Source organism: Alteromonas gilva, from assembly GCF_028595265.1.
Lineage (GTDB): Bacteria > Pseudomonadota > Gammaproteobacteria > Enterobacterales > Alteromonadaceae > Alteromonas > Alteromonas gilva.
On the sequence record NZ_JAQQXP010000005.1, the window covers coordinates 57,672 to 115,342 of the forward strand.

General features: G+C 48.4%; 46 protein-coding genes (2 of these 46 cut by a window edge). 19 read left to right on the forward strand and 27 right to left on the reverse strand.

Annotated elements, in window-relative coordinates; translation table 11 throughout:
* Window positions 1–2,480, forward strand: partial view of a glycosyl hydrolase gene (locus OIK42_RS20035; protein WP_273642972.1) — the 3' portion only. The gene continues 862 nt to the left of window position 1, outside the view; the window shows 2,480 of its 3,342 coding nt (coding positions 863–3,342); the start codon falls outside the window, past its left edge; the stop codon is at window positions 2,478–2,480.
* Window positions 2,481–2,795: 315 nt separating this feature from the next.
* Here OIK42_RS20035 and OIK42_RS20040 read toward each other — a convergent pair whose 3' ends face one another.
* The gene (locus tag OIK42_RS20040; protein WP_273642973.1) at window positions 2,796–3,719 is read right to left on the reverse strand and encodes an alpha/beta hydrolase; all 924 of its coding nucleotides are present in this window, start codon (window positions 3,717–3,719) and stop codon (window positions 2,796–2,798) included.
* A 244-nt stretch (window positions 3,720–3,963) separates the two neighbouring features.
* Window positions 3,964–4,323 carry a hypothetical protein gene (locus OIK42_RS20045; protein WP_273642974.1) on the reverse strand — a complete coding sequence of 120 codons (360 nt, stop codon included), beginning with the start codon at window positions 4,321–4,323 and terminating at the stop codon, window positions 3,964–3,966.
* Window positions 4,324–4,604: 281 nt separating this feature from the next.
* Between OIK42_RS20045 and OIK42_RS20050 the strand changes: the two genes are divergently transcribed.
* Window positions 4,605–5,921: a glycoside hydrolase family 1 protein gene (locus tag OIK42_RS20050; protein ID WP_273642975.1), complete on the forward strand. Its 1,317-nt coding sequence runs from the start codon at window positions 4,605–4,607 to the stop codon at window positions 5,919–5,921.
* A 6-nt stretch (window positions 5,922–5,927) separates the two neighbouring features.
* Window positions 5,928–6,542 carry a glutathione S-transferase family protein gene (locus tag OIK42_RS20055; RefSeq protein WP_273642976.1) on the forward strand — a complete coding sequence of 205 codons (615 nt, stop codon included), beginning with the start codon at window positions 5,928–5,930 and terminating at the stop codon, window positions 6,540–6,542.
* 71 nt (window positions 6,543–6,613) lie between these two features.
* On the opposite strand, the gene OIK42_RS20060 is transcribed toward OIK42_RS20055, so the two are convergent.
* The 12 genes from OIK42_RS20060 to nudF form a co-directional block, all read right to left on the reverse strand.
* On the reverse strand, window positions 6,614–7,483 hold the full coding sequence (locus OIK42_RS20060; RefSeq protein WP_273642977.1) for an alpha/beta hydrolase: 870 nt from the start codon (window positions 7,481–7,483) through the stop codon (window positions 6,614–6,616).
* A gap of 20 nt (window positions 7,484–7,503) precedes the next feature.
* Window positions 7,504–8,328 (reverse strand): fumarylacetoacetate hydrolase family protein, encoded by an 825-nt coding sequence (locus OIK42_RS20065; RefSeq protein WP_273642978.1) that lies wholly within the window; start codon window positions 8,326–8,328, stop codon window positions 7,504–7,506.
* Window positions 8,329–8,346: 18 nt separating this feature from the next.
* The gene (locus tag OIK42_RS20070; RefSeq protein ID WP_273642979.1) at window positions 8,347–9,234 is read right to left on the reverse strand and encodes a VOC family protein; all 888 of its coding nucleotides are present in this window, start codon (window positions 9,232–9,234) and stop codon (window positions 8,347–8,349) included.
* A complete protein-coding gene (locus OIK42_RS20075; RefSeq protein WP_273642980.1) occupies window positions 9,235–9,663 on the reverse strand; it encodes a GlcG/HbpS family heme-binding protein in 429 nt (142 codons plus the stop codon).
* Window positions 9,660–11,237: a bifunctional 3-(3-hydroxy-phenyl)propionate/3-hydroxycinnamic acid hydroxylase MhpA gene (mhpA, locus tag OIK42_RS20080; protein WP_273642981.1), complete on the reverse strand. Its 1,578-nt coding sequence runs from the start codon at window positions 11,235–11,237 to the stop codon at window positions 9,660–9,662. The genes OIK42_RS20075 and mhpA overlap by 4 nt, the downstream gene beginning before the upstream one ends.
* Before the next feature lie 21 nt (window positions 11,238–11,258).
* Window positions 11,259–12,488 (reverse strand): amidohydrolase family protein, encoded by a 1,230-nt coding sequence (locus OIK42_RS20085; RefSeq protein ID WP_273642982.1) that lies wholly within the window; start codon window positions 12,486–12,488, stop codon window positions 11,259–11,261.
* Window positions 12,489–12,580: 92 nt separating this feature from the next.
* On the reverse strand, window positions 12,581–13,480 hold the full coding sequence (locus tag OIK42_RS20090) for a LysR family transcriptional regulator (protein ID WP_273642983.1): 900 nt from the start codon (window positions 13,478–13,480) through the stop codon (window positions 12,581–12,583).
* A gap of 1,697 nt (window positions 13,481–15,177) precedes the next feature.
* Complete coding sequence (gene parE / locus OIK42_RS20095) at window positions 15,178–17,070, reverse strand: DNA topoisomerase IV subunit B (RefSeq protein WP_273642984.1); 1,893 nt, start codon at window positions 17,068–17,070, stop codon at window positions 15,178–15,180.
* 138 nt (window positions 17,071–17,208) lie between these two features.
* Complete coding sequence (locus tag OIK42_RS20100; RefSeq protein ID WP_273642985.1) at window positions 17,209–17,799, reverse strand: YqiA/YcfP family alpha/beta fold hydrolase; 591 nt, start codon at window positions 17,797–17,799, stop codon at window positions 17,209–17,211.
* The gene (locus OIK42_RS20105) at window positions 17,796–18,527 is read right to left on the reverse strand and encodes a metallophosphoesterase family protein (protein ID WP_273642986.1); all 732 of its coding nucleotides are present in this window, start codon (window positions 18,525–18,527) and stop codon (window positions 17,796–17,798) included. The genes OIK42_RS20100 and OIK42_RS20105 overlap by 4 nt, the downstream gene beginning before the upstream one ends.
* Entirely contained in the window at window positions 18,528–18,965 is a 438-nt protein-coding gene (locus OIK42_RS20110; protein WP_273642987.1) for a DUF1249 domain-containing protein, read from the reverse strand.
* Window positions 18,955–19,587, reverse strand: a complete 633-nt coding sequence (gene nudF, locus OIK42_RS20115; RefSeq protein ID WP_273642988.1) for an ADP-ribose diphosphatase — start codon at window positions 19,585–19,587, stop codon at window positions 18,955–18,957. Before nudF ends, OIK42_RS20110 begins: the two co-directional genes overlap by 11 nt.
* Before the next feature lie 323 nt (window positions 19,588–19,910).
* On the opposite strand from nudF, the gene tolC reads away from it, so the two are divergent.
* Entirely contained in the window at window positions 19,911–21,290 is a 1,380-nt protein-coding gene (gene tolC / locus OIK42_RS20120; protein WP_273642989.1) for an outer membrane channel protein TolC, read from the forward strand.
* A 103-nt stretch (window positions 21,291–21,393) separates the two neighbouring features.
* Here tolC and OIK42_RS20125 read toward each other — a convergent pair whose 3' ends face one another.
* Window positions 21,394–21,549: a hypothetical protein gene (locus OIK42_RS20125; RefSeq protein ID WP_273642990.1), complete on the reverse strand. Its 156-nt coding sequence runs from the start codon at window positions 21,547–21,549 to the stop codon at window positions 21,394–21,396.
* A gap of 74 nt (window positions 21,550–21,623) precedes the next feature.
* On the opposite strand from OIK42_RS20125, the gene OIK42_RS20130 reads away from it, so the two are divergent.
* A complete protein-coding gene (locus tag OIK42_RS20130; RefSeq protein ID WP_273642991.1) occupies window positions 21,624–22,427 on the forward strand; it encodes an ion transporter in 804 nt (267 codons plus the stop codon).
* An 82-nt stretch (window positions 22,428–22,509) separates the two neighbouring features.
* Here OIK42_RS20130 and OIK42_RS20135 read toward each other — a convergent pair whose 3' ends face one another.
* Window positions 22,510–24,003 (reverse strand): S10 family peptidase, encoded by a 1,494-nt coding sequence (locus tag OIK42_RS20135; RefSeq protein ID WP_273642992.1) that lies wholly within the window; start codon window positions 24,001–24,003, stop codon window positions 22,510–22,512.
* A gap of 238 nt (window positions 24,004–24,241) precedes the next feature.
* Entirely contained in the window at window positions 24,242–27,016 is a 2,775-nt protein-coding gene (gene prsT / locus OIK42_RS20140; protein WP_273642993.1) for an XrtA/PEP-CTERM system TPR-repeat protein PrsT, read from the reverse strand.
* Window positions 27,017–27,181: 165 nt separating this feature from the next.
* Here prsT and OIK42_RS20145 point away from each other — a divergent pair, with 165 nt between their 5' ends.
* The 3 genes from OIK42_RS20145 (at window position 27,182) to OIK42_RS20155 (ending at window position 31,608) form a co-directional block, all read left to right on the forward strand.
* Entirely contained in the window at window positions 27,182–28,921 is a 1,740-nt protein-coding gene (locus tag OIK42_RS20145) for a DEAD/DEAH box helicase (RefSeq protein ID WP_273642994.1), read from the forward strand.
* A gap of 91 nt (window positions 28,922–29,012) precedes the next feature.
* Complete coding sequence (gene cysG / locus OIK42_RS20150; RefSeq protein ID WP_273642995.1) at window positions 29,013–30,413, forward strand: siroheme synthase CysG; 1,401 nt, start codon at window positions 29,013–29,015, stop codon at window positions 30,411–30,413.
* Between the two features lie 217 nt (window positions 30,414–30,630).
* Window positions 30,631–31,608: a hypothetical protein gene (locus OIK42_RS20155; RefSeq protein ID WP_273642996.1), complete on the forward strand. Its 978-nt coding sequence runs from the start codon at window positions 30,631–30,633 to the stop codon at window positions 31,606–31,608.
* Between the two features lie 40 nt (window positions 31,609–31,648).
* On the opposite strand, the gene OIK42_RS20160 is transcribed toward OIK42_RS20155, so the two are convergent.
* Window positions 31,649–33,046 (reverse strand): PhoH family protein, encoded by a 1,398-nt coding sequence (locus OIK42_RS20160; protein WP_273642997.1) that lies wholly within the window; start codon window positions 33,044–33,046, stop codon window positions 31,649–31,651.
* Between the two features lie 334 nt (window positions 33,047–33,380).
* Here OIK42_RS20160 and rapA point away from each other — a divergent pair, with 334 nt between their 5' ends.
* The 5 genes from rapA to OIK42_RS20185 all read left to right on the forward strand — a co-directional run bounded on the left by rapA (window position 33,381) and on the right by OIK42_RS20185 (window position 39,881).
* The gene (rapA, locus tag OIK42_RS20165) at window positions 33,381–36,203 is read left to right on the forward strand and encodes an RNA polymerase-associated protein RapA (protein ID WP_273642998.1); all 2,823 of its coding nucleotides are present in this window, start codon (window positions 33,381–33,383) and stop codon (window positions 36,201–36,203) included.
* Between the two features lie 23 nt (window positions 36,204–36,226).
* Complete coding sequence (locus tag OIK42_RS20170) at window positions 36,227–36,943, forward strand: RluA family pseudouridine synthase (RefSeq protein ID WP_273642999.1); 717 nt, start codon at window positions 36,227–36,229, stop codon at window positions 36,941–36,943.
* Window positions 36,944–37,012: 69 nt separating this feature from the next.
* On the forward strand, window positions 37,013–37,840 hold the full coding sequence (locus tag OIK42_RS20175) for a DUF3530 family protein (RefSeq protein ID WP_273643000.1): 828 nt from the start codon (window positions 37,013–37,015) through the stop codon (window positions 37,838–37,840).
* A gap of 245 nt (window positions 37,841–38,085) precedes the next feature.
* On the forward strand, window positions 38,086–38,409 hold the full coding sequence (locus OIK42_RS20180) for a hypothetical protein (RefSeq protein ID WP_273643001.1): 324 nt from the start codon (window positions 38,086–38,088) through the stop codon (window positions 38,407–38,409).
* A 122-nt stretch (window positions 38,410–38,531) separates the two neighbouring features.
* Window positions 38,532–39,881, forward strand: a complete 1,350-nt coding sequence (locus OIK42_RS20185) for an AmpG family muropeptide MFS transporter (RefSeq protein WP_273643002.1) — start codon at window positions 38,532–38,534, stop codon at window positions 39,879–39,881.
* A 32-nt stretch (window positions 39,882–39,913) separates the two neighbouring features.
* Here OIK42_RS20185 and OIK42_RS20190 read toward each other — a convergent pair whose 3' ends face one another.
* The 7 genes from OIK42_RS20190 to rppH form a co-directional block, all read right to left on the reverse strand.
* Complete coding sequence (locus tag OIK42_RS20190) at window positions 39,914–40,867, reverse strand: sensor domain-containing diguanylate cyclase (RefSeq protein ID WP_273643003.1); 954 nt, start codon at window positions 40,865–40,867, stop codon at window positions 39,914–39,916.
* A 2-nt stretch (window positions 40,868–40,869) separates the two neighbouring features.
* On the reverse strand, window positions 40,870–41,883 hold the full coding sequence (locus OIK42_RS20195) for a response regulator (protein WP_273643004.1): 1,014 nt from the start codon (window positions 41,881–41,883) through the stop codon (window positions 40,870–40,872).
* A 9-nt stretch (window positions 41,884–41,892) separates the two neighbouring features.
* Window positions 41,893–42,726, reverse strand: a complete 834-nt coding sequence (locus OIK42_RS20200) for a thymidylate synthase (protein WP_273643005.1) — start codon at window positions 42,724–42,726, stop codon at window positions 41,893–41,895.
* Between the two features lie 5 nt (window positions 42,727–42,731).
* On the reverse strand, window positions 42,732–43,556 hold the full coding sequence (gene lgt / locus OIK42_RS20205) for a prolipoprotein diacylglyceryl transferase (protein WP_273643006.1): 825 nt from the start codon (window positions 43,554–43,556) through the stop codon (window positions 42,732–42,734).
* 3 nt (window positions 43,557–43,559) lie between these two features.
* A complete protein-coding gene (locus tag OIK42_RS20210; protein WP_273643007.1) occupies window positions 43,560–44,366 on the reverse strand; it encodes a sulfite exporter TauE/SafE family protein in 807 nt (268 codons plus the stop codon).
* A 90-nt stretch (window positions 44,367–44,456) separates the two neighbouring features.
* Window positions 44,457–46,754 (reverse strand): phosphoenolpyruvate--protein phosphotransferase, encoded by a 2,298-nt coding sequence (ptsP, locus tag OIK42_RS20215; protein WP_374211887.1) that lies wholly within the window; start codon window positions 46,752–46,754, stop codon window positions 44,457–44,459.
* A gap of 40 nt (window positions 46,755–46,794) precedes the next feature.
* Entirely contained in the window at window positions 46,795–47,325 is a 531-nt protein-coding gene (rppH, locus tag OIK42_RS20220; RefSeq protein ID WP_273643009.1) for an RNA pyrophosphohydrolase, read from the reverse strand.
* Between the two features lie 115 nt (window positions 47,326–47,440).
* On the opposite strand from rppH, the gene mutH reads away from it, so the two are divergent.
* Together mutH and OIK42_RS20230 are read left to right on the forward strand one after the other, a co-directional pair.
* Window positions 47,441–48,121 (forward strand): DNA mismatch repair endonuclease MutH, encoded by a 681-nt coding sequence (gene mutH, locus OIK42_RS20225; RefSeq protein ID WP_273643010.1) that lies wholly within the window; start codon window positions 47,441–47,443, stop codon window positions 48,119–48,121.
* A 117-nt stretch (window positions 48,122–48,238) separates the two neighbouring features.
* Window positions 48,239–48,484: a YfhL family 4Fe-4S dicluster ferredoxin gene (locus tag OIK42_RS20230; RefSeq protein ID WP_273643011.1), complete on the forward strand. Its 246-nt coding sequence runs from the start codon at window positions 48,239–48,241 to the stop codon at window positions 48,482–48,484.
* A gap of 94 nt (window positions 48,485–48,578) precedes the next feature.
* On the opposite strand, the gene OIK42_RS20235 is transcribed toward OIK42_RS20230, so the two are convergent.
* A complete protein-coding gene (locus OIK42_RS20235; RefSeq protein WP_273643012.1) occupies window positions 48,579–50,102 on the reverse strand; it encodes a CYTH domain-containing protein in 1,524 nt (507 codons plus the stop codon).
* A gap of 139 nt (window positions 50,103–50,241) precedes the next feature.
* On the opposite strand from OIK42_RS20235, the gene OIK42_RS20240 reads away from it, so the two are divergent.
* The gene (locus OIK42_RS20240) at window positions 50,242–50,844 is read left to right on the forward strand and encodes a TIGR04211 family SH3 domain-containing protein (protein ID WP_273643014.1); all 603 of its coding nucleotides are present in this window, start codon (window positions 50,242–50,244) and stop codon (window positions 50,842–50,844) included.
* A 113-nt stretch (window positions 50,845–50,957) separates the two neighbouring features.
* Here the strand turns inward: OIK42_RS20240 and putA are convergent, their stop codons facing one another.
* Window positions 50,958–54,758, reverse strand: coding sequence for a bifunctional proline dehydrogenase/L-glutamate gamma-semialdehyde dehydrogenase PutA (gene putA / locus OIK42_RS20245; RefSeq protein ID WP_273643016.1), 3,801 nt, complete (start codon window positions 54,756–54,758; stop codon window positions 50,958–50,960).
* A 300-nt stretch (window positions 54,759–55,058) separates the two neighbouring features.
* Between putA and OIK42_RS20250 the strand changes: the two genes are divergently transcribed.
* The 3 genes in view from OIK42_RS20250 to ispD are tightly spaced (at most 52 nt apart) and all read left to right on the forward strand, a layout consistent with a single transcriptional unit that may run on beyond the window.
* Entirely contained in the window at window positions 55,059–56,774 is a 1,716-nt protein-coding gene (locus tag OIK42_RS20250; RefSeq protein ID WP_273643017.1) for a TIGR03545 family protein, read from the forward strand.
* Between the two features lie 52 nt (window positions 56,775–56,826).
* Complete coding sequence (gene ftsB / locus OIK42_RS20255) at window positions 56,827–57,117, forward strand: cell division protein FtsB (RefSeq protein WP_273643019.1); 291 nt, start codon at window positions 56,827–56,829, stop codon at window positions 57,115–57,117.
* A 3-nt stretch (window positions 57,118–57,120) separates the two neighbouring features.
* Window positions 57,121–57,671, forward strand: the 5' portion of a protein-coding gene (ispD, locus tag OIK42_RS20260; RefSeq protein ID WP_273643020.1) for a 2-C-methyl-D-erythritol 4-phosphate cytidylyltransferase. The gene runs 184 nt beyond the window's last position; only the first 551 of its 735 coding nucleotides appear in the window; it begins with the start codon at window positions 57,121–57,123; the stop codon falls past the right edge of the window.

Sequence of the window (57,671 nt, forward strand, 5' to 3'; positions counted from 1 at the left end):
CATTTAACGATGTTACAACGATTCCGATTGGCTCTACGACACAAACCACGGTTAGCTTTCCAAACGTGAACGCCCGCTACATGCGTATTGTGATGTCACAGAATCCGAATGGAAAATTTTCGATGCCATCATCATCTGCGCCAGGTGCAGCTCCACCTCCAGGCTTTCAACTGCCTACCGGCGAGAAAAAACTTGAAGCCGTCAATCTGCTTGAAATTGCGTTTTTTTCCCAGGCAAAAGTACACAGATTTGAAGATAAAGCTGGTTTTGGCATTGTTGAAGACTACTACCCGCTATCTTACCAACATGACGAACCGGGTGTGGCGAAAAATGCTGTCATCGATATTACGGATAAGTTGAATGCCGACGGCACCTTAAACTGGCATCCTGAAAACGGGCTTTGGAAGATTATTCGTTTAGGTTATAGCTTAACGGGTAAGGAAAATCACCCAGCCACTGAGGCCGCTACTGGTTTAGAAGTCGATAAGTATGATGCCGACGCTGTAAACGCCTATATTGCGCATTATCTTGATATGTATAAAGACGCCAGCGGTAAATTTGCACTGGGCGACGGTATAAAAGCCCTGCTTAACGACAGTATTGAAGTGGGCGCTTCAAACTGGACGCCGAAGATGTTTGAAGAGTTTAAACAACGCCGCGGCTATGACTTAACCCCATGGCTTCCCGCCCTGGTTGGTGTGATTATTGAAGATGCACAACAAACCGACAAATTTCTCTACGACTTCCGTTTAACGCTGGGCGAAATGCTCGCAGACAACCACTACGCGGTGATCAGTAAACGGGTAAAAGAAGCCGGTCTCATTCATTATTCAGAAGCACTGGAAAATGGGCGTCCTACTTTGGGTGACGGCATGCGTATACGTCGCAATGCTGATATACCAATGGCCGCAATGTGGGCCTTCGATACGCAACACCAGGTAGGGCCAAAACCACAATATTGGGCCGACATCCGAGAAGCAGCCTCGGTTGCCCATATTTATGGTCAAAATCTGGTCGCAGCAGAGTCGCTTACCTCTGCAGCATCGCCTTGGGCTTTCTCTCCCCGTGATTTGCAACCGATGATTGACATGGAGTTTGCGCTTGGCATGAATCGCCCCATTATTCATACGTCAGTGCATCAACCTAACGATAACGGCCCAGGCCTTAGTCTGTTTGTATTTGGCCAGTACTTTAACCGCCTGGATACCTGGGCAGAATACGCTAAACCATGGGTAACCTATATCAGCCGTAATGCATACATGTTGCAGCAAGGTCACTTCAAAGCGGATGTTGCCTATTTTTATGGTGAAGAAACACCACCCACCGCGTTATATAACGACAAACCCTCTGAAGATGTACCGCAGGAAAATGCCTACGATTATGTCAATAATGACGTCATAACGGCACTGCTGCAAAATTGCGGTAGCGATTTATGTACCGACTCAGGTCAACGATACGCGGTGCTTTATCTGGGCGGTACATCTCAGTATATGACCTTACCAGTGCTTGAGCGTATTGCAGAACTGGTTGCTAACGGTGCCACCGTGATAGGTAAAAAACCTGTGGCAAGCCCTTCACTAACAGATAATCCCAAGCGTTTCGATACACTGGCCAACCGGTTATGGAGCGGAAAAACAGGTAAAGGCCGCATTATCGTCGCTGACAACGTACAAGACGGTGTCGAGCAAGCGGGTGTTGCCCCTGATTTTCGTTATAAAGGTAAAGATGATGAGAGTACCTTGTACTTTGTGCATCGTCAGACAGACAGCGAAGATATTTACTATTACACCAACCGTAAAAACCGCGAGGAGCCAGTCACGTTCTCATTTAACGTATCGGGTAAAACGCCATATCACTACAACGCCGTCACAGGAGACATAACCGCGCTAACAAGCAAGGAAATTAATGGCGTCACCGTGATTGAGAAAACACTGGCGCCTTATGAGTCTGGTTATGTGGTATTTGGTGAGTCACCTTCACCAGTCACCCATCCAACAACGGCTTTCAGCCAGTCAACAACACTGAAAGACGAATGGCTGGTCTCGTTCCAGGAAAACCGTGGTGCTCCGGCGCAAGCCACTCTTTCTTCCGGAAACTGGGCAGAGTCTGATAACGATGGTATCCGTTATTTCTCAGGCACGGCGAGTTATACGCAGACGTTTACCATCGATAAAGCCATGCAAGGCAAGCCCGTACAGCTTCATATCGAAGATGTCCGGGATGTGGTAGAAGTCGTGGTAAATGGTGAGGTGGTAGATACGCTCTGGAAGCCGCCGTTTCACGCCGATGTTTCTCATTACCTGAGTGCTGGTGAGAACACGCTCACGTTGAACGTGACCAACTTGTGGGTGAATAGACTGATTGGCGATGCACAGCCTGATGTAAAACAAAAATATACGTTCACTACACTACCCACGTATGTGCCAGACGCACCGCTGCGACCATCTGGCCTGCTTGGTGCTGTAACGTTGAAGTGGTAGAAACCTCACGTTGCCAATATGGAGTCAGCCCGCGAGCTGGCTCCGTATATTGACAGAAACCGCCAACCAACCAAAAATCACGTAGTTAGCCTGCCGACCACAACATTCTCGCAGTAAATAAAAATTAAGAGAAAGAGGCTAGGTGTTTCCCAGCCGAGCTCTTGCTCTTTGGCCGACGAGTGGCGTTCGAGACAAACGCGTGTAGCCGAACTTTATAGGTGAGGTTTGCGCTAATAACCTGCTTAATAACGCATTATCGTAGTGCAATATTGGTATTAACAGTTTGCTCCGACTGAATTGCGAAATTGCAATTCACTACAGGCCTCTACTTTTAAGCCAGTTTACAAACTGCGGGATCATTCCTGTTGACGTCGTGCCCGGTCTGCCCACACCAAAGCCATGATCACCCTTTTCATAGGCATGAACCTCAACCGGTACAGACTGTTTTTGCCATGCGGTGACGATACCAAAACCGCCCTTACCATATAATCCATCATCTAATGCAATGGCGGTAAACATCGGTGGTGCATCGTTTGGTACTTCCAGCGCTTTCATTGACCCGTAGATATAGCCTAAAAATGCAGGACGGTTATCGGTTTCAGCAATAGAAGCCATTAAGGTTGTCTTGGCCCCCGCAGAAAATCCCATAAAGCCAATGTGTTGGGGATTTACCGCAAACTTCTTTGCGTTATCTTTCACAAACGTTAGTGCCTGAAGCGCATCTTTTGGTGCTTGTGAAACGAAGGTATCAGGACCCTTACCTTTCGCTTTAGCAGCAAACACACTGCTCACATAAGCACCATATTCATTCACATCAACAGGCGTCTCATTTAAGGTATAGGTAAGAATAAAGGCCGCAATGCCTTGTGCATTGAGTGCTTTTGCAACCTCAAGCCCTTCTGTTTGCACTGCCAGAGACAAAAACGCGCCGCCCGGCGCAATGATAACAGCCGTGCCGGTTGCTGTTTCAGGCTCAGGTATAAATGCATACAATGACGGATTAGTGACATTGCGAACAAGGTATTGCTCAGAATTGAATCTACCAGGCATTGAGATGGACACCTGCCCCCACATTTCCTGATCATTTTGTTGCCTTTCTTTATCGTCCGGATAAAGCCGATAAGGTTCACCCAGAAATGATTGCTTCTCGACATTCTTATTGGTAACCGTCGGGGCATTTTGCGCAAAGGCGTACAGGCTTGTTATTAACAATAGCAACAATAAACTGAGTTTTTTCATAATTATAAATCCAGAGTAAATCACCACGACTATGAGGCTTTAGTTTGTGAACCTACTGGAAGACAGCCTGTAAGGGTGACTACCAGTAACGTAATTGAACTGACCGGGCGCCAGAGATAAGATCACCCATTATCTCATGAGCGCAAAGAACTTAACCCGCGTAGTCCTTGAGTGCGAGACGAATGGTGATGGCTGTAACAATGCCGCCTAAGCATGCTCCCCACAGCGTTTTTACAATCACAGCTTAAATAAACGCCCTTGAGTCGATACTGAAACCAAACGTGAGCAAGGCGAAAAAATTTAGCGTCACCACAGCCCCAAGTAGCGCAAACAGCAATGCCCGAATAGCGGGATGAACGGGTAACCACGACGCAGATTCAGTCTTTTCGTTTATAGTAAGTTGACCATTGCAAATGCGTTTACGAGTCAGAAAAGACGAAAAAAATGCCCCCATAAATCCAATCGCGAGTCCTTGAGGTATACTGTCGGTAAACAGGCCATCACTTCCCTGCATGGGTATATCTGCCATTCCGCCAAAGATCAAAAATACAAAAAATAAACTGAACAAGCCATTGATACCCGCCCAATAATGGTTTCCACGCATCTATACCTACTCAGGGACACTTTACGCATCTTGTTACTATTCCTTTAAATTTTTTTAACAGGATGTAACTTACGTAATTTATTTAACTCGAACAAATTGTTTATTTTTCATAATCCATAGAGCAAGCCTATACTTAGATTTTAACGCCTGCCGCCTAGGTATCCGTATTGCATTACCCATTAACGTAAACTATACATCCGCCAAAAATAACTATTATTACCGAGAGTGAATTCACGTTATTTTTACACTTTGCAAATCAATTTTTGACATCAGGACGTAATATGATCGATCGACGGCAATTCCTTGCAATGGCATCTGCAACCATGACTGCACCACTTTTTGCCAAAGCTGCAACGTCTTCTGTTCCACAGGATGGTTCGTTTCCGGATAAATTCTTCTGGGGCGCAGCGAGTGCCGGCCATCAGGTTGAAGGCAATAACGTAAATTCCGATATCTGGTTGCTGGAAAATGTAAAACCTACCTTATTTAAAGAGCAATCCGGGGATGCATGTAACAGTTTCGAGTTGTGGGAAACTGATTTGGAGCTCTGCCGTAGTCTTGGATTCAGCGCTTACCGTTTTTCTATTGAATGGGCACGAATTGAACCGGAACCAGGTTTATTTAGTCAGGCCATGATTGATCACTACAAGCGTATTATAGACGGGTGTCACAAGCGAAATATGATCCCGCTGGTTACTTTTAACCATTTCGCCAGTCCGGTATGGTTTGGCGCTCGCGGCGGTTGGATCAACCCTGAAGCGCCTGCATTGTTTGCAAATTACTGCAGCAAAGTCGCCAGTCAAGTCGCTGACAGTATTGGTTATGCGGTAACGTTTAACGAACCTAACTTACTACGCTTATTAAAAGTGATAGGCATACCGCCCTTTGTTTGGGATATGCAGGAAAAAATGCTGGCTGCTGCAGGAAAAGCATCCCAGTCTGATTATTTCTGTGCGATAAATGCGGCACGATTATCAGATTTGGATGTGATGAACTCGCTTTTAATTGAAGGCCACATAGCTGCACGTCAAGCAATCAAAGCAGAACGCACTAATCTTGATGTTGGTTTTACTCTGGCGATGTTGGATGACCAATCTGAAGGGCCGGATTCCGTTCGTGATGATATGCGACAGTATAACTATGGCGACTGGTTAAACGTGACAGAAACCGATTTTATCGGCGTGCAAAACTATGAAAAGGTGATATGGAATGATAAAGGGCGTGTACACACACCGGAAGATGCTGAAAAGAATAATGCCGGTAGCTGGATTGACGCGACCTCATTGGCCAATACAGTAGCCTACACCTATGCAGAAACAGGCAAGCCTATTATTGTTTCCGAACATGGTATTGGTACAAACGATGATAGTCAGCGCGAACGATTCATTAAACATTCTTTAAAGCATTTACAACGTCTTATTGAGGACGGAGTGCCGGTGAAAGGCTATATCCACTGGACGTTGCTGGATAACTTTGAATGGATATCGGGTTATTCCGAACACTTTGGGTTGCATACCGTCGATAGAAAGACCTTCGAACGCAAACCAAAACCCAGTGCTTTAGCCTACTCAAAAATTATTAAACAGAATCGCGTATAGTTCAGTATGTTTAGATTATTCGCATCCCCTGGAGCCTGCTCTCAGATTTCCATTATTATATTGGAAAAAGCGCAGGCTAATTATGAACTCCACAGTGTTCACCTCGCCAAAGGTGAACACAAAAAGGCAGAATATCTTTCAATTAATCCCAAAGGAAAAGTCCCCGCTCTGATGACTAAACACGGGGTGCTCACTGAAACGCCGGCTATTGTGTTATTTTTGCATGAAGAATTCGAAAATGCAGATATTCTTCCTGCTAACTACCCGGTGACTGAAGTCGTCAGCGATCTGAGCTGGTTTGCCAGTTTTATTCATCCACTTATTACCCGTTACGCTAAACCAGATCTAATTGGCGTGACCACTGAAGTCGATGCAGTAAAAACAGTCGCTCAAACTCAATTGAACAGCGCCTATCGCAGCATTGAGAAAAGGCTGTCGGCCTCCCCTTTTTGGAATGGTGACAACTGGAGCGCCGTTGACGTTTACCTGTTCTGGACTATAAATCGGTTGAAACGGGCAGGTTTTGCATTTTCGGAATTTGACCACGTTATTCAACACTATCAAAAAATGTTAGCCAGCCCTGTGGTGAAACGCGCGTTACTGAAAGAAAGCGCATTGTGATTAAAACCCAAAACCGGCTTTCACTTGACTGTTTCAGCCGGTTTTAGCGGTTCTATTTCGGACACTTTGACTTAAGCCGAAATGACCTCGTTCACAAAATCGCGAATCTCACTACTCAGGCGCCGGTCGGATGTTCCAAGATGCCCGGCTATTGAGTAGTGATTATGGCCAGAGAGTATCATGCTGCGATCAAGGGTATGATTAACCTGAAGGCGCGCTTGTAATAGCCCGATGCATTCCTGTTGGAAGCGCTCTGGGTCGAGTTCAGTACAGGCAATAAATAAGGGAATAGAAGTAGCAATAAGTGCGGGTAACGGCATTCGCGATTGATACATGGACGCATCACCATAATACAACGTATCACGCTCATCCAATGGCGTCACACCATATAACCCCGAGAGCAAGACTGCCGCTTTGATGTCTGTTTTGCCTGGATTAAGCTGTAAGTAGGTAGCCACATGACAGGCCCCGGCAGAGGTGCCGCATAGGATGATGTTATTCGCATCACCACCATACTCATGAATATTATCGTTTAACCACGCGACTACACGAGAGACATCATCGCCACCACTAGGCCATGTAAAGTCTGGGGCCAGGCGATAATTAATAACGACGCCTAACCACCCCAACTCTGCTGCCATGCGACCAACACAGGCATTATACCAGCGTTCATCGTCCCCCTTATCACCTTTTAAAAATCCTCCTCCGTGTACGAAGACGAATACAGGTTTACTTGCGTCACTGCGACGACTATCAGCACCGTAAATATCCAGCACATGACGTTCATGATCGCCATAAGCAACATTGGTGGCGCTCGCAGGTTGTCTGGCGACCAGCAATTTCTGCTCGTTATCAAAAATCGTCAGCAAGCCTTCCATCATAGAAGGGCCAAGCTCTCGACCCAAACTGCGGATTTGATTGCTTATGGCTGATATTTGCATAGTAAGGGTATCCTGATAAATCATTCAGCAGTGATGGTATTGATCAATTTGCCCATAGGACCAATTTCAACCGACACACTATCACCCGGCTTCATCCACAGAGGCGGTGTTCTTTTGGCGCCAACACCTCCAGGTGTGCCGCTAGCTATCACATCACCAGGCTTTAAAGGCGTAAAGCTGGAAATATACGCAATCACAGTAGCGATCGGGAAAATCATATCGCCAATTGGCTGTTGCTGCACAATATCATCATTCAAACGCGTAGTAACATTAATCTCAGAGAGATCACCGGCCTCGTCAGGGGTGACCATGTACGGACCAAAAGGCCCTGTTGTCGGAAAGTTTTTACCCGGCGTGAATTGGCGGGTATGCCACTGCCAATCCCGCACAGAAGCGTCATTAAAACACGCATATCCGGCAACATGAGACATCGCGTCTTGCTCCGAAATGTAACGTCCACCTTTACCTATGATGACTGCTAGTTCACCTTCAAAGTCTAATTGCGTTGAAACCTTTGGCATAACAATGGGCTGATTATGGCCAGAGAGTGAATCGGCAAAGCGCACAAAAATAGAGGGATGCTCTGTTGCCGCACGGCCCGTTTCTTGGCGGTGCGTTTCGTAATTGTGACCGACACAGAATACTTTATCGGGATTCGGAATAACCGGCGCCAGTGTGACATCAGCCAGAGCAATAGTCGTATCACTGTGCAGTGACGCCAGTGTGCCTGCCGAAATGGCTGTTTTAAGATCGGCGGCCTGACCAGATAAGTCGGTGATCACATCACCATTCAGACGACCGAATCCGAGTGCACCACCCTTGGTAGAAAAGCTTACATATTTCATTGTTAATTCCTAAGTAAATTAATTCAGCGGTTCAGGCTGCCAGGTTCGACGAAAACTAAATGTTTGTTCAGCCACCTTTAACCCTGCAAAATCTTTGTCGGATATTCCCCATTGATCGATACGATTTTCTGGCCAAGTCCAGTCTTCAGGTGCACCAACCTTGTAGTCTTCAGGCACTTTTTCAACGGCAGTCGAAAACTCCACAACCGCGCCAAAAGGCGCAATATAATAAGCAAAAACATTATCACCCGGACCATGGCGGCCAGGCCCCCAAGCGGGCGTGCGATCATGATCTCGCAGACGTCCCACGCCGCGCATTACAGCGTCCGTATCCTGCATTTCAAACGCGATATGATTGAGCGAGCTGAATCCGGCACGAGCAAACGCCGTGCTATGATGCGAGTCATTACAGCGCACAAACACCATGCCTTTTGTGCGGTCGGATACACGAAAATTAAGCACTTGCTCAACAATATCTGCAGTGCGTTCTGCATCCGTTGCATTAAATACAACATGGGTGAGTTTGACCGGTAAATCCTCATCATCCAGTGTATCGACCTCTGTTGTATCTGCCAGAAAACGCAACAACTCACCTTCCGGCAATTCAACTATTATGCCTTCCCCTCCGCCAAGGTCATTACTAACCTCAGGACGAGCAGGAAAACCTGAGGCTTCGACCCGCGCTTTTAACGCTATTAATTCCTGTTTATCACAGACAAAGGTGACGCTTCGCACATACTTACTGTCGCCTTCTTCGAGCGCAACCAGGTATGGGAAGGTGCCTGAGCCTCTAATGTAATGGGTGTTATTTTGTTGCGCTGCCAGCTTAGCTCCCCACACATTGATTAAAAAATCGGCTGCCTGGTCGGCTGCTGGCAAAACCATTTCTATACTGCGTAGTTTCATTTAATTGTCCTCCAGTTCTGTAGCCACCGCGTCGATACCGGCCTGTGCACACAGTTCATCAACCTCACCGCTATCTCCGCTAATACCGATAGCCCCGATAATATTTCCCAGGCCATCCTTAATGAGGTTGCCACCCGGAGATAACGCCAGTTCTACACCACTTATCGTGGTCACACTGGCGAAAAAGGTTGGGTTATTTTTAGCTTTTTCAGCAATTCCACGCGTATTGAATCCCATGCCCAGCGCGCCTTTAGCCTTTGCCAGCGCAATATCAAATCGGTATAAACTGGCCTTATCTTGGCGTTTAAATGCCACTGGGTGTGCCCCCGCATCTAAAACAACAACGGCTAATGGATTGACGTTGTTGGTTCTGGCATAACTCAACGTGCCATCAATGATCTTCTCTGCTAATGCTAGTGTTAATGTCATGCTATGAATTCCTCAGTTGGAGTAACGTTCTGCTTACCATCCAATTGATGTCTTAGCTGCATTAACAATGCCTTGCAGCTTCCTTTTGCAGTGCCATAAACGTAATAGTCAGGACGCAGTAACACCGTATCCACGCCAGCCTCTTCTAACCATGCGTTCAGTTGGGGGTCATCCAATTGGTTTAAATCCACGACCTCAATATCAAGGTCAGGCAGCCATAATTTAAGGTCAGACAAGGCGTTATTCGCACCGTCGCTATTCGCAACAAGCAGGCGCCAATCACCACGGGTGAGATCATCAAAGAGCTGTTCTGTTCCGTTAACCTTCACGCGGGGCTGAATAAACCGCCGTCCTGCTTCGGCTGTATCTTTCGCAATAATGCCGGCAGCAACAGGAGGAATCAGGTCAGCCGCAGTGGTTGGCAGCTCACCATTTTTAACTTTCCTGCGTATTTCAATATCCCGTTCAGCAGCTTTTTGTTCATCGAGCATACAAATATAACGCCCGGCACCTACAGCGGCCGATATAACTGACCGTACATGAGGATCTCGCTCCGGCTGGTAAGTATCTAATAGTGACTCGCTGGCTTTTTCCTGCGCGACTAAATCTAATTTCCACGCCAGGTTTGCAACGTCCCGAAATCCGTGACACATCCCCTGCCCAAAAAAGGGCGGCGTTTGGTGCGCAGCATCGCCTGCCAAAAAGACATTACCTGATTTCCATTGCTCCGCGACTAATCCGTGAAAGCGATAGGTTGCCGCACGAACAATCTTATGGGGTACCCCCTGAAGATAAGGCGCCAATAATTCTGTGACTTTTGCAGGCTGCATCATTGCCTGATCATCTTCACCCGGCAATAACATCAATTCCCAGCGCCTGTGGTTTCCTCGACCGGGAACAACGGTAGCAGGACGTTTTGGATCGCACATCATGACAGAGAGTTGCTGAATGTTTGCATCGTCCGGTAAACCGGTAAGTTCAGGAAAATGGATTTCACCTTCTACTTCAGCATCGACAACCAGCCAGGGTTCTTCAAACTCTAAGTCATCTAATTTAATACCCAACGACTTTCTCACTGTACTTCGTGCACCATCACAGGCAATCACCCAGCGAGCATTCAGCGTGTCGGTATTGTTGTTACAACGAATCTGTAATGCCACCTTGTCACTTTGCTGGGTAACCGATAGACACTCAGCCCCAAAGCGCAAAGATACGTTGCTGAATCGGGTCAAAGCATTACGAAGGTGCTCTTCCAGTTCTGGTTGATAAAAAAAGTAATCATTAGACCAACCATAGGGGCGTGGTTTACCTACCGTTCCCATGTACCGTATGACACCATGATCGGCCCCAATATGCAGATGACCGTCAGTGTCACGCATGTCAGGTAAAATACGGTCATGCAATCCGATAGACTGAAATAATCGCACCATTTCATGGTCGAGGTGAACGGCACGAGGTAGTGGATAAGGCGTCGCCTCCTTCTCAAGAACGACGACGTTTAATCCTCGTTTTCCCAGTAAATTGGCCGCAAGAGCCCCTACCGGCCCGCAGCCAATAATTGCAACATCAAACATTGTAAATTTCCTCAGGGCGGGCTAGTGATCAAAACCAGGCGTTTTATATAAACGCCCTTCTTGCATAATCATCACGATATTTTGCTTATTTTGCATAATGGATACGTCTTTTGTGGGATCGCCGTCGACAAGCAATAGATCAGCCAAATATCCCTCTTTAACCAAACCTATCTCATCTGCCATTCCCATCAATTGGCCTCCCAGTTGTGTAGCAGCATGTAACGCTTCCGCAGGGGTGTAGCCAAAATGCTCAACCCATAACTCCAGATCGCGCGCATTGCGACCATTGGGGTTAAAGGGAAAACCATAATCGCCACCGGGTAATAATCTAACTCCATTGGCTTTTAACTGAGGCACCAGTGCTTTTAATTTGGATAACACAATTGCCGCATCCTTTTTCATATGTGTCATATCCATATGTGGAGGCGGTGTTGCATCGAGAGTTGCCTGAATAATACCAACAGTGGGGGCGACAAACATTTCATCTTTTTTCGCGACTAACATGTCAATGGCTTCATCGTCTGCATACGTGCAGTGGTATAAAATTCTGAACCCGGCATTAATGCCAAGCTTAACGGCTTCACAGGCATGAGCGTGGCCAGTCAGCCAGACGTTACTTTCTCTTGCTTGCTCCCCCGCAGCCAACAATTCTTCTTCAGTGTAAAGCAACTCCAAAGATGCGCCGGGTTTGAGGGCGCTCTCTCCCGAGATAAGAAATTTAATTGCTTGAGCACCAAGTTCTGCGCATTCTTTGACAAACGCTTTAACGCCCTCTGGCCCGCGAGAATGTAATTCGACATGACCGGGGTCCAAATCAGAATCGTTAGGTGGTTCGCGTTCAACCGAAGACGGAATCAGCCGAGGACCTGGCAGCGTCCCGTTTTTTAAATGTTCATTTAATGAAATTTCCAGTGTTTTACTTAACGCGCCAGCTGAATAGGCACTGGTAAAACCGTGATCAAGCAAAATTCTCGCATTAAGCGCTGTTGTAAGTGCGAGTTCTTCCGGTGGTAAAAACATACCCGGTACAAACTTTTCGACCGAAGTAGGCCAAGTTAAATGCGCATGGGCTTCAACCATGCCTGGCATCAAGGTTTTACCCTCAGCATTTATCACAAAATCGCCATCACCTTCAGGGATGGTGATTCTGCTAATCTGAACAATTTTTTTATCTTCTATTACAACAGAACCTACATACAAGTTACTGCCGCTACCATCAAATATATTGGCGTCTTTAATTATCGTGCGCATCAGCGTCACCTATTCATTTTGTCCACTTTCTTATCTTGGCATTCTCAGTTATTTGTTCAAATATTTATTTTTTTGTTAAACATAGGTAAAAACTATACATCAAAGCTTTGTACCGTATGGTCGATAAACGCTTGTGCAATGGCAGGGAGTTTCCTTTCTGCTAACCACAACAACCCAACTTTTCTTTGGAACGCAATGCCCTCGATTCTAATGGCGCGTAATGACTTGTTTTGCAGTTCAGTTTTGACGACTTCATTAGGCAAGATAGTAATATAACGCGATGAGCTTACGATGAACTTAGTGGTTAGTAATGAATCGCATGAAATAGAATTAGCAGGTAGGGCTGCATCACTATTAATAAAAAGAGCATCGATTTGCCTGCGAAACCCTCCAACTTTATCCGGTAATACCCATCTCGCTGTTGCCAGTTGTTTGAGACTCATTTTTTCTGGTAAATCATCGTTGGCGCGCCCAACAATGATCGAAAATGGGTCACTCATAACCGGGAGCTCACAAAAATCTTCTGGAGAGTCAGTCGCACCAGATGTTAATATTGCCAAGTCCAATTCATAACTTCGCAATAAACGTTGCGCTTTGGCGTCATGACACTCAACAATACGTAAATTAAATCTTGGGTATTGTTCACTGAAACTACTAATGACTTTTCCAAATACAGACGCCAGTGCCCCCGGCGTGCCGCCTATATTCAAAGGTCCACCAATATGCTCAGCCAACAGTTTAATTTCCTCTTGTGCCGACACCAGTAAGCTATCAACAGCCTGTGCTTTTATCTTTAGTGCCTCACCTGCTGGAGTCAGCAAAATTCCCTGTCGATTTCTTTCAAATAATTTTGTGGCAAGCACTCTTTCAAGTTGATTAATTGCTACAGATACAGATGGCTGTGAAAGGTGCTCTGCCCGAGCGGCACCACTAATTGTACCTTCCCGGCATACAGCCAGGAATAACCGAAGCGTTCTCGGATCAATGCGCATATATCCCTCCCTTACCATTAACATTTTATATACAAGTCATTTTAAATAAAGTCTAACTAATGGTCGTAGTTTTCTCACTTAATGCCTGGAATCGTAAAGCATGTTCGAATCAAAACGTTTCCTGTTTCGCTTTGAATAGATTTAATCAGCGAGCTGAACCTTACTTGCTACTGTTTCGCAAATATCCATGCCAGCTTGAATTTGCATAATTGATTCGCTCAGTTCACCGCCCCATCACAATATAGAGAAAAGCTATATAGTCGTTAGATATTATTATTTTATAACATACATAGAAATGTTAATAATACGTTTCTAATAAATTAAAATAATTAAACCCGATGACATGTTTCATTTTGATCTCGACCTTAATGTCTTCTTTTTGCTGTTTTGCAGAAAATAATTACATACCTCAAAAGCCGAGTTACCGGATAATTGTTGATAACGATTTTGCAAGCGATCCCGATGGATTAGCGGCCCTGGCACATCAGTTACTGGCATTAAAGGCCACAGTGACACTCATTACAGTCTGGACTGAACCCTAATTCGCACAAATTAGTTACGGCGATTCAGATACAGCACAGGCCGGCAAACGTCGTGCTGAGCACCTGACACAACTAATGAAGCTCACCCAGCTCCTTTTGCTGCAGGCAGGGACGTAAGCGCTACACGCGATGATAACCAACCGTCAGCTGCGGCACTTGCAATAGTAGAAGCGGCAACGAGAAATGATGAGTTACCTTTAATTATAACGGTCGGGGGCCCGCTAACGAACTGAGCAGAGGACTTAAAACTTGACCCACCTATTGCCAATAAGATGTCAGTTACTTGGATTGGCGGTGGCAATTATCAAGAAGGCGGTTGGGAATATAACTTGTCGACAGATCTGGTCGCGGCGCAATACGTCGTTGAACAAAGCAATATTCCAATTTGGCAAATTCCGCTAACAACATATCGGCAAGTTCAATATTCAGCCGCAGAAATACGGAACGATTTTAAACCCTGTTTCACCCGTCACACATTGGCTCTACAACTTATGTGCAACATTGTCTGATTTTATAGAGATGGGCGGTTCCTTAATACCATGATATTGCTCAGTGCACTGAGCCCCTAATCAAGTAAATTTCCAGACTTAAACGCAAGGTGTATTAACGATGACTCAACTTATGGTGAGGAAATAGCAAACAGGAAGATAAGCGTGTTCACCGATGTAGATACAAGAATGACCTTTGCCGATTTTATTGCCACGTTGAAAATAAATTCGACTAATAATTGACCAAACAATAAATTTAATTTTCCCCAACAAGAGCACCTAATGACTATTTGATGGAACGCAATTGTTCGGCGCCTAGTTCGGCAATGCTTGATTGGCACCAGTGAAGCATTGCCGTTTCCGCTGATAGTAAACGAGAGCATCAACCAGCATGGAGCAGAAAAAGAATTACGCGAGCGAGAAGTCGGTCAATATCGATAGCGAAATTACCATGGCGTCATGAGAAGTCGCAATTATTAAAGAAGGATATGCTTTGACCTATATGTTTTGGTTCGAAATTTTAAACCGACTCTGTGCAAGGAATGTGTACGCTTATCGGCAACTCAAAAGCAAAACCAACATTTGAGAACCACTCACAAAGCCATTTAATTGGCACTTAATTCATGCTTTCCCTTCAAATTTCATAACCTGGTGCTGGAATCGACAATTATATCACCTCGGCCAGGTTGCCTTTACTTTCCAGCCATTGCTTGCGATCGCCGGAGCGCTTCTTGGCCAGTAGCATGTCCATCATCTCCATCATATCTTCGCTGTCATCAGCGGTGAGCTGAACCAAACGGCGCGTATTGGGGTCCATGGTGGTTTCACGCAATTGTAACGGGTTCATTTCGCCCAATCCTTTAAAGCGCTGTACGTTGACTTTTCCGCGCTTTTTATCGGCTTCAATACGGTCGAGGATGCCCTGTTTTTCTGCGTCGTCAAGGGCGTAAAAGACCTCTTTGCCCACATCAATACGATACAGCGGAGGCATCGCCACATACACGTGACCGGCGTTAACCAATGAACGGAAATGGCGCACGAACAAGGCGCAGAGTAAGGTGGCAATATGCAGCCCGTCAGAGTCGGCATCTGCCAGGATACAGATTTTACCATAGCGTAAACCGGTTAAATCTTCGGAGTCCGGATCGATACCTAGTGCTACTGAAATATCGTGAATTTCCTGTGAGGCGAGAATTTGCCCTGAGTCCACTTCCCAGCTGTTCAGTATTTTTCCGCGTAACGGCATAATCGCCTGAAACTCACGGTCGCGGGCTTGCTTAGCAGATCCCCCTGCCGAGTCACCTTCTACCAGGAACAGTTCAGACTGGGTGATATCCTGCGAACCACAGTCGGTGAGCTTACCGGGTAAAGCCGGTCCCTGGGTGACTTTTTTACGTGCGACTTTTTTGTTCTGACGAAGGCGACGCTGGGCATTATTGATACACATCTCGGCCAGCCCTTCGGCCACGTCGGTATGTTGGTTAAGCCACAAACTGAAGGCGTCTTTAACCACACCAGAGACAAAAGCCGACGCCTGTCGTGACGACAAGCGTTCTTTGGTTTGACCGGCAAACTGTGGGTCGTGCATTTTGGTTGATAAAATATAGGCGCAGCGATCCCAGATATCATCGGGAGTGAGCTTTACGCCACGCGGCAGTAAATTGCGAAACTCACAAAACTCCCGCATAGACTCAAGCAGCCCCTGCCGCAAACCGTTTACATGCGTCCCGCCCTGAGCAGTGGGTATCAGGTTTACATAACTTTCGGTGGTCAGTTCGCCGCCCTCGGGCAGCCACATGACTGCCCAGTCCGCCGCTTCACCATTGCCACTGAAGCTGCCGGTAAAGGGCACATCGTCAGGCAGGGTTATGTATTCTTTTACGGCGCTGAGCAAATAATCCTGTAAGCCATCTTCGTAGTACCACTCGTGACTTTCTTTGCTTATTTTATCGTCAAACCTGATGCGCAGGCCCGGACACAATACTGCTTTAGCACGCAAATTATGGCACAGCTTCGCAACCGAAAATTTTGCTGAATCGAAGTACTGCGGATCTGGCCAGAAACGAACACTGGTACCTGTGTTGCGCCGGCCACAGGTATCGATAACCTTTAAATCTTCAATGCGGTCGCCATCGGCAAAGACAATTAAATATACCTGACTGTCGCGGCGAATGGTCACTTCGACCCGGTTAGACAGCGCATTCACAACCGAAATTCCTACCCCGTGCAAACCACCTGAGTATTCATAGTTTTTATTGGAGAACTTACCCCCGGCGTGCAGCTTGGTCATGATCAATTCGACGCCGGAAATTTTTTCCTCCGGGTGAATATCCACTGGCATGCCGCGCCCATCATCAACCACTTCCAACGACTGATCTTCGTGCAGCACTACCTTTATATTTGTGGCATGTCCGGCCAGGGCTTCATCAACGCTGTTATCAATAACTTCCTGACCAAGATGGTTGGGTCGGGTCGTATCGGTATACATTCCCGGACGCCGTTTAACCGGCTCCAGACCATTTAGGACTTCAATTGCATCTGAATTATATTGGTTCGACATTGTTATGATTATTCTTTATGTTGGGCTGCACACGCATAGCAATGAAACTGCCAGCACTGTCGGCTAAAATTGCAACGAGTGCAATGATGTTATCAGGCGCCCGACGTGAGCGCAATTCGCCTCGTGTACGCGGGTTAGTCAATCCTGACGACCTTGCAAGAAGCGCATAATTTCGCCAAGGTGATCTTCATATCCAACGAAGCTGTGATCGCCACCTTGCTCAATACACACCGACGCGCCTTCATAGTGCGCTGCCGCAAGTCGATAGTCGAGCGTTTCATCACCGGTTTGCAACAATACGTGATAGCGCTGCGGGTTAGCCAATACAGGTTGATAAAAATCACGAATATGGTCGATATCATCACTGCGTAAAATAAAACGTTTATTCGTATACGGATTTTCATGTTCGCCGAGGTAATCCTGCAGCAACTCGAAGGGTTTCACGGCGGGGTTTATCAGTACCGCACGCCCACCGAATTGCTCCACCAGCCAGGTAGCCAGATAACCGCCCATCGAACTGCCAATCACCCGTAACCCCTGCGTCAGGATCTTTGGCTGTTGTGTGAGCAGGTCGTTAAGCTGTGCCGCCAGCCGGGCAGGAGAATTGGATAGCTCAGGGCAAATAAATTCGACATCAGGATGCTGATTTTGCAGGTAAGCCCGGGTTTGCTGCGCCTTGATTGAGTGTGGTGAACTTAAAAAACCATGCAAATACAAAATGCAGTTCATGCAATCCTCACAATTGTGGTACTGAGCTTAGCGCTATCACTGGTAATAATTCGATAACCTGCGGGCGCATCTGATACGCCAAAGTCTTTACTTAACTGCCATTGCCAACAGGTTGACGGTACTCCATACACCGGGCAACCGTTTAACTGCGCAGCATAATCGGCATGAATATGACCGTGCAACAGCATGGCAATCGGATTTGCCAGTACAAAGTCCGATAGCGCCTGGGTATTACGCAAGGCGTGTTTGTCCATCCAACTCTGCGTAGGTACCGGATGATGGTGCAATGCCAACACGTGGACATTATCGGCTTGCGCCGCTATCGCCCCGGCAATCACCATCAGCTGCTTTTCGCACACGTAGCCCAGGGTTCCCTGATCGCGGGTGTCCAGCCCATGTACAATAGTGTCGCCGACTTGCCAGGGCTGGCCCGGCTTTAGCCACTGATTAGACAAATGCCCTGAAAACCCGCTGTTGTTATCGTGATTACCGGGTATTACACGCCAGTTAAGGTCGCCACAATAATACGCCATCAAAGATAAGAACAGCTGATAACTCAACGCGCTTCCGTCACCACTGATATCACCGGTAACTAATACACCATCGGGCTTTTCTGCAGCCACAGCTTGCAATACCTTACTTAACGAACGGGCAGGACTGATGTTTGCGTAACCTGCCTGGTCGGGCGCAGCAAAAAGGTGGCAGTCGGAAATCTGAACCAGTTTCATTTAAACGGAGGCTATGGGCCGGGCATTGTGGTTATGACAAAAATGCAGCCACTCAGTTAAAAACAGGTTCACCATATGCTTTTCGTTACGTAAGCGCATTTTGGCGTTGGGGTATTGATAAGAGGGTGCCAGTGCGCCGGCATTCTGACTGGAAAGAACTTCTGCCATGCGCGCATCATGATACAGCCTGACGGTCATCGCAGGCTTCAAATAATCCGGTGCACTGAGACTGATTTGTTCAACCAACAGGGTACTGGTGTAACGCGCCGAATCCAGAATTTGAATGCGATAAGTCAGGCCATGCCCGGCCGTAAAGCGGTACGTTAATTCGGCGGTATCGCAGTCAGGTAACATGGCTAACAGGTGCACATAATTACGCTCACAAATTGCTTGTAAGGTGGGCAGATTTGGAACGTACTTGCGCTGTTTATTTGTCACCGTGTTGCCACTGCTGTAATAAAGTTTGCTTGTTCATAAAAAACCATTGTAACGCAATAATGCTTGCGGCGTTGTCTATTTTACCATCAGCAAGCCATTTTCTGACGGTTTCTTCGCCAACCCGAAGCACTAAAATATCCTCCGACTCTTCCGCTAAACCATGAATCCCATCGGCTTTGGTCGAGTCAGTAGCCGCGACATAAATATGCAACCGCTCGGTGGTGCCCCCGGGGCTCGGCAGGTAACTCAGCGCTTTGGTTAAATGTGTCAGTTCGATGCCGGCCTCTTCCTGCGCCTCACGCAAACACACATTCTCTGCAGTTTCACCCTCGTCGATAATCCCAGCGATGATTTCGATTAACCACGGCTTGTCTGAGGTAGGCAACGCGCCAACACGCACCTGCTCAATCAGCACAAATTCCCGGGTAACCGGATCGTAGGGAAGAACCGCCGCTGCGTGCCCCCGCTCAAAGATCTCGCGGCTAATGGTTTCGGTCCAGCTACCGTCATACTTTTTGTGTCTAAAGTCGTAGCGAACCATATCAAAGAAACCCTCGTATAATGGTTCTTTAGTTATAATCTCCACGTCCTGTGAGTTGAAACGTTGAATTTTCGCTGTCATTGCATTCTCTTTTATTGTTTAAACCAGTTAATATACGAAAATAGTTATTTACGATCACGCGTGTATTTATAATATGATGTTCTATTCATCCGTGGGTAAACGAGTATAACAGACACATATTCTGTTACACTTACGCATGCTCTGTTACGACTTTAATGTGTCATTTAATGCTTGTTTTTCTTAAAGTATGACATCACGGTTAAGCATAGTTCCAGAAGCGAGTGTCGCCCATAGAACAGTGGCCGGCCCTGTTTCGTTTGTACAGCAGGTCGTTAATAAACACTCTGAAGATAATAAACACAGTTTAGATTGAAGGCGAAAACATGAAAAAAACACTTTTATCGCTAATGCTTGGGTTAGGAATGACAACACCAGTATTAGCAGATAGCTTATTGGACGTTTATCAACAAGCCATGGCCAACGATCCTGTGGTAAACCGAGCAAAAGCACAGCGTGACGCTGCGTACCAGGCTATTCCGCTTAGCCGGGCACAGCTGTTGCCACAAATTTCTGGCTCACTGGGTTATACCACCTCAACCAGTGAATCAACCCAGAATATCCAGAGAGAAGACGAAGAGGGTAACCCCACTTTTGAAATTGTTGATGTAGAAGTCGATCGCGATAGCACCAGTTGGGGTGTCGATCTTAACATGTCATTGTACGATCATTCCCGCTGGTTAGGTTTAGACCAGGCAGAACTCACTGCCGAACAAAGCGATGCGACCTATGCAGCAGCAGTTCAGGAGCTTATCGTTCGCACCGTGACAGCTTATCTGGATGTACTAAGAGCGCAGGACAACCTGGATTTTGTACGCGCTGAAAAACGCGCCATTGAGCGTCAGCTTGAGCAAACTAAACAACGCTTTGAGGTAGGACTGACAGCCATTACCGATGTACACGAAGCGCAGGCCAACTTCGATAGCACGGTAGCCCAGGAAATTGTCGCCGAAAACCGCATTGAACTGGCACGTGAAGCACTGCGAGTTATCACCGGTAAGTACCATGACAATCTGTATGTACTGAATACCGAACGTTTTTCTGCCGCCGCGCCTTCACCACAGGATGTCACTGACTGGTTAGAAATCGCTGAGAACTCAAACCTCACGTTATTAGCACAACGCCTGTCGATGGACGTTGCTAAAATGGACATTGATATTGCCTCTGCCGGACACTTACCAACGCTGGGATTAAATGCTTCCTACGGCAGTTCAAAATCGAAAGTGACCTCACCGTTTTTCGAGAATGAAACGCCATTTCAGGACAGTCAGAGCATAGGTATTTCACTGAACGTGCCCATCTACCAGGGTGGCTCGGTATCGGCACAGACAGATCGCGCCCGAGCGCAATTCGTGGCAGCAGGGGAAGATTTAGAACTGGCACACCGCCAGACAATCCAGTCGGTTCGCAGCTCTTACAATGATGTTAAAGCTGCCATCTCTACCATACGCGCACTGGAGCAAGCGGTACTATCGGCAGATAGTGCATTAAAAGCCACCGAAGCGGGCTTTGACGTGGGTACCCGTACGATTGTTGATGTGTTAAACAGTACCCGTAACCTGTTCGACGCGCGCGCTAATTTATCCGGTGCCCGTTACGACTTTATTCAGGCTATGATCACGCTCAAGCAAGCCGCCGGCAACCTTAACGCGACCGATATAGAACTGGTCAGCAAAGGGTTACAACAGGCCAGCGCTGCCGAGTAATTGCGGCTGCACAAGCCATAAAAAAACGCGCTGTAAGAGCGCGTTTTTTTGTGCAGGTGTAAAAGTTCACAGCAAAGATTACAGGCATACGTGACTGACGCCCTCAGCGTTTCGGGCTTTGCAATGCATCGAGTCGCTCGATGATATCCTGTATTGCCGCTTTAATGTCCCGGGCCTCATCAACTGTCGGTGAACAATTATCCAGATGATCGGAAAGGTGGGCTAATTTTGCTTGCAAATTCTCGCTACTGTCGTCCATGATACCGCCTAAAGATTAACAACGATTCAGTATAAACTGATTCACCAACGGTTCTCAATCGAAACTAATAAAATATGAAGGCAATTCAGTTACAAACCAAATTTGAACTGCTGCGTTCCAACAAAGCCTTTGAGCTTTTTGTCATAGCAGTTATCCTTTTTTCAGCACTACTCGTAGGCGCAAAAACCTATGACATGCCCAGCACAGTGAATCGTATTACCAACATACTGGACTGGCTTATCAGCGCGTTCTTTCTGGTTGAAATAGCCATTCGCTTTCTTGGCGAAAAAAATAAATTACACTTCTTTAAAAGTTTCTGGAACTGCTTTGATACCCTGATCGTGCTTGTCAGCCTCATGCCCCTGGAAAATAGTGATACTGCACTCATCGCGAGGTTAGTGAGGGTATTTCGGGTTCTACGGATGATATCAATCATTCCCGAATTACGACTGCTGCTGATTTCGCTGGTCAAAGCATTGCCTCAGCTCGGCTATGTCATGCTATTGATGTTTATTATTTTTTATATCTACGCGGCGATCGGCAGTACATTATTTGAAGAAATAAACCCGGTTCTGTGGGGTGATATTACCATTTCACTGCTCACGCTATTCCGAGTGATGACATTTGAAGACTGGACCGATGTGATGTACGAAACCATGGAAGTGTATCCGCTGAGCTGGCTTTTTTACTTAAGCTTTATCTTCTTTACCGCTTTTGCGTTTTTAAACATGGTGATTGGCATTGTGGTGAATGTAATGGAAGAAGAGAACGCCAAAGCCTATCGCGAAGCGCATCAGGATGAGCCCACCATTGAGGATATCGCCGCGCATTTACATCGCCTTGAGCACAAAATCGATAACATCAGCAATAAACGCTAGTTACAGCGGTGGCATTGGAATGCGCCCATAATGAGGGCGCATTACTAGCCTCGCTTGCAAGGCTTACTGTGAGGTTCAAAGACTAACGGCGATACCTTGCGGGTTGGTCATTGGCCGGTAAGCTCGCTTTAATAAAGGTACGAATATCGTCGTTCGCGGTTTTTAAATCCTCACGACGCAAATACATCATATGCCCGCTGCGATAGCCCTTAAAGCTCAGGCGTTGTTTCATTTTGCCACTGGGATCAAGTTGCCACATCGAATACTTGGCATCAAAATAGTTGGTAGCGCCATCATAATAGCCCGCCTGGATCATCACATTTAAAAACGGATTGGCGGCCATGGCTTTACTCAGATTTTCGCCAGTAGTGTCATTTGATCTGTCCCAGGGATGCACCGGACCAAACATATTGTATTTTACATCGGTTTTATAATTGAGTTCTTCGCGCAGGTAGTAGTTTAACGCCGGTGTAAAGGAGTGCAGCCACGATGTTAATTCAGCATTGTAATCCGGACGGCTGCCACTGTCCTGGCGGTCCAGACCAAGATAACGGCTATCCAGGCGCCCTACTGTTTTGCTTTCATCACGAAGCAGCTCTTTCCAAAAATAACTGGTACTCACGGCTAAATTATTCTGCGCAATGGCCGCCTCTGATAAACCGGAATACGCGGCTACCTGTTGAATAACAGCCTGCTTCTTTTGCTCGCTGATAAAGCCACCTTCAGCTATTGCTGGCATCAGCTCGTTGAGCGCAAACGACTCCACCTGTGGCAAAAAGTCTTCCAGTGCCATAGCCTGATACTCAGGTTTTAATAGCTTGTGATGCCACGCGGTCGCAGCAAAATAGGGTAATCGGTTGGCAATCTTTACCGGACCGTCGCGTTCAATACCGAGATCGGTTGGTGACACCAGTATTACGCCGTTTAAGTACATCCACTGACTGTTTTGCAACTCCAGCGCTAAGCCCGACACGCGGGTTGTACCATAACTTTCGCCAATCAGATATTTAGGCGAGCGCCAACGGTTTTTACGGGTCACAAAGGTATTCAGCCACTCGGCCAGATAAGCAATGTCAGCGTTGACCCCGAAGAACATTTTCTGCTGGCTGTCTTTAGATGGCAGTTCACCTTTATCATCTTTCAACACCCGGCTATACCCGGTATTAACCGGATTAACGTACACGATATCTGCGACGTCCAACACCGAGTACGGATTCGATTTTATGCCGTAGGGTTGTAGCGGATAGCCCTCATCGTCAATGTTGAGAATTTTGGGTCCCGTGTAGGCAATGTGCATCCACACGGACGCCGAACCTGGCCCACCGTTAAAACTGATCAACAATGGTCGGGTAGTGTCATCCTTAACATCACTGCGTTTGTAGTAGGTGTAATGTAAAGTGGCTACTGCACCCCCTTCATCATCCCACACCGGTTGCGTGCCAATCTCAGCGCTGTAGCGTACCCGGTTGCCATTAATTTTGGTTTCATGTTCAGTGGTAACCTGACTTTCGGCCTCGATGTAGCGGTCAGCACTTTCTGCATAACTGCGTCCGGCAGTTAAAATGAGGGTTGCCATTAAGGCCCCACATACAACTAAAATATTCTGTCTTGTCATTAGCCTTCACTCTTATTCGTTTTTTTAGGTGTGCTATTAGATAGCTGCATCATATCAGTAAACTGGCAAAATTGGCGATGCTGCGGGCAGATATTGGACTGTGTAAGGGTAAATTACCAGGGTGGTAAGATACCCCGGTGGTAACGTGTCGGCCCCGATAACGCTGACATCATCAGGGCCGATTTTCGGCACGCTCTTGCTACAAGCTGAACGTGCTTTGCAGTTGTGCAAGCCGCTCTTGAGACTGCGTTGACGTAAACTCACGCTCCGTTATCCGCCGGCTCGCTAATTCCTTCATATCCATTTTCAACAGTAATTCAACATAGTTTAAATAAATCTCATCACTTTGTATGTCATCGGCAATAACCGTGTCGTATGCAGACTTGGCGTTTTTCATTTGCCCCTTCGCGATCAAAATTTGCCCTAAGGTATCCACAATATCCACCGAGGTCGGGGCAATTTTCATGGCCTGACGCGCATGCGCTTCTGCTTTATCTAACAGTCCCTGCTCAAATTCCAGAAAAGCGAGGTTGTTAAGCGCTATGGCATTACCGGGCTGAGCCTGGATGATAGTTTCATATACACTGATAGATTTAGTCACATCGCGTGCTATCAGGCGCTCAGCGTACATCAATAATGCCTGGTTATTGTCTGGGTTTTCATCAACAAACTCCTTAAGCAGAGCAAAGCCCTTCTCTGTTTGTCCGGTGTTATCGTAGCTCAGCATCGCCAGCGCTAAACCGCGCACATTAGGCATTGCCTGATAAGCGGCCAATGCGTTTGGCAGCGCAGACTCATAGTCTTGTTTAGCAATCTGCAAACGCGCATCTATGCCCTTCACAAACGGAATATTGCGCGCCTCCGGGCTAAGTTTACTTAAAATTTTCTCGGCTTTTTCGGGCTCTCTCAACATCGCATGAAAGTAGGCCTTAACGACTTCTGCCTGGACATCAGGGTTCTTTTCCAGGAATGCTGATATTAACTCTTCGCCCGCCCGGAACTGACCCTGCATATCCAGTAGCATAGCCAGGCTCATTGTGGCCGCTTTGTTGGTTGGTTGCTGCGCCAACCATTTTTGGTAATGATCTTCAGCCTGAGAAAATTGCTTGTTCGCTAATAGCAATCGCCCTTTGGTGTCCCAGTAGATAGTGGGAGCGTCATTTTCAGCATCGACCTTCGCCAGCACGTCCAGGCCTTGCTTAAACTTTTGCTCGCCCAGATAAATACGCGCTAACACCACTTTAGGTACCGCACTATCAGGATTTTCTTTAATGACGTTTTGTATATAGTCGGTGGCCTTTTGCTGCGTTTGCAGCTGGCTGTGAATAACATACAAAAGTGCCAGCGAGGTTTGATTCAGCGGATCTATTTGCAATGCGGTGTTGAGGGCCTCCAGGGCTTTATCAGACTGCTCCCTGGCCATTTCCAGTGCAACTTTTTGAAGCTGGACCTGCAAATTGTTTTCGGTAAATTTCTCGGCTTCACTAATTGCCTGCTCGGCCTGGTCGAGTTGTTTTTGAGCAAGGTGGATCTTGGCGATCGTCAGCCACGGTAATGCGCTTTTTGGCTCGGCTTGCTGCCATTTGGTGGCGGTATCAAGTGCTTTGTCGAACTGTCTCGTCGCTAAATACGCATTGGCCAAGGTTTGCTGCCCGGTTGACAGTTCAGGCGCTTTTTCAACGGCCGCTTCTAAATTAACTAACCCTGCCGCATCGTTCAGCGATAATTGCAGCACGCCCAGGCGGGTTAGCTCTTGTGCCGACGTAGCCAGAGGCACAGTTTTGTTCACCATTTTTTGTGCGCCGACTACATTGCCGCTTTGCAGCAGTTGATAACCGGCTTTAGAGAACAGCAATACGTCGTTGTCGACTTCACCATCGACCATGTCCAGTACAACACTTGCTTCTTCATTTTCGCCTTGTTGCAATAAACTGTCGGCAAGCATTCTTAATGCCGGATGCGAAGACGGTAAGGCGGTAGCCACCATGGACAAATGCTGTGTTGCAGTGGCAAAGTCTTTTAATTGATATGCGCTGAAACCTGCCATTAACCGTGACAGTTGGTCAGAGTTATTATTTAAAATGGCCTTTTCAAAATGCGTCAGGGCCTTTTGATACTGATTTTCACTGACTTCGATTAACCCTTTGAATTGATTCAACAGGGGATTATTTTCGTTATATTGCAGTAAGTCATCAACCAGCGGCAATGCCTGTTTAAAGCGTTTTGTTTCAACCAGAATGGCTGAAAAAATGAACTTTGTTTCGGCATCATCGGGCGCAACGTCAAGGTAATTATCGTAAGCGGTAATGGCGTCATCGGTATTTTTAAGAAACCAGTTTAAACGCGCCTGCTGCAATAACACATCTTTGTTTAATGGCGCCTGCTTGTGAACTTCGTTAACACGCGCCAGCGCGCCTTCATAATCCTCATCTAAAATACTACCGAGAGCCAATGCCAGACCTTTATAGGCGCTGGTCGTATCTATATCGGCAATGTCACTAAGCAGCGCTTTTGCCGCTTCCTTTTTTTCGAGACTAACTAATGCTTCTAATTTGTAGTAGCTCACCTCGGCTCGCTCAACTGATGTCAGGTTACTGTCGTTATGATCAATATCAGCTAAAGCAAGTTCAGAATCTGTTTCATGGTAGGAGCGGGATAAGTAAGGAATCACTTCTGCTGCGGCATAACCCAGTTCAAGCGCCCGGTTAAATTCTTTTTCTGCGGCGGCATAGTCTTTACTTTCAAGATAAGTTTTGGCTAATTCAAACCGTGCCTGGGGGTCATCAGGTGCCTTTTGTACGGCACTTTTATATTCAATAACAGCCGCTTGCAGGTCGCCAGCCTGGCTAAACTGCCTGGCCGCAAGAATATGCTCATCACTGGTTTTTTTGCTACATCCGGATATTGTAAAACAACATACTGTAACCAGTACTGCACCCGCTAATGTGCGCGGGTTAAACGACTTTTTATTCATATAGCATACCTTGCAATTGTTATTTTATGACTTACCCTTTAAAGAACCTTTGGGTATTCCTAATACAGTCGTGGTATCCACACTGCGAATGACCTATAATAGTGTTTTAATAATGCCGCTGGCTTTCTGCTATGCCAATCCGAGTTATTCAGGATCCGTAATTTAATGACTACAAATGTCGATACAAATGTCGAACTGACCTTCAAAGATCTCAATCTTCCGCCTCCTATCTTACAAGCCTTAGAGAAAGTTGGCTATGAGAAACCGTCACCAATTCAAGCTGAAAGCATACCTCTGCTGCTTGCGGGTAACGATTTATTAGGGCAAGCACAAACCGGTACAGGTAAAACAGCGGCGTTCGCGTTACCTATGCTAGCAAACCTGGACGTAGAAAGTAATTATCCGCAACTGCTGGTGCTGGCACCTACGCGCGAACTGGCTATCCAGGTTGCCGAAGCGTTTCAGGCTTACGCCAGTTTCTCGAAAAAAATACGTGTACTGCCAGTTTATGGCGGTCAGTCGTACGACAACCAGATTCGTCAGTTAAAACGTGGCGTGCAAGTTATTGTGGGTACGCCCGGACGTGTTATCGACCATATTAAACGTGGCACACTGAAACTGGACCAACTTAAATTTTTAGTGCTCGATGAAGCCGACGAAATGCTACGAATGGGGTTCATTGATGACGTAGAACTCATTCTGAGCCATGCGCCAAAAGAGCGTCAGACTGCGCTATTTTCAGCCACCATGCCAGCGCCGATTAAGAAGATAGCCCAGCGTTACCTTAATGATCCCAAGCATGTGAAAATTGCGTCTAAGGTAAGTACCGCAAGCACTATCCGTCAGCGCTATTGTCAGATAGCTGGCCACCATAAACTGGAAGCACTGACCAGAATTATGGAAGTCGAGCCGTTTGACGGCATGATTATCTTTGTTCGCACTAAAACGGCAACTCTTGAACTGGCTGAGAAACTGGCGGCCCGTGGGTTCGACGTTGAGCCGTTGAATGGCGATATCCCGCAGTCATCCAGAGAGCGCACCGTTGATCGTCTCAAACAGGGCAAGATAGACATCTTAGTTGCCACTGATGTTGTAGCGCGTGGTCTCGATGTTGAACGCGTTAGTCACGTGGTAAACTTTGATATTCCTTATGACACTGAAAGCTACGTTCACCGAATTGGCCGTACCGGTCGTGCTGGCCGCGCCGGTGATGCGATTTTGTTTATCTCGCACCGCGAAAAACGCATGCTGTTCGCCATCGAAAAGGCTACTCGTCAAACCATTGAGTCGATGCCGATCCCGTCTATCACAGAGCTTAACCAAACCCGCTTAAGTAAATTTAAGCACAGTATCTCTGAGGCAACCAAAGACGAAAACATCGAAAGTCTGATGCCAATCGTAGATATGCTGGTTGAGGAAATTGAAGCCAGCCCGGAAGTACTGTTGGCGGCATTGGTAAAAATTGCCCAGGGTGACGAGCCGTTATTGCTTAAAGAATCGGACCGCCCGGATCTGCACAGCAAACCTAAATTCGATGATTCACGCCGCGACAGCGGACGTCGTGACAGCGCCCCTAAAGGGCGAGATACGCGTCGCAAATCACCGCGTGAGAGCCGCAAGCCGGATGAGGGTAAGCAACGTTTCCGTATTGAAGTGGGTCATACCCATGGCGTAAAACCCGGTAATATCGTTGGCGCTATCGCTAATGAAGCCAATATAGACAGCAAGCATATTGGTGCTATCGAAATTTACGATACTTTTAGTACCGTGGATTTACCCGACAGCATGCCTGCAGAAACCAAGCAAACCCTGCAGGGTACGAGAGTTGCTGGTCAGCGTCTGGCAATACGTGAATGGTCGGATAAGCCCCCGGCAAAACGTAAAAGCAAGCCACGCGGGAAATAACTAAAGGCTCTAAAAAATATTTTTTAATTCGTTTTAAAAATATGTTTATCAGGGCAAACTTAACGCCAGATAACTGAATAAAGAGTTTGAGATGCGTTACTTTCCACTATTTATTGATACTAATGATCTGTCCTGCCTCATTGTGGGGGCAGGCGAAGTAGCAGCTCGCAAACTCGAATTACTGCTTAAAAGCCATGCCCAGGTCAAAATTGTTGCACCTGATGTATGTGCCACTGTTAAACACCTTGCCGATTCCGACCAGGTCACTCTTTGCCAGCGCCCGTTTGAAGATGACGATCTGGCAAATGTTCGGGTGGTGTTTGTGGCCACCAGCGACGAAGCTCTCAACGCTGATATACATGCCAAGGCAACCGCTCTCGGCTTGTTGGTGAATGTGGTTGACAATACGCCGCTGTGCGGCTTTATTACCCCTTCTATTATTGACCGCTCGCCGGTTGTCATCGCCATGAGCAGTGGCGGTAATGCACCGGTACTCCTGCGTTACTTACGACAAAAGCTCGAATCATTGATCCCGGCGAATATCAGCAAGTTGGGGGCGTTTTCTGAACGATTCCGCGAACGCGTTAAACACGCCTTAAGCTCTGTTACGGCGCGGCGTTATTTTTGGGAATCAGTGCTCGATGGTGATATTGCTGAAGAAGTGACACAAGGCAATGCTGAGCGCGCTGAGGAAAAATTCAACGCGGCACTGCAAGCCGCCGCTGAAAATAAACAAACGCAAGGGCAGGTTTATCTGGTAGGGGCCGGCCCCGGTGACCCCGATTTGCTGACATTCAGAGCGTTGCGTTTAATGCAAAAAGCGGATGTTGTGATCTACGACCGCCTGGTGTCACCGCAAATTCTCGAGTTAGTGCGCCGTGATGCCGAAAAAGTGTACGTAGGCAAAGCCAGGAGTGTGCATACTCTGCCACAGGACGATATTAACCAGTTGTTGATTAAGTACGCCAAAGAAGGCAACCGCGTGGTTCGTCTTAAAGGCGGCGACCCTTTCATTTTTGGACGCGGTGGCGAAGAAATTCAACGACTCATCGAAGAGAATATCGAATTTCAGGTAGTGCCGGGCATTACCGCTGCCGCGGGCGCGGGTTCCTATGCCGGGATCCCTCTCACCCATCGTGACCATGCCCAGTCAGTGGTGTTTGCAACAGGCCATTTAAAAGATGGCAGCATTGACCTTAACTGGTCATCACTGGCACAACCCAATCAAACTATCGTGTTTTACATGGGATTGACTGGCCTGCCGATTATTTGTGAGCGATTAATTGCGCATGGATTGCCAGCCTCTACGCCCATCGCACTTATTCGCTCGGCGACAACCCAGCAACAAAAAGTGATTACCGGAACACTGAGCAACATCAGCGCTCATCCGGAACTGGCGCAAATGAAACCGCCGGTATTAATTATCGTTGGCGGCGTTGTCAGTCTGCAACATAAACTCAATTGGTTTGAACCCCATCTAGCACAGCAGTAGGGCAATGCTAACCGACAACAAGCCGCCTCAACATGTTTGCGTTGTGGTGGCTACTTCACCTGTTATCTCGTCCGCGCATGATAAATACCCCCCACACCGGTAATAAAGCCCCACTACGTAGCCAGTGATTTGGCAACAAGCGCAAACTATGTACAGGCTTTTATCTGTACTATACTGAATGATGGGGTGAATTTCCTTACCAGTGATGTTAGCGGGAATGAATAGCGTTATTCGATCATTATGTTGTGGTGCTTTATGGCTAGCTGTGTGCCAGGCGTCCTATGGCGAGCAAATTCTCTATCAGCGCGTACCCAATGCCGAGGGAATGAAGTACACCTATGGTTGGTTGGATCACAATAACAATCCCCGCAAAATCTCGTTTGTGTTACCTCTTGAAAGTACCCAGTCATTACCCATTCAGCAGGTCAACTATAATCCTAACCTGGCCCTGCGTGCTGTTGAAATTGCCCTCATACAAGCGGCGCAGGAAATCGATCCGCGCGTTGCTCGCTTTAGCCTGACTAAGCGTTATGATTCGCTGGAGTTTTCCCTTACCGGTAAACGCCAGGAGGTCATCAATACGCTCCAGGCTGATCTTAAAGCAACCCAGGAACAAGCCATGAATAGCTATTTAGCCGAGCGCTATTTTGAGCGCTACACTACCCCACTGCTGCAAAAGGCCATTAAGCCAAATCATGTCAGATATATCGAAGAAAGTACGCTACCGTTGATCCCCTTGGCGCAGTCTCTATATGAGATTGTAGACCAACAGGCGAATGCGAGATCGTATCTCAACCTATTGCTAAGCTGGGTACAGTCTATTCCTTACGATGAACTGACCAACCGGGTGTCGAGTAATGGTTCTGGCTTCTCACCACCGCTGGCGGTTCTCAACCAAAATGTTGGTGACTGCGACAGTAAGTCAGTACTTACTGCGGCCTTGATAAGGGCATTTCTGCCGGCAAACGCCATGCGGCTGGTATTACTGAACAATCATGCCCTGCTGGCCATTGCGTTAACACCGCTGACGAAAGACACCACTTTACTCATTGAGGGATTGCCCTATGTACTGCTCGACCCCACCGGGCCAGCGCACTTGCCGCTGGGCGAAGTGAGTGATCTCACCAAACAGCAGATCGCCTCTTTACAATACACGCTGGAAGTCATTCCACCGGCCGCCAGTCCTAAGCAGTAAAAGCGCCTGTCAGGCATACCACCCAACAGGCAATACTTTATCACATATGGTTTTCAGCAAAGTCCGCCAGGCGCGAACGCACCACACCATCCAAGTTAATGGTGGCACTGCCGGAGAAGTCCTTAAATTTCTCAACCAGATAGGTTAAGCCCGATGTCACCGCTGACAGATAATTACTGTCGATTTGCGCCAGGTTGCCACTGCATATCAGCTTGGTACCTTCACCGCACCGGGTAATAATGGTCTTAAGTTGCGACGCGGTGAGGTTTTGCGACTCATCCAGAATAACAATAGCATTCTGAATACTGCGCCCGCGCATAAAGTTAACCGATTTAAACTGAATATTGGCTTTCTCCATGATATAGCTCATAGACCCTTTGGTGTTTTCATCGTGCTTGTGAAGCACTTCCAGGGAGTCGGTTATTGCCGCCAGCCAGGGCGCCATTTTCTCTTCCTCAGTGCCCGGCAGGAAGCCGATGGATTCGGCAATTTCAGGGGTATTGCGGGTGACAATAATCTTATCGTACATATTCCGCTCTACCACCATTTCAAGTGCCGCAGCGAGCGCCAGCAAGGTTTTCCCGCTGCCGGCAGGACCGGTCAGGATCACCAGATCAATGTGCGGGTCGAGCAGCGAATGCAGGGCCATTGCCTGGCCTATATTTTTGGGCGTTATCCCCCAGGCAGTACGCGACATTAAGCGGTCGAAACCAAGATCAAGAATGTCCATTTCATCGCTGGTCATCGACTCGACTATGCCGGCAAACTGCTTGCTGTCGTCGAGCAGAAATTCGTTCACATAGGCTTCTGGTAATAACGAACGCGGCACTGTATGAATGGTGTCACGCCCTTCAGAGCGACTGTCCACCGACTTAACGCGTTGCCAAAAATCCCCCTCAAACTGGTGGTAGCCTTTGGTCAGATACTTTATGTCTGAAATAAGCTGGTCAGTTCGGTAATCTTCAACGTGAGCAAGGCCAGCACCTTTCGCTTTCAGGCGCATGTTAATATCTTTGGTAACCAGTACTACTTGCTGAGAGGCAAACACGGTTTGCAAATGCAGCGCAACGTTAATAATACGGTTATCGTTTTCATCGCTGGCAAAGATTTGCTGTGACTCCGCCATGTTCAAATCAGCATAAATCGACAGCGTCCCGGTGGGTCGGTTTTCGCCGGCCCCTAAACCACTTAATGATACACCGGCAAGCATTTCGTCCGGGGTGGCGTCACTCAACAAATCTTCCATTGCGCGTATACAAACCCGGGCGTCGCGTGCGACATCTTTTTTGCTGTCTTTGATGTAGTCGAGTTCCTCCAGTACCGTCATAGGTACTACTACATCATTTTCTTTAAAAGACAGGAAGGCGAGAGGTTCGTGTAGCAGGATATTGGTGTCCAGCACATAAATTCTGGTGTCTGCATTGCTATTTCTTGGCATCCGTTACTCCAATGAACATGACCAAGCTCGTCTTAATTGCGACGTGCTATAACGAGCCGATGTTCACGGAGCTGCCAATGCGCTGGGCGCTGAGCCGATTGATACTCCGCATCACATCGACCATCAACTCCACCATAATGCAGTTTGCTGAGTTATTCACTTTTTTTCGGCAAAATTCTGTAAATAAATCCTTTATTGCCGTCGCCCATCGGCGGCAAAAAGCACAGAATTGTCTCAATCGACGGCAAGATTTGTCAGGATTGCTATATTGATCAAGACAGCTACGGGCGGGATCAGTACAATACGCCTCCCGGTTATCACGGAGCAGTAAAAAATGAGTACCGACACACAATTTGCCATTGGCCAGCGCTGGCTGAGTAACACCGAAACTGAGCTTGGCCTGGGTGCCATTATTCGCATCGACTTTCGCTCTATAGAAGTGCTATATCCAGCTACTGAAGAAAGCCGTATTTATACCAAAGCGGAAGCACCGCTTACCCGCCTTACCTTTGCAGCAGGCGACACGGTTAAATCACAGGAAGGCTGGAGTCTGTGTGTCGAAACGGTCAGTGAGCAACAGGGCGTGCTCATTTATCAGGGTATACGTGAAGATACCAAAGAAGCTGCCACCCTGGCCGAACCCCACCTGGATCACCATATACGCCTGAATCAGCCTGAAAAACGCTTATTCAATTATCAGTTTGATCACCCCAAATGGTTTGATATCCGCTACAACGCGTTTGCGAATCAGCATAAACACGCCCAGTCTTCGACCATTGGTATGGTGGGGGCGCGTATTGAGCTGATCCCGCATCAGTTGCATATCGCCTCTGAAGTGGGTAGCCGTTATGCGCCTCGGGTTTTGTTGGCTGATGAAGTCGGCCTGGGTAAAACCATTGAAGCGGCGCTGATTATCCACCAGCAAATACTGACAGGCCGCGCCTCACGGGTGTTGATTGTAGTGCCTGATACCTTACTTCATCAGTGGCTGGTTGAAATGCTGCGGCGAGTGAATCTGGCCTTTGCGATTTACGATGAAAGCCGCTGTGTGGCGCTGGAAGACGAAAGTGATAATCCCTTTGATAACGACCAGTTGATCTTATGCGGCCTCAACTGGCTCACCAGCCATCCCAAGCGACAGCAACAAATACAACAGGCAAGCTGGGATTTACTGGTCGTGGATGAAGCCCATCACCTGGCCTGGGCCGCCGATGAGCCATCGGTAGAGTATCAGACTATCGAATCACTCGCTCAAGCCACACCAGGCGTGTTGCTGCTCACCGCCACGCCCGATCAACTCGGCCATGAAAGCCATTTTGCCCGATTACGCTTGCTCGATCCGGCGCGTTTTTACGACTACAACACCTTTTTAAACGAGGAGTCGCAGTATACGGCACTGGCCGATGCGGTCTCTCCGCTTATCGATGGTGACGCGTTAAACCAAGAGGATATAGCCCGGCTCAATCAACTCGCGCCAGAGATCATGGCACAGTTTGATGACTTAAGTTCACCTGAAAGCAGAGATGCGCTCTTGCATCAGTTAATTGATTGTCATGGTACCGGCCGCCTGCTGTTCAGAAATCGTCGCGCCGCAATAGAAGGGTTCCCGTCGCGTCATCTGCATGCTTATCCACTACCGCAACCTGAGCTGTATCAGATTGATACCATCACATCGCTGTCGGAAGCGCTGTTTCCTGAACGCCAGCCTGACGTGCAGGATTTGTGGATTGACGCCGACCCGCGCGTAGAGTGGTTACTCAACCTGCTGCCGGAGATTAAACCCGCTAAAGTACTGTTAATTTGTGCACACGCTGGTACCGCTCAGCAACTGGCAGAAACCATTCGGGTACGCACCGGTATCCGTCAGGCCGTTTTCCACGAAGGTATGAGTATTGTTGAACGCGACAAGGCCGCTCACTACTTTGCCGACCCCGATGAGGGCGCGCAGATCCTATTGTGTAGTGAAATAGGTAGTGAGGGCCGTAACTTCCAGTTCGCCCACCACCTGGTCCTGTTTGACTTACCCCTGACCCCGGACCTGCTTGAACAGCGCATTGGCCGCTTAGACAGAATTGGCCAAACTGAAGATATTCAGATCCACGTTCCGGTGATTGAAGAGTCAGCCCAGTCGGTGCTGCTAAAATGGTATCACGAAGGTTTAAACGCCTTTGAGCAAACCTGCCCAACCGGCGGTAAAGTATTTGAGTCTGTCGAAGAGAGTTTAATCATGAACTGCCTCACTCCTTTCGACACCGACTTACAGGCAGAATTGATCTCTCAGAGCCAGCAATTAAACAGCGAACTCAAAGCGCGCCTCGACGCCGGTCGCGATAAACTGCTGGAGCTTAACGCAGCCGGTGTTGGGCGCGTGGACAGCTTGTTAGAAGAAATTATTGCACTGGATAGCGCGGCCGATCTACCTAAGTTCGCGGGTCGTCTGTTTGATGCTATCGGTGTGCAGCAGGAAGAAAAAGGCCAGGACTGTTTTATTCTGCGCCCTACCGAGTCGATGATAGGCCATTTACCCGGACTCGATCCGGAAGGGATGACCGTCACCTATCGGCGTCGCACCGCCACCACTTTGGAAAACGTCCACTTTTTAACCTGGGATCATCCGCTGGTGCATCATGCTATCGAAATGGTGCTTACTGATATTTATGGTAAAAGCAGCGTCGGCTTTGTGGCCGACAGTAGCCAGCCCAAAGGTGCCTATTACCTCGAAACGCTCTTTATTCTATCCGCGAAAGCGCCACCAGCGTTGCAGTTAGAGCGCTTCCTGCCGCCGACACCGATTAGAATTTGTCTCGATGCGAAGGGTCAGTCATCAGATTTAGCCACCAGCGCGCACCGTAAAATTGGCCGTAAGATAGCGCAACAGTTGATCCAGGCGCTCACACCACAGCTGCAGCAACATCTGCACAGTGCCCGTGAGCAGGCACATCAGGAAGCTAACCACGTGTTAAGTGAAGCCATGCAAAGGATGCAAGGTACCCTGGGGGCAGAGATCCAGCGTCTCACCGATCTGCAAAAGCAGAACCCGGCCATTCGTGACAGTGAAATAGCGTTTTTGCAAACACAAATGACGGCCCTGACCAAAGTGTTACGGGACAGCGATGTACAGCTCGATGCTGTGCGCGTGCTGGTCAATAACCCCTGATGGCTAGAGGCAAAGACTGACCAATGGATGCAGCAACCAGAACGGCCAATCCGGACTTCATTTACGCGCCGCCCCTTACGCCGTATCTGCAGCTGTTGTACTACGATGATGATATTATCGTGGTCAACAAACCCAGCGGCTTACTGAGCGTGCCGGGCAAAGCACCAGCGCACAAAGACTCGCTGATTTCACGGCTGCAGCGGGTTTTCCCCCATGCACGGATTGTTCACCGTCTTGATATGGCAACGTCCGGCGTTATGGTCGTTGCCCAGCACAAAGATAGTCACCGCTTGCTCTCTAAACAGTTTGAGCTGCGCCAAACGGCCAAACGCTACTATGCCCGGGTGGCCGGCAAACTTGCCAAACCTTCAGGCAGTGTCGATCTGCCACTGATTTGTGACTGGCCTAACCGGCCCCGGCAAATGGTCGATGCCGAGCATGGCAAGCCCGCCCTGACTCACTATGAGGTGGTCAGTCAGTCAGAGCAGGAAACCCTCGTAGCCCTGGTGCCGGTGACAGGCCGATCTCATCAATTACGGGTACATATGCTTGCTCTTGGCCACCCTATTTTAGGCGATCGTCTCTACGGCAGCGACGCAGTTGTGGGCAGCGCCCCGCGGCTGCAGTTACATGCTGAATCACTGCAGTTTAACCACCCGACCAGTAATAAAGTAATGCAGTTTTGCGCCCCCTTACCCTTTGGTAATTACACACCGCCGCCCTTTAACTCTCCGGCTTAACTTTTTCAGGTGTCAGCCGATACCCTTAACACCGACTCAGTTAACCCATGATAAATGTTGATGCCGCCTATGAGCCGAATAATAACAACGGTTATCGTCAGCCTGTGGCTGGCTGTTCCGGCCGTCTGTGCCAATACCATGGACGACCTGAGCCGTTATTTTCAGGATGATGAGCTACGCAGTTTAGCGGTTGCCGATCAACAAATACCGGCGCTTGAGGTTGAACCATCGGTGCCCATGGTGCGTGGTATCGCTATTGTTCTGGTGTCGACTCAGTCACCTTCGTTAAACCTTGATACCGGTTTGGTCCTTGCGGACACATTAAAGCAAAAAGGCTGGCGCACGTTGCTGGTTCCGACTGACTTTACCCAGGCCCTGGCAACGCAATCAACGGTTACCGATAATCCCAAGCCAGTAGCAAACTTACTCAATTCCCCTATCGATTACGACAGCTACCGCTTGCAAATAATCGGGCTGGTTAATGCTGCCTACCAGTACGCCAGTCAGTATAAGGGTTACACGTTTATTGTGGCCGAAGGTATGACGTCGGCGGTATTGCTTGATGCATTGCATAACAATTTACTTAGCGCGCCCGATACATTAGTCAGTATCGGCGCTTTCTGGCCGGCAAGACAACAAAACCAGGCACTGGTTGACTGGCTGGCACAGAGCACTTATCCGCTGCTCGACATCAGTATCCCCACCCTCAGTCACTGGCAAACGGCCACTGTACAATCACGAAAAGAAGCGGCTGCAGTGAGCCTGAAACCCCATTATCGGCAAAGAATGTTTACAACCAATCAATATTACGGCGGCGCGTCTACGCGAATTCCTGGTACCGGGAGTGTCTGGCTGGGCCAGGAAATTTACAGTTGGGTAAGATACCTTGGTTGGTAGTTAATATGATGAGCAAATAATTCTGTTACCGAAAATACAATATACTCAATGACTTCTTAAAAACGATGCGCGGCAACGCAGCAGCACAACAAATAAGACCATTAATTCTCTAATCGCTACGCAGACTGGCAGGCGTCGCTGACACACTTAGTTGCAAATAAAAACGATTCTGTTTACCGCATTTAGACATTGTTTTTACAAATTTGGACTATACTTCGTCTATGATATACCAGTGAGAACATGACGTGAGCATAAGTCAGTTTATTGAGGAAAAGTCGCGGCAGCTGTGTTTTTATTTGCGGGCATTCTGGCAAGGTAGTCTGGAGTATAAGGAGCTTAACTTTTTCTTTTGGGATACGCTGGAAGAATGGTCTTTGTATCGCAGCGATGATTTAGAGCCGGGCTCACATAAAGAGCGTGTTTTCTGGCACCTGTTACATCAAATTCATTACTGGCGCGAAGATCAATTAATCAGCGATACAGTATTAAAAGAAGAACTGGTTAATTGCGTGGCGTACCTGCGCGGTGAGTCGGTGTATCCCATGGATTGTATCGGGCTTCGTCCTTAACTGTATTTTTTATCCTACCCCAATTTACGCGGTCTTTACTAAAGACCCTGAGTTTTACTTGCAGCCAATCAACATACGTGATCCAATACACTTACAATAATAAACAATCCGAGCTTTATTAAGTGTTTTCTTCTTTAGTTTTCTTTCGCGACAGGCGACTACTGAGTATCTTTGTGTTTGGCATTGCCAGTGGCTTTCCGTGGGTAATGATTGGTTCGGTATTAACCGCCTGGCTCAAAGACGAGTCGCTATCGCGATCAGCAATCGGTTTGTTTGGCGCTATCTTTGCGGTGTATTCAATCAACTTTTTGTGGGCGCCCATACTCGACCGGGTAAAGCCGCTGTTGCTCGGTCAACGGCGCGGCTGGATAGCACAGATGCAGGTTATTATGATCCTCAGCTGCGTGTGGATGTCGACGCTGGATGCGCAAACTGCGCTGTATCAGATTGCCCTGTGCGGCTTAATTATTGCCATTAGCTCGGCTACCCAGGACATCGCCATCGATGCCTTTCGTATTGATACTATCGGCCAGCATGAAAATGACACCATGTCGGCTGCATCGTCGCTGGCCACCGCCGGATGGTGGACGGGCTACGGCGGTTTGGGTGCCATTCCTTTTTTAGTCGCCGATCTGCCGGGTTGGGAATGGCAGCAGATCTATCTGTTACTCGCAGCCATTATGTCGCTGTGTTTGCTATCGGTCTTCTGGGCCAAAGAGCCCGTGGTTGACCGCGCTTCACTATTAGCACAGGCAACACAACGTTATCAGGCATTACTAAACCACCGCTCATCGCTGTTCAGTAAAATAGCGAGTTGGCTATTGGTAAGCCTGGTTGAGCCTTTCCGCGAATTCTTCCAGCGCAGTGGTGCGCGCCTGGCCTTACAGATTTTATTGTTTATATTCCTGTTCAAAATTGGCGAGGCCTTTCTGGGCAGAATGAGCATTGTGTTTTACAAAGAAATCGGATTTAGCAACAGCGATATTGGCACTTACTCAAAATTGCTTAACTGGTGGGTAACCATCATATTTTCAGTCATCGGTGGCATGGTCAATATTCATTACGGCATTTTTCGCGGTTTGCTTATTGCTGGCTCAGCCATGGCTGCGAGCAATTTAATGTTTGCCTGGATGGCTGAAATTGGCCCGCATAAAGGCTGGTTTATGGCTACTATTATTCTCGATGGCTTTACTGCGGCCTGGAGTACCGTTGCCATGGTGGCCTTTATATCTCTGCTGTGTAATCGGGCTTTTTCGGCCACTCAATATGCCTTAATGGCGTCATTGAGCGTACTCAGCCGTACCTTGCTGGCATCAAGCAGCGGCGTACTGGTGGATAAACTGGGCGGTAACTGGACGCTGTTTTTTATTCTGACGGCCTTAATGGTCATTCCGAGCTTATTTATTTTGTACAGGCTAAGACACCAGATCAGGCGTATTGAAGGCGACCGGCCCGGTAACCGGCAAGTGTGACGTGACAAAAAAAGCTGTCGTCGCTGCCAGCTTTAGCCTGTCACCCACTGGTTACGGCCATTTTCTTTTGCTTTATACAATGCCTGATCAGCCCGTTCAAGCCACTGCATTTCGTTGTCATCCTGCATATTAAACGCCGCCAGCCCCAGACTAACAGTAAACCTCACGGTTTGCCCATCGTGCGTGACGGCCATGTTTTCGGCGGCAACCCGAATGCGCTCAGCCACTTCTTGTGCATTGTCACTATTTGAGTCACGTAAAATAATCGCGAACTCTTCGCCACCGTAGCGGCCAGCCAGGTCAGTTTCGCGCACGGTATCTTTAATGATTGCTGCCAGCGCCTGAATCACTTTGTCTCCGCACTGATGACCATAGGTATCATTGACCGCCTTAAAGTGGTCAATATCGAGCATCATAGCGGTGTCTACAGAGCCTCTGCGCTTGGCGAGCTTAAAGATATTCCCAAAGCGCTCCTGCCAGTAACGACGGTTAAATAACCGGGTAAGGCCATCGACCCTGCTCATCTGTGTTAACTGCTTATTCAACCCTTCAATATTCAGCCTGCTGCTGGCCTGCACAGTTACGTCGTACACCAGCATACATAATCTATCGACCTTACCCGTTAGCGACGAGAGGGGAAACAACGTCACATTCTGGTACATGTAATCGAGTTCTGAGGTAATAGGCCGGTTACAATCAAACTTAAATAAGTAGGGGCGCTGTTCCCAAATTAAAAACACCGGCGTCTTTAAATTAAATACCGGTTCACTCTTAAGCGCTAACCATTCTGCGTCAATTTCGGGGAAGTGTGTGAACAGAGACTGTCCCACGATTTGGCTGGGGCGCAGATTACTGTGGTTTTCCATAAACTGGTTCCACACTTCAACCTTAAAGTTACGGTCGAGCACCACTATGCCCACTTCCAGCGAACCTAACAGATCATGCATCCAGTGCTGACGATTGATGTCTTCCATACTATCGGACATGACTACCCCTCCGTACCTACCAGTCGTGAGTAAATCCGCTCCATCGACTTTTCGGGAAACAGCAACAGCAGATCAAAATTGACCCCTTTGTGCTTAATCGCAAAGCAGACTTCTACAGCCACAATGCGGCTCCAACGCTGCCTGGTAGTGGTCAGAATACTCTCAAGTTCCCGGTTACGCCCTAAGATGATTGGTGAGCTGTGACTAAACGTCACGTTGAGCTGCTCGGACAGCCCGTTCAGGCAGGCACCGATGATAATATTCGAAATATCCATGAGTGCTTCCAGCTGCGCAGGGGCCGCCGATAACTGATGGTAATTAAGCAGTTCAATGATGCTGGCAAATTCAGTATCGTTAAACAGTACCAGTGCTTCCCCATGTATCCCCGCACTCACAAAGCCTTTAGAAACCGCTGAGACACTCTCGTTGCGGTTTATTTCAGCAATGGCCATATGAAGTTCGTTATTTTCGATAACGTTGACATTAGGAATGGGTAAATCAATGAACTCGTTAAGCAGTCGGGCCAGGTTTTCGCCGGCTCGACCCATAGCGACATTCACTACTTCACGGAAGGCATCGAACATTTCCGTTTCGCTGGCAGGCGAAATCGCCGCTTGCAGCGTGCGCTGCGTCGCCGCACTGTCACCGGTGTAAATACCATACTGCTTAAGCAAGGTACTTAACTTATCGTTATCGATAGGCTTGCGAATAAAGTCCAGAGCGCCTTTGGCCAGCATGCGTTGCCGCGCTTCAGGCTGAACATCACCAGATACCACGATAACCAGGCAGGGCAAGTCCTCTTTGCGGATAATTTCCATCGTTTGATAACCGTCCATGACCGGCATGTTCAAATCCAGAAACATCACATCGCCGTTACCCTGGTGAATTTGCTCGATGGCGTTCATCCCGTTAACCGCAAAATGAATATCGACCTCCCAGCCATCAGGCACGGCGCGTGCCATTTGCTTGCGAGCGAAAGCCGAATCATCGCAGATTAAAACGTTGGTTTTAGTCATACCCGGGCCTTAAATAGCAACCGGCGCTTTAATGTGTGGATGACACTGATAATTTTCCAGAGTGAAGTCGTCAATACTAAAACCGAAAATGTCTTTTACTGCCGGATTAAGTTTCATGACAGGACGGGCATAAGGCTCACGGCTAAGCTGTAAATCGGTTTGTTCCAGATGGTTTACATACAAGTGCGCGTCGCCCAGCGTGTGAATAAAGTCGCCGGGCTCTAAGTCGCACACCTGTGCAACCATCAGGGTCAACAAGGCATAACTGGCAATATTGAAGGGCACGCCGAGGAAAATATCACCACTGCGCTGATACAACTGACAAGATAACTTGCCTTCCAGAACATAAAACTGAAACAAGGTATGGCACGGCGGTAAAGCCTGTTTTCCGTTTGCGGCATTCTCTTTGGGAGACATAGACGTGTCTGGCAATACCGCTGGATTCCAGGCACTCACTATTAAACGCCGGGAGTCGGGATTAGTTTTTATTTGCTCAATCAGTTGGGCAATTTGATCAACGGTTTCGCCATTGTCACTGGCCCAGCTGCGCCACTGATGTCCATACACCGGCCCGAGCTCGCCGTCTTCGGTTGCCCACTCATCCCAAATCGACACGCCATTCTCTTTTAGATAAGCAATATTGGTTTCGCCTTTTAGAAACCAAAGCAGCTCGTGAATAATAGAACGTAGGTGACACTTTTTGGTAGTGACTAAGGGAAACCCCTCACTCAGATCAAAACGCATCTGATAGCCAAACACACTTAAGGTACCGGTGCCGGTGCGATCTTCTTTTTTAACGCCGTTGTCTCTGACATGACGCATTAATGCTAAATATTCTTTCATGACATTTAATTCTTGTTTGCAGCTTGTGTTGACGCTGGCGTCACTGATTTTGTTTTATAGGCATAGATCATTAAACCTGCGCCCAATACGATCATCGGCACACATAAAATTTGCCCCTGGCTTAAGCCAATCTGATACAAACCGATATGCGCATCCGGCTCACGGTAAAATTCAACAATAAACCTGAACAGTCCATAGCCTATCAGAAATAAACCACCCACTGCACCGGTTGGCCGTGGCCTCGCTGAATACAGCCACAATATAACAAATAACACCACCCCTTCCAGGGCGAACTCATAAAGCTGCGAAGGATGACGCGGCAGCGGCCCCGCGCCCGGAAATATGATTGCCCAGGGCACATCGGTAGTTCGCCCCCACAGTTCGGCATTTAAAAAATTACCGATGCGACCGGCGCCCAGGCCGATTGGTACCAGAGGCGCAATAAAATCAGCGACCTGTAAAAACGTTGCATTGAGACGTTTTGCCTGCCATGCCATGGCAGCAATAACACCAAGCAAACCACCGTGGAATGACATACCGCCGGTGTGTATTTTAAACAGGTACAATGGATCCTGCATAAACAGCTCAAACTGGTAGAAAAACACATAACCAATCCGGCCTCCGATGATCACGCCCACAAAGCCCCAGAACAACAGGTCGCTGAGTTGTTCACGGCTCCACGGTGTTGACCGTAAGCGTTTTTTTGCCAGTATGTAGGCCGCTATAAAGCCAAGTAAATACATCATCCCATACCAACGCACACTCAGTGGGCCAAGGCTCACAATGATCGGGTCGATATTGGGAAATACCAGAAAATCTGCTTCGGCCATGTACTATTCCATTCCTATAATCATGCGGATGCTAACGATAACCAGCAGTCCGGCTAAAATATTTTTAAGTAACGCTGTTGGCATATTCTGCCCTAAACGAGCACCAAATCCAGCAGTAAACACCGAGGTTGCCATTATGCCTAAACCTGCCGGCAAAAACACATAACCCAGCGACCATGGCGGCAGGGTCGGCAGTCCCCAACCGGCATAAATAAAACTACCGGTGCCGAACATGGCAATAACCAGCCCGCTCACGGCGGCACATCCTATGGCCTGGCGAAGAGGGACCTGAAACCACACCAGAGCAGGCACCAGCAAAGCGCCACCGCCAATCCCCATCAGCGCTGATACGGTGCCAACTATCACACCAACAACCACCAAAATGGTTGGTGTATAGTGATGTTTTGAGGCGGTTTTACGACCAAACACCATTTGCAGTGCAATAAGGATGACCAATACCGCAAACACCCGGGCCAGGGTTTGCGCTGGTAAGACGCTTGCTAATTGCGCCCCGGCTACGGCTCCCACTGCAATGCCAGCGCAGCACCAGATAATCAGTTTCGGGACTATGTTACCGAGCGAATAATGTGCTTTCGCTGAAAAAAAACCGGTCACTATAATGGTAAATAATGAGGTTGCGATGGCCATTGGCATGGCAAGTTCAGCACCGATCCCCCCAATGCCACTCAGTAACAGGGTAAGCACTGGTACAATAATAAGCCCACCGCCAATGCCCAGCATACCCGCCAGTGTGCCGGTAAGCATACCCAGCGCCATGCAACTCAGAAAAATAACTAACAGCGGTTCCACGCTTTATCTCCAGTCAATTCAGGGCGCCAGCATATCATATCCGGAGCATAATTCTGTGTGGCAGTGACAGCGCGATGAGTCACCTGTTGATTATGAGCCAGCCCGGACCAGGCCACCCAGACCTTTTACTTCGAGATATTGATTAATATGATGAAAAACTTCTTCATAGCTATCAGACGAGAGCGCACTTTTCAATAAGGCCTGGCTTTCGCAAAGCTTTACGTTGCGAATAACCCAGTTAATTTTACGCAGGTTAAAGGCATTCATACTCAGCTTTCGGTAGCCCATGCCCATGAGCAAAATAGCGCCTCCGGGCTCACCGGCAATTTCACCACAAATAGACACCGGAATATTTTGTTCAGCGGATTGTTTAGCAATATCGTACAGGGCCGACAAAACTGCCGGGTGATAACTGTTATATAAACTGGCGACCCGCGTATTGTTGCGGTCTACCGCGAGCAAATATTGTGTCAGATCGTTGCTGCCAACCGAAAAGAAATCAACTTTACTTGCCAATTGAGGCAACTGGTACAGCACCGATGGTACTTCCAGCATGATCCCCAGACGCGGCCGGTGCAGTTGCTCGCCTTTTATCTGGGCTTCTTCTTCAACTTCGAAAAAGGCTTGTTCTACCAGACGTCGCGCTTCGTTAACCTCACCGACACTGGAAATCATGGGTAACATGATACTCAGATTTTTTAAGCCTATGCTGGCACGCAGCATCGCTCTGACCTGCACCAGAAATATCTCGGGATGATCCAGGGTTAACCGTATACCACGCCAGCCTAAAAAGGGGTTTTCTTCGGTTATTGGGAAATAGGGCAGTGGTTTATCGCCCCCCACATCCAGCGTACGCATTACGATTTCGCGCTGGGGGGCGGCCAGTAACACATTGCGGTACAGCTCCACCTGCTCACTCTCAGAGGGAAAACGTTCGCGCATCATGAACGGAATTTCGGTGCGGTACAGACCAATCCCGACCTTGCCCGAATGCACGGCAGTTTCTATTTCTGCCGATAAGCCCGCGTTAACCAACAGGTCCATACTGCAACCGTCTTCGCTTTCACTGGGTTTATCCGCCTCCCGCTCGATGCGCTGGGCAAGCACCTGCTCTTCTTTGATGAGCTGGCTAAACTCCGCCTGAATTGCCTTTTCCGGCGAAACGATGACTTCACCCGCATAGCCGTCCAGCAAGATAGCCTTTTTCTCTAACAGCGTAGGTGACACATTCTGGCATCCCATTACCGCGGGAACGCCCATTGCGCGAGCAAGGATAGCTGCGTGAGAGTTATTCGAACCACGAATTGAAATGATCCCCGCCAGGAACTCCTTGGGGAATTCTGCCAGCATCGGAGCCGACACTTCTTCGGCTACCAGAATACTCGGCTCGGTAGGAAAACCACTGTTAACAACGTCTTTGTGACCGTTGATGATCTGTAATATGTTTACCAGTATGCGGTTGGATAAATCAACAATATCAATGGCCCGCTCCCGCATGTAGGGATCGTCCATCGCCTCAAAACGTGCAGCATAGGCCTCTACCACCAGCTTCAGTGATGACGCCGCGTCCCAGCCTTCACGTATTTTTGCTTCGACTTCACGCCCCAGGCTATTGGCATCAAGTAGCTGATGATAAAGCTGAAAAATTGCCCGGACGTCGTCAGGTACCTGACCCTCTAAACGCTGTGAAAGCACTTCAACATGGGCGCGCGTTTGTTCCACCCCCTTGCGGTAATACTCAATTTCCTGCTGGGTCTGATCTGACTCTTTTACAATCCAGGTGGCTAAGGTATACGCCGCATGGGGTGAGTAACCGACGCCCATTGCCAGACCCGGTGAACCCGGCACACCCCGGACGTTTTTCTGTAAATTCCCGACGTACATTCCAACCGACGGATTGAGTGCGCCACGGGTTTCCGCGTTGGATATTTCCAGAGCAATCTGTGCCGCGAGAGTCACCAAAAACGCTTCTTCATCTTCGCTGAATTTACGTTTTGCGCTTTGCTGCATGGTAATGACGCCCAGCACTTTACGCTGATGGATAATCGGCGTACCTAAAAAGGCGTGATAGTTTTCTTCTTTAACTTCGGGGTAATGTTTAAAACGGGGGTGGTTGGGCGCATCCTGGATATTAAGAGGTTCTTCCCGCTGACCAACTAAGCCTATCAGGCCCTCAGAAAAACCAATTTTAACCAACTCGACGGCGTCGGGGGCCAGGCCATCGGTTGCCTTTAACACAAACGCCTGCGCCGCGTAGTCGGCCAGATAAATCGAACAGGAGTCAACGCCCATGGTTTGCTTAACCCGTTCGGCCAGACGAAACAGCGCGTCGGTTAACCGGGGTATCTGGTTAACCTCCTGAACAATACTTTTTAAAACACTAAGAATACTGTTTTTACGAGCTGGTTCTGCCACCGGGAGCCACCCTTTACCCTCGCCGTCTGCGGCGATTTTGCTTGGAATGATTATGCTGATGTCGGGGCTGCGAAGTCATCACTGTGCCGGCAAACTCCTTCATAACCCGCCGATACACGTCACGCTTAAACGACACTACGTTTCTCACCGGGTACCAATAGCTTACCCAGCGCCAATCATCAAACTCAGGATGTCCTGAGTTTAATACATCTACATCTTTATCCTGGCAATCAAGCTGTAGTAAAAACCACTTTTGCTTTTGTCCTATGCAGACCGGATTGCTACCTTGCCTTATTAACCGCTTCGGCAGTTTGTATCGCACCCAATTGCGCGTCACACTTAAAATGCTTACATCCTTAGGCGTAAGACCTACTTCTTCGTGCAACTCTCGATACATAGCCTGCTCTACAGTTTCCCCTTCATCTATTCCGCCTTGGGGAAACTGCCATGAATGTTGGCCATAACGTCTTGCCCAAAATACTTGTCCGATTTTGTTGCAAATCACTATGCCCACATTCGCACGGAATCCATCGGTATCTATCACTCAGACTCCCGGGCACTCTATAATGTTCTGTGCTAGCATTCTTTCACAAACCTTTGTTCATTCAAAGTAAATATCACAAATGTTTAACGTAAAGGGTTTATAAGGGATAGAAGATTTGCAAGTACCCTCATCCGCTCCAGCCAATTTAGCCGAACTTGAACAACGCGCCCGTGCCATTGCCGGCCTCAGTCTTGGCGAACTCGCCGACATGGCCAATATTGCAACGCCCCGTGATTTTAAGCGCAATAAAGGTTGGAGTGGCCAGCTCATTGAGCTATGGCTGGGTGCCACGGCCGGCTCGAAGCCACAACAGGACTTCCCCGAACTGGGTGTTGAACTCAAGACCCTGCCAATTGACCAGCAGGCCAGGCCTTTAGAAACCACCTATGTGTGCATAGCCCCGCTACTGGCACCGCCCCTGACAAGTTGGCAAACCAGCAATGTAAAAAACAAACTGCAGTGTGTTTTATGGGTACCTATCGAAGGAGAACGACAAATTCCTGTTGCCGAACGACGACTGGCCACGCCCTTTTTATGGCAACCCAGTCCTCAGCAGGATGCCATGCTGGCCAGGGACTGGGAAGAGCTCACCGAACTCATTGCCTTAGGTAAAGTAGAGTCCATTACGGCCCGCCATGGGCATGCATTGCACATACGTCCTAAAGCGGCCAGCGGCAAGGTGCTCACCGATGCGATTGGGCCTGATGGTGGTCGCATAAAAACCCGTCCGCGAGGCTTTTATCTGCGCACACAATTTACCCAGCAGTTGTTAAACGCCTACTTTGACAGTCATTAACAGCGCTGACGTATCCCCGTTGTTGACCTGCATCAAACCCAAGCTATTCTGGCTTTGCATAAAAATTTAAGGGTGGTTAAATTAACCTCATACCCTACGCAGAACCAGAGGTGTTGCATGGCTTTATTGATTACTGACGACTGCATCAATTGTGATCTTTGCCCGCCAGAGTGTCCTAATCAAGCGATTAGCTCAGATGCCGGGATATACCAGATCGACGCTGCCAGATGCACCGAATGTGTGGGTCACTATGACCAACCCAGTTGCATGACCGTCTGTCCTGTAGAGTGTATAGAGCCGGATCCGGCACATCGGGAATCGCTGGATCAGTTAGCGGAAAAATACACCGCCATGTATAGCTAAAGCGCCACGGCAACCATGGCGGGTAATGGAGACAAACCGCGGGCGTTAAAGACAAGCATAGCACTGCACGCTAATCTTTATCCCCCAGTTGCCGTTACCAGTATATTTCGCCGCTTAGTGCAACCTGTCGGCTACGCTCCATAACAGCCAGCAAGCTGTGGGTTTTTTCGTGTACCCACTCCAACAGTTCCTGCTGCTCAGCCAGTTCGGCATCAAAAATAGATTTTTTGAGCAGGAGCAAGGCATTGAGCTCGTCAATACCAGTAAGAATATCTAACCAGGGCGCGCGAAAATGGCCCCGGCTGTCTTCAAATAGATCGGCCAGCAAAAAGCCGTTAAACAGGGTTTGCCGTAACAGCATTTCAACCGATGTATAGTTAGATGCATACATGCGGCGCTTGATTGGCATGGTTTGTTGTATGGTTTGCCAGCCTTGTGAGAGCCAGCCCTTGGCATGGTCCATCAAAGGTAGGTCATAATCCTGCGCCGAATTACGCCAGGGCTTCTCTTGTAACAACCGCGCAATATCAAGCTTTAACACCGATGGTTGTGACTGAAACAATCGGGTTGCCGGATCGTGGGCCTGCACTAAACCGGCCTGTCGTCCCTGCAGATAACTGAGCAGGGCCGGATACCGGGATAACTTTTTATTGAACAGGCTCTTTTTTGACAGTAACAAACGCAGGCTTTGCAGATCATCCTGCCATAGCCAGTTATCAGCGTAGGCCAGCAGGTTTTTATGTAAGCGCAATAATTCCGGACACTGCAGCACCGGCAAATACAACGACACGGTTTGCAGTAACATATGCACAGCCCTGGCGATTTCGGTGAGCATTTTAGTTGCGCCGGTTTCAAAATAACGGTGTTCATGCACTTGCCAGTGCTGCAGACCGCACTCCATCGCACGGCAGAATGCAGCTTCGGTTGTGATGGTCTCGTCCAGAGGCAAAAAGTCAGGCAGTGATTGCACCTTATTACTGACACCGTGCAGGAGCTGGTAACCCTGAGCCGCCTTAGAGGTATCACTCAGGCGCACCGGCAGTGATACGGCAAGCTCACCGGCCAAATCAAATAATCGGCCTAGTTCACCTTGTTTTAACTCTAATTCTATTTCGCACAGCGGCGCTTCGTTAGGCGGCGCAATTACACTGCCGCTATCAAAGACCAATTCGATTTCGGCATCATCATAGCGAATATCAAACACCGAGCGGGTAAAGTGAGTACCAAATTGTTTTTCCAACTGATCATTCAGCTGCTGAGCATTGGTTCCTTTCGGCCAGTTTACCTCACTGAATAAGGTCAGATCAGGGGTATCGTCAGTTAAGTCGACATTGTATTCCAACCTTTTATGCAAACCACCACTGACCTGCCCCTGGGTCTTAACCGTTTGCTCATAGCTGCCATTTTCGCCTCGCACACGCATGCCGATTTTATGTTGCTGAAACAAATGGTCGGCGGTGTCGTAGTAATCATTCAGAAGTTCTATCTGGCCTTTGTCTGCAACAGTGACACTTTGTTGGGTTAATGCAGGGAATATTGTTTTCTTTAGCGTGGGGAGCGGATCCTCACGCAGGACAAATTTAATTTCGGTTTCCGACATGGGAAAATTGATGCTCATCAGCAAATGCAGGACATGGCTGGTACATTACCTGCCACGTAATCTTTTAGCAATACTTACAGTTATCGCTATCCTACCCTTGCCTTTAGGCTGATCAGCCCCTAACATCAGGGAATATTTTCATGACGTTGAGAAAAACATGCGTTTGCTAACTCTTCTTTTTGGTCTGATAGTGTCTGCTTCGCCGGTTATGGCTCAGGACTCATCAACCACCAACATGCTCGACAGCGAGCACTACATTGCCGATGATTTATTCATTTTTATTCATTCGGGCCCGAGTCGTAATTATCGGATATTAGGCTCAATCGAAGCTGGCGAACCGGTAACCGTTCTGGAAACGGACAGTGAGAATGAATTCACAAAAATCAACGACGCTGACGGTCGCGAGGGGTGGGTAGAAAGCCAGTACATCATCGATACTATTTCCCGTCGTGCGCAATTGCCGCAACTGAGCCAGCGACTGGCAGACAGCAGTGCACAACTGGATCGTATGCAGACACGCAATACCGCCATCGCACAAGATTTGGCTGGTGCACGACAACAAATTGCTGAGCTGGAAGCGGAGCTGGCAAATTCCCGCCAAACCATTGCAGGTCTGGAGGGACAGATCAGCAAACAAGATGATATAGAGCGCTATCGAATGTTTAGCTACGGCGGCATTGTGGCGGGAGCGGGATTATTGATTGGCATTCTGGTTACGTTTATTCCCAAACGGCGTCGCCGCAATGACTCCTGGATGTAACATAAGCTAAGCGCGGTATTCTACCGGCTGTGATTTAACAACGACTGAAACGCAATATAAAAAGGGCGCCTGATGAGGCGCCCTTTTAGTTTTTATGAGAGTTACCCAACCAATCAGTCGTCTTCGTCTACCAATGTCATCAGAGACGTATTACCCCCTGATGCGGTGGTATCTACGCTAATGGTTTTCTCAGTAATGAGTCGCTGAATAAGCTTATCGTTATACTCGGCGGTAATCACCGGCAGTATCGCGCCCTCACGCTCAGCCAGCATTGCTGCTATCTGGGCAGTACGTTCGGTACCACTGTCAACCACGACGCCAGCAAGCTTTTCTTCCATCAATAGCGCGCTCATGTGACTGAGTTTCGCTACCTGGAATACCGCATCCGGCGCACCACAGGATTTAAATTTCTCTTTTACTGCCAGCGCTTCTTCGTAGAACAAATCAGACACGACAGAAACTACGCAGTTTCCGGTCGCCAGCGCGGTGACGATTGACAACATCCAGTATTCGAATGTTACCTCTTTATCCGCAAAACAAACCAGTATGCCACGCGGCTCCAGGTAAAGTTTATTCGACTCACCCGTTGGCCCCGGCAGTATGGTCGGCTTGCCGAGTTTCTTATCTATACTGATAAGCTGTGAGCGGGCCGATGCCAGCGTCCGGTTAAGGTCGTCAGCCAACTCTTCGACACTGTCAACGGTAGCCAGTTTGGCCAGTAACTGACGTACTTTGGATATCCGCTCATTCAGCGGTGTATGACGCCACGCCTCTTCGGTATCGGTGGCATTTTTCATAATGCTGGCCGCTTCCTCGGACTGTTTTTCTCCGCCAAGCAGTGCATCATCGATGTTCTCTGGCTCATCAAGAATGGTGGGCTTAGGCGTTGCCTTTTCCATCATCAGGCGAGGCAGATAGTTGGGACCACCAGCTTTTGGTCCGGTACCCGACAGACCGCGACCGCCAAAGGGTTGAACACCAACAATGGCGCCAATCATGTTGCGGTTTATGTATACATTACCGACCCGGCTACGGCCGGCCAGCTCATAAGCCCGTTCCTCAATGCGTGAGTGTACACCCATGGTGAGCCCGTACCCGGTGTCATTGATTTGCTTGAGCACGTTGTCGAGGTTCTTACCTTTAAACCGCACCACATGTACTACCGGGCCGAAAACTTCGCGCTTAAGAACACTGAGATCTTCAATCTCATACAGCGTGGGCGGGTAGAAGGTACCGTCCTTAGCATGCTCAGGAAGTTCAGACTGGAACAACAGCTTGCCGTTGTCCTGCATATACTCTTCGTGCTCTTTCAATGCCGCCAGCGCTTTCTTATCGATCACCGGGCCAACATCGGTGCTGAGCCAGGCCGGATCATCAATAGTAAGCTCTTTTACTGCACCGCTGAGCATTTTAATCAGGTTGTCAGCTATGTCTTCCTGTACAAACATTACCCGTAACGCAGAGCAGCGCTGCCCGGCACTTTGGAAACCCGAATGGATAACATCATCCACTACCTGCTCAGGTAGTGCAGTCGAATCGACAATCATACAGTTCTGACCGCCGGTTTCGGCAATCAGTGGTACCTGTTCGCCGCCGCGCTGAGCCAGCGTTTTAGAAATATAGGTTCCGGTTTGTGTAGAACCGGTAAACATGACCGCTTTTATACGCTCGTCCGGTAACAGTACCTTACCAACATCAGGGCCCTTGGCGACAATCAACTGCAATGCGTTGTCAGGTAAGCCGACCGAGCGCATCATTTCTACCGCTCTTGTCGCAATCATGCTGGTTTGCTCTGCGGGTTTGGCTACAACGGTATTGCCCGTTGCCAATGCTGCGACCACCTGGCCCATAAAAATGGCCAGCGGGAAGTTCCACGGACTAATACACAGCACAACGCCGCGTGATACCAGGCGTTCGTCCTGCCCCAGCTCCACAGACCGGGCCGCATAATAACGGCAGAAGTCTACGGCCTCGCGCACTTCGTCAATGGAGTCCTGTGCCACTTTACCGGCTTCGCGAATACAAATGGCAATAAGCTCATCCATATGGCGTTCCAGCGAGTCGGCAATCTGGTTGAGCACAATGGCCCGCTCACTCATAGAGCGCTCTGACCATTCTTTATAACCCTTGTGAGCATTGTCGAGCGCCTGTTTTATTGCCGCCTCATCAGCATAATGATGATAACCCACAATATCGTTCAGATTCGCCGGATTACGCACCGCTACAGCGTTGTCGGGCAATGCATCCTCATTCACAACATACTGACGCGCCCACCGGCTCAGATTGTACTTAAGGGTATTAACCGTATTCAGGTCAGTCAGATCCATGCCTTTTGAGTTAACCCGCTCAGGGGCATACAAATCTGACGCCTGGTTGATTTGTTTGTTGTAGCGGTACGTTAACCGTTGGGTGATTTCGACCGGATCTTCCAGCAACGCTTCAACGGGCTTACTATCATCAACGATCGCATTCACAAACGACGAGTTGGCGCCGTTTTCCAATAAACGACGAACCAGATAAGCAAGGAGATCTTCGTGTACACCAACAGGTGCATACACCCGACACTGAATGTGTTCTTCTGTTACCACCTGGTCATACAAGGTGTCGCCCATGCCATGCAGGCACTGAAACTCAAACCCTTTCTTATCATCGCCGGCCAGCTCAACAATCACCGATGCGGTATACGCATTGTGAGTGGCAAACTGCGGATAAATGGTGTCACGATATTCCAATAGCTGGTTTGCACAGGCATGGTAAGACACATCCGTTGACGATTTACGGGTAAATACCGGAAAGGCATCGACACCGGCCAGTTGCGTGACCTTAATTTCGGTATCCCAGTACGCGCCTTTTACCAACCGCACCATCATTTTACGACCTACATCGACGGTGAGTTCCCGAAGCCATTCGATAACGTGTATGGCGCGTTTTTGATAGGCCTGTACCGCCAGTCCAAAACCTTCCCAGCCCTGTAAGTCCGGGTCGCGAAAGACTTTTTCGATGATGTCCAGCGAGGTCTCCAGCCGATCAGCTTCTTCAGCGTCGACAGTCAGACCAATATCGTACTCCTTGGCCATCATGCACAACGCTTTAAGCTTAGCGGGAATTTCTTCCATGGCACGTTCGTAATGAGAGAATTCAAAGCGTGGATGAATGGCCGACAATTTTACCGAAATACCCGGCGATTTGCGCGGCCCTCTGCCTGCTGCGGCTTTACCAATTACCTTGATGGCTTTGACATAGGCCTCATAATAGCGGTCGGCATCATGGGACGTGCGGGCACCTTCGCCCAACATATCATATGAATAAACATAGCCCTTTTTTTCTTTTTCCTGAGCACGCTCTACCGCATCTTCAATGGTTTCGCCCATAACAAACTGGCGTCCCATAACACGCATTGCTATATTCATTGCGCGACGAATTACCGGCTCACCGAGGCGGCCTAAGGTTTTTTTCAACAAGCCAAACTGTTCGCTTTTACGCTTGTCGGCATAGTTAACCATGTTGCCGGTAAACAATAATCCCCAGGAAGACGCGTTCACAAAGAGTGATTCACTGTTGCCTAAATGCGGCGTCCACTGACCTTTAGATAATTTGTCGCGGATCAGTTCATCCTGGGTCTCTTTATCCGGTACACGCAGCAACGCTTCGGCAAGACACATGAGTACTACCCCTTCAGAGGTCGACAACGAATATTCATTAAGCAGCGCGTCTACGCCGCCGTGACCTTCCTGATCGCGTCGAATCTTTAATACCATCCTGCGGGCCCGCTCCCAGGCGCGACTGCGCGCCCGCGGGTTGACTTCTGCTATTGGCAGGATTTGGTCGACCGCGTCAGTCTCGGGAATTCGATAATAGTCTCGAATCAACTGGCGGACCGGGCTTTCGGTAGTAAACGTGTTTTTAGTTAACATTGAACCCCTTGTATACTTTCATTCGTAATAAAATTAATATGGTCACCAAATTTAAACGCGGTAATAGGAATACAGATCACTGCGCGCCCGGCTTTACCGGTTTCGCTGTTGTTAATGGTAATGTGGATGGCAACTCTCCCGCATTTTACCGGGAACAAAAAAACTGTAAACAACAGTATCATTAATGCCACATTAACCGGCGTACACTAAAGCGTCAAGGCAGCCTGGACGCATTACATAGCAATGCGATGTTCAGCAGTGACTGCCTCTGGCAGACAATCCATGACTAAGGAGCGAGCAATGCAAAGCCGAGCAGGAAAAATAACCCTCTGGTTGATAGTGATTCTGATAACGCCGATAGTGCTTTACTGGCTATTCGCTAACACCGTAATAAAGAGTGTTTTAGAATCACAGCTTTCCGAGGCCCATGGTGCAGAGGTGAATATCACCGACGTCAGTCATAGCCTGTTCCCTGTTACCGTTGACATTGACACCATTCAGTTTACCGATGCCAGAGACCCACTTCGCAATCAATTAGTCGTCGGCAACATGCGCGGTGATGTAGACGTCATGGCATTATTGAATGACCAACTCATTATGAATCAATTGTCGATTCTTGATGTGGCATTTAATCAGCCACGTCAAAGTCGCGGTGAGGTATTACGCCAGCCAACCGGGAAAAGCTTTGATACGCTGTTAAGTGAAGCCAAAGAAGCCTTACCTGAAGTAGATGAACTGCTCGAGCGTTCACCGCTGAAAACCACCGCAGCGGTTCAAAATGCCCAACAAACCTATGCCGTCTATGCCGATGAACTACAGAACGATTACCAGCAACTGCCCGATAAGGCGCGTCTGGACTACTATAAAAAGCAAGTAAAACAGCTCTTAGAAACCGACTATAAAAGCCCGGCAGAACTGGCCAAGGCCAAAGAAGCTTTCGATGCATTAAAACAAGAAATCCGTGCCGATAAGGCGCTTGTGACTAATTTTAAAGAAAAAGCCTCAACGGCCAGAAAAGCCCTGTCAGCGTCACTGCAAGAACTAAAAACAGCGCCCCAGCAAGACTATGCATTACTACAGGGTATCTACGCTGGCGATCACGCGGCGCTCTCGCAATTAACTGAGGCCGTGTTTGGCGATAAGGCAGCCCAGTACAATAGTTACCTGTTTACTGCATTTGACCTTATCGTGCCGCTACTTAAGGGCGGCGATGATAATACCGAGACGGCCACTGACGCAGGCTCGCCCCTGCAAGTGTTAATCCGTAAAGCCAACGTATCGGTGAACTGGCAGGATACGCTGCTGACCGGCGACTGGGAAAATATCACTAACGTACACAGTATTTTCGGCAACCCCACTACGTTTTTGCTGAACTCGGTCGCTGATGGTAAACAGTCATTCACCACCAAAGGACAGTTCTTTCTCGACGAGAATGGATTAGATGCCAGTCAGACATGGCAAATTGCCGGCCTGCTGCTGGAGAGTATCAGGTTGAGCGACAACGCAAAGCTCGACGCATCCATCAAACAAGCGCTGCTGGCCACTGCCGGCTCATTAACCATTACCGACAACGCATTGGATGGCAGCGGGAGCATCGACCTGACAAAACTCGCCATGGCGGCCACTGGTAGTAACAAAATTACCAGAGCGGTGGCTGATCTGTTGGGCAGCCTGTCGAGTCTGGATATACAAATGGATATAAGTGGCTCTTTAAATGCGCCTGATTTTGGCTTTTCATCGGATTTGGACAACCAGTTAGCAGGCGCTGCTCTGGCCACTCTGAGCGCCTCACAACAGGATAAACTCGATGAACTCAACCGCAAATTACAAAGCATGGTAGGCGAGCAAAATGACATGCTGAGCAGTGAACTTGGCGATATCAACACCTGGATTAAAGCATCCCAAAACGATGAAGCCGCCTTGCAGGAATTACTCCAGGCATCATTGAAAAATGTCGTCGACAAGCAAAAAGACAAACTACTTAATAAACTGTTCGACAAACTGAATGGACGTTAGTCCGTCACAACGGCATAATACCTGACGGATTTTAATTACATTGGGTTTTCTTGTGTGGCGAGATAGGCTGATTTTACTGGTTCTGGTGATAATGCTCAGTGCATTACAATATCGCCTGTGGCTGGGTAAAAACAGCGTGTCAGATTACCTTGCCAAGCAACAGGAAGTCGAAAAGCAACGTCGTCAAAATGCGAACCTGGTACAGCGCAATGCGCTGCTTAAAGCCGATATTAATGACTTAACTATAGGCCTGGAAGCCGTAGAAGAGCGCGCCAGAAACGAGCTGGGCTTAATTAAGCGTGGCGAAACCTTTTACCGCATTTTGCCCCCTGAAGAAGAATAATACATGACCATCAGTAAGGTTGTTGCCGTTGTTCCTGCGGCAGGGGTGGGGTCGCGAATGCAAGCCGATCGCCCTAAACAGTACTTAACCATCGGCGACCAGACTATCCTTGAACATACGCTGTTAAAACTGGCGGCACACCCTGACATCACGCGCGTTATCGTGGCATTAAGCCCCGGTGATGACTACTTTTCGACACTGGCGGTCAGCAACGCACCCTGGTTAACAACAGTTAACGGGGGCGATTCCCGGGCCGATTCGGTGCGCAACGCCCTTAGCACACTGGCAGATGATGAATGGGCATTGGTGCACGATGCAGCGCGTCCTTGTGTCAACCATGACGATCTTGACCAGCTCATTGCGATGACCCGACGACCTGGCTTTGGCGGTGCAATTTTAGCCACACCGGTACGCGATACCATGAAACGGGCTTTATCCGGGGCGACAGCCCAGCCAGTCGTGGCGCATACCGAAAACCGCGACAACTTATGGCATGCGTTAACGCCACAACTGTTTCCGGCACAGGCACTGCTGCAGGCTATCGATAGTGCGCT

What these genes read in the sequence shown, in the direction of transcription:
- OIK42_RS20040 (WP_273642973.1), bottom strand. Translation starts at nt 3,719, where the DNA reads ATGAAAAAACTCAGTTTATTGTTGCTATTGTTAATAACAAGCCTGTAC.
- OIK42_RS20045 (WP_273642974.1), bottom strand. Translation starts at nt 4,323, where the DNA reads ATGCGTGGAAACCATTATTGGGCGGGTATCAATGGCTTGTTCAGTTTA.
- OIK42_RS20050 (WP_273642975.1), top strand. Translation starts at nt 4,605, where the DNA reads ATGATCGATCGACGGCAATTCCTTGCAATGGCATCTGCAACCATGACT.
- OIK42_RS20055 (WP_273642976.1), top strand. Translation starts at nt 5,928, where the DNA reads ATGTTTAGATTATTCGCATCCCCTGGAGCCTGCTCTCAGATTTCCATT.
- OIK42_RS20060 (WP_273642977.1), bottom strand. Translation starts at nt 7,483, where the DNA reads ATGCAAATATCAGCCATAAGCAATCAAATCCGCAGTTTGGGTCGAGAG.
- OIK42_RS20065 (WP_273642978.1), bottom strand. Translation starts at nt 8,328, where the DNA reads ATGAAATATGTAAGCTTTTCTACCAAGGGTGGTGCACTCGGATTCGGT.
- OIK42_RS20070 (WP_273642979.1), bottom strand. Translation starts at nt 9,234, where the DNA reads ATGAAACTACGCAGTATAGAAATGGTTTTGCCAGCAGCCGACCAGGCA.
- OIK42_RS20075 (WP_273642980.1), bottom strand. Translation starts at nt 9,663, where the DNA reads ATGACATTAACACTAGCATTAGCAGAGAAGATCATTGATGGCACGTTG.
- mhpA (WP_273642981.1), bottom strand. Translation starts at nt 11,237, where the DNA reads ATGTTTGATGTTGCAATTATTGGCTGCGGGCCGGTAGGGGCTCTTGCG.
- OIK42_RS20085 (WP_273642982.1), bottom strand. Translation starts at nt 12,488, where the DNA reads ATGCGCACGATAATTAAAGACGCCAATATATTTGATGGTAGCGGCAGT.
- OIK42_RS20090 (WP_273642983.1), bottom strand. Translation starts at nt 13,480, where the DNA reads ATGCGCATTGATCCGAGAACGCTTCGGTTATTCCTGGCTGTATGCCGG.
- parE (WP_273642984.1), bottom strand. Translation starts at nt 17,070, where the DNA reads ATGTCGAACCAATATAATTCAGATGCAATTGAAGTCCTAAATGGTCTG.
- OIK42_RS20100 (WP_273642985.1), bottom strand. Translation starts at nt 17,799, where the DNA reads ATGAACTGCATTTTGTATTTGCATGGTTTTTTAAGTTCACCACACTCA.
- OIK42_RS20105 (WP_273642986.1), bottom strand. Translation starts at nt 18,527, where the DNA reads ATGAAACTGGTTCAGATTTCCGACTGCCACCTTTTTGCTGCGCCCGAC.
- nudF (WP_273642988.1), bottom strand. Translation starts at nt 19,587, where the DNA reads ATGACAGCGAAAATTCAACGTTTCAACTCACAGGACGTGGAGATTATA.
- tolC (WP_273642989.1), top strand. Translation starts at nt 19,911, where the DNA reads ATGAAAAAAACACTTTTATCGCTAATGCTTGGGTTAGGAATGACAACA.
- OIK42_RS20125 (WP_273642990.1), bottom strand. Translation starts at nt 21,549, where the DNA reads ATGGACGACAGTAGCGAGAATTTGCAAGCAAAATTAGCCCACCTTTCC.
- OIK42_RS20130 (WP_273642991.1), top strand. Translation starts at nt 21,624, where the DNA reads ATGAAGGCAATTCAGTTACAAACCAAATTTGAACTGCTGCGTTCCAAC.
- OIK42_RS20135 (WP_273642992.1), bottom strand. Translation starts at nt 24,003, where the DNA reads ATGGCAACCCTCATTTTAACTGCCGGACGCAGTTATGCAGAAAGTGCT.
- prsT (WP_273642993.1), bottom strand. Translation starts at nt 27,016, where the DNA reads ATGAATAAAAAGTCGTTTAACCCGCGCACATTAGCGGGTGCAGTACTG.
- OIK42_RS20145 (WP_273642994.1), top strand. Translation starts at nt 27,182, where the DNA reads ATGACTACAAATGTCGATACAAATGTCGAACTGACCTTCAAAGATCTC.
- cysG (WP_273642995.1), top strand. Translation starts at nt 29,013, where the DNA reads ATGCGTTACTTTCCACTATTTATTGATACTAATGATCTGTCCTGCCTC.
- OIK42_RS20155 (WP_273642996.1), top strand. Translation starts at nt 30,631, where the DNA reads ATGAATAGCGTTATTCGATCATTATGTTGTGGTGCTTTATGGCTAGCT.
- OIK42_RS20160 (WP_273642997.1), bottom strand. Translation starts at nt 33,046, where the DNA reads ATGCCAAGAAATAGCAATGCAGACACCAGAATTTATGTGCTGGACACC.
- rapA (WP_273642998.1), top strand. Translation starts at nt 33,381, where the DNA reads ATGAGTACCGACACACAATTTGCCATTGGCCAGCGCTGGCTGAGTAAC.
- OIK42_RS20170 (WP_273642999.1), top strand. Translation starts at nt 36,227, where the DNA reads ATGGATGCAGCAACCAGAACGGCCAATCCGGACTTCATTTACGCGCCG.
- OIK42_RS20175 (WP_273643000.1), top strand. Translation starts at nt 37,013, where the DNA reads ATGAGCCGAATAATAACAACGGTTATCGTCAGCCTGTGGCTGGCTGTT.
- OIK42_RS20190 (WP_273643003.1), bottom strand. Translation starts at nt 40,867, where the DNA reads ATGTCCGATAGTATGGAAGACATCAATCGTCAGCACTGGATGCATGAT.
- OIK42_RS20195 (WP_273643004.1), bottom strand. Translation starts at nt 41,883, where the DNA reads ATGACTAAAACCAACGTTTTAATCTGCGATGATTCGGCTTTCGCTCGC.
- OIK42_RS20200 (WP_273643005.1), bottom strand. Translation starts at nt 42,726, where the DNA reads ATGAAAGAATATTTAGCATTAATGCGTCATGTCAGAGACAACGGCGTT.
- lgt (WP_273643006.1), bottom strand. Translation starts at nt 43,556, where the DNA reads ATGGCCGAAGCAGATTTTCTGGTATTTCCCAATATCGACCCGATCATT.
- OIK42_RS20230 (WP_273643011.1), top strand. Translation starts at nt 48,239, where the DNA reads ATGGCTTTATTGATTACTGACGACTGCATCAATTGTGATCTTTGCCCG.
- OIK42_RS20235 (WP_273643012.1), bottom strand. Translation starts at nt 50,102, where the DNA reads ATGAGCATCAATTTTCCCATGTCGGAAACCGAAATTAAATTTGTCCTG.
- OIK42_RS20240 (WP_273643014.1), top strand. Translation starts at nt 50,242, where the DNA reads ATGCGTTTGCTAACTCTTCTTTTTGGTCTGATAGTGTCTGCTTCGCCG.
- putA (WP_273643016.1), bottom strand. Translation starts at nt 54,758, where the DNA reads ATGTTAACTAAAAACACGTTTACTACCGAAAGCCCGGTCCGCCAGTTG.
- OIK42_RS20250 (WP_273643017.1), top strand. Translation starts at nt 55,059, where the DNA reads ATGCAAAGCCGAGCAGGAAAAATAACCCTCTGGTTGATAGTGATTCTG.